At 62.7% G+C, this 55307-nt stretch carries 55 protein-coding genes (1 of these 55 running past the window's edge); 24 read left to right on the top strand and 31 right to left on the bottom strand.

Going from position 1 to position 55307, the window contains the following annotated elements:
• The 5 genes from NKJ67_RS27735 to NKJ67_RS27715 form a co-directional block, all read left to right on the top strand.
• Positions 1-1512: the 3' portion of a trimethylamine methyltransferase family protein gene (locus NKJ67_RS27735; RefSeq protein WP_024501311.1), read on the top strand. It extends 63 nt beyond the left edge of the window; only the last 1512 of its 1575 coding nucleotides appear in the window; the start codon falls outside the window, past its left edge; it ends in the stop codon at positions 1510-1512.
• An 89-nt stretch (positions 1513-1601) separates the two neighbouring features.
• The gene (locus tag NKJ67_RS27730; RefSeq protein ID WP_352584373.1) at positions 1602-2297 is read left to right on the top strand and encodes a 4Fe-4S dicluster domain-containing protein; all 696 of its coding nucleotides are present in this window, start codon (positions 1602-1604) and stop codon (positions 2295-2297) included.
• Between the two features lie 100 nt (positions 2298-2397).
• Positions 2398-3075, top strand: a complete 678-nt coding sequence (locus NKJ67_RS27725) for a FadR/GntR family transcriptional regulator (RefSeq protein ID WP_352584371.1) — start codon at positions 2398-2400, stop codon at positions 3073-3075.
• Complete coding sequence (locus tag NKJ67_RS27720; protein ID WP_352584370.1) at positions 3072-4367, top strand: CynX/NimT family MFS transporter; 1296 nt, start codon at positions 3072-3074, stop codon at positions 4365-4367. The genes NKJ67_RS27725 and NKJ67_RS27720 overlap by 4 nt, the downstream gene beginning before the upstream one ends.
• A 104-nt stretch (positions 4368-4471) precedes the next feature.
• Positions 4472-5209 carry a dienelactone hydrolase family protein gene (locus tag NKJ67_RS27715; RefSeq protein WP_352584369.1) on the top strand — a complete coding sequence of 246 codons (738 nt, stop codon included), beginning with the start codon at positions 4472-4474 and terminating at the stop codon, positions 5207-5209.
• 163 nt (positions 5210-5372) lie between these two features.
• Here NKJ67_RS27715 and NKJ67_RS27710 read toward each other — a convergent pair whose 3' ends face one another.
• Entirely contained in the window at positions 5373-5930 is a 558-nt protein-coding gene (locus tag NKJ67_RS27710) for a DUF308 domain-containing protein (protein WP_352584368.1), read from the bottom strand.
• Between the two features lie 137 nt (positions 5931-6067).
• Between NKJ67_RS27710 and NKJ67_RS27705 the strand changes: the two genes are divergently transcribed.
• Together NKJ67_RS27705 and NKJ67_RS27700 are read left to right on the top strand one after the other, a co-directional pair.
• The gene (locus NKJ67_RS27705) at positions 6068-6655 is read left to right on the top strand and encodes a TetR/AcrR family transcriptional regulator (protein ID WP_352584367.1); all 588 of its coding nucleotides are present in this window, start codon (positions 6068-6070) and stop codon (positions 6653-6655) included.
• A gap of 81 nt (positions 6656-6736) precedes the next feature.
• Entirely contained in the window at positions 6737-7915 is a 1179-nt protein-coding gene (locus NKJ67_RS27700) for a BaiN/RdsA family NAD(P)/FAD-dependent oxidoreductase (protein ID WP_352584366.1), read from the top strand.
• Here NKJ67_RS27700 and NKJ67_RS27695 read toward each other — a convergent pair.
• Genes NKJ67_RS27695 through NKJ67_RS27670 form a run of 6 tightly spaced genes read right to left on the bottom strand, consistent with a single transcriptional unit; the run spans position 7912 to position 10256 of the window.
• Positions 7912-8313, bottom strand: coding sequence for a DUF1801 domain-containing protein (locus NKJ67_RS27695; protein WP_352584365.1), 402 nt, complete (start codon positions 8311-8313; stop codon positions 7912-7914). The two genes, NKJ67_RS27700 and NKJ67_RS27695, sit on opposite strands and share 4 nt — an antisense overlap.
• Positions 8314-8353: 40 nt before the next feature.
• Complete coding sequence (locus NKJ67_RS27690) at positions 8354-8746, bottom strand: VOC family protein (RefSeq protein WP_127267742.1); 393 nt, start codon at positions 8744-8746, stop codon at positions 8354-8356.
• 29 nt (positions 8747-8775) lie between these two features.
• Positions 8776-9219: a DUF1801 domain-containing protein gene (locus NKJ67_RS27685; RefSeq protein WP_352584364.1), complete on the bottom strand. Its 444-nt coding sequence runs from the start codon at positions 9217-9219 to the stop codon at positions 8776-8778.
• Positions 9220-9231: 12 nt separating this feature from the next.
• Positions 9232-9453 carry a hypothetical protein gene (locus NKJ67_RS27680; RefSeq protein ID WP_352584362.1) on the bottom strand — a complete coding sequence of 74 codons (222 nt, stop codon included), beginning with the start codon at positions 9451-9453 and terminating at the stop codon, positions 9232-9234.
• Between the two features lie 57 nt (positions 9454-9510).
• Entirely contained in the window at positions 9511-9936 is a 426-nt protein-coding gene (locus tag NKJ67_RS27675) for an SRPBCC family protein (protein ID WP_352584360.1), read from the bottom strand.
• Positions 9933-10256 (bottom strand): ArsR/SmtB family transcription factor, encoded by a 324-nt coding sequence (locus NKJ67_RS27670; protein ID WP_127291759.1) that lies wholly within the window; start codon positions 10254-10256, stop codon positions 9933-9935. The genes NKJ67_RS27675 and NKJ67_RS27670 overlap by 4 nt, the downstream gene beginning before the upstream one ends.
• A 155-nt stretch (positions 10257-10411) precedes the next feature.
• On the opposite strand from NKJ67_RS27670, the gene NKJ67_RS27665 reads away from it, so the two are divergent.
• The 3 genes from NKJ67_RS27665 (at position 10412) to NKJ67_RS27655 (ending at position 13568) form a co-directional block, all read left to right on the top strand.
• Positions 10412-10972, top strand: a complete 561-nt coding sequence (locus NKJ67_RS27665; protein ID WP_127271980.1) for an RNA polymerase sigma factor — start codon at positions 10412-10414, stop codon at positions 10970-10972.
• Between the two features lie 2 nt (positions 10973-10974).
• Positions 10975-13089 (top strand): vWA domain-containing protein, encoded by a 2115-nt coding sequence (locus NKJ67_RS27660; protein WP_352584357.1) that lies wholly within the window; start codon positions 10975-10977, stop codon positions 13087-13089.
• Positions 13090-13298: 209 nt separating this feature from the next.
• On the top strand, positions 13299-13568 hold the full coding sequence (locus NKJ67_RS27655) for a hypothetical protein (protein WP_352584355.1): 270 nt from the start codon (positions 13299-13301) through the stop codon (positions 13566-13568).
• Positions 13569-13601: 33 nt separating this feature from the next.
• Here the strand turns inward: NKJ67_RS27655 and NKJ67_RS27650 are convergent, their stop codons facing one another.
• From NKJ67_RS27650 to NKJ67_RS27630, 5 genes are all read right to left on the bottom strand, one after another.
• Positions 13602-13946: a hypothetical protein gene (locus NKJ67_RS27650; RefSeq protein ID WP_352584353.1), complete on the bottom strand. Its 345-nt coding sequence runs from the start codon at positions 13944-13946 to the stop codon at positions 13602-13604.
• 50 nt (positions 13947-13996) lie between these two features.
• Positions 13997-14518 (bottom strand): hypothetical protein, encoded by a 522-nt coding sequence (locus NKJ67_RS27645; RefSeq protein WP_352584351.1) that lies wholly within the window; start codon positions 14516-14518, stop codon positions 13997-13999.
• Positions 14519-14610: 92 nt separating this feature from the next.
• A complete protein-coding gene (gene bmt, locus NKJ67_RS27640) occupies positions 14611-15633 on the bottom strand; it encodes a betaine--homocysteine S-methyltransferase (RefSeq protein ID WP_164893272.1) in 1023 nt (340 codons plus the stop codon).
• A 102-nt stretch (positions 15634-15735) separates the two neighbouring features.
• Positions 15736-16338 (bottom strand): DUF1989 domain-containing protein, encoded by a 603-nt coding sequence (locus tag NKJ67_RS27635; RefSeq protein WP_352584349.1) that lies wholly within the window; start codon positions 16336-16338, stop codon positions 15736-15738.
• A 71-nt stretch (positions 16339-16409) separates the two neighbouring features.
• Positions 16410-17267 (bottom strand): helix-turn-helix domain-containing protein, encoded by an 858-nt coding sequence (locus NKJ67_RS27630; protein ID WP_292566886.1) that lies wholly within the window; start codon positions 17265-17267, stop codon positions 16410-16412.
• 229 nt (positions 17268-17496) lie between these two features.
• On the opposite strand from NKJ67_RS27630, the gene NKJ67_RS27625 reads away from it, so the two are divergent.
• Together NKJ67_RS27625 and NKJ67_RS27620 are read left to right on the top strand one after the other, a co-directional pair.
• The gene (locus NKJ67_RS27625; protein WP_352584347.1) at positions 17497-18507 is read left to right on the top strand and encodes a fatty acid desaturase; all 1011 of its coding nucleotides are present in this window, start codon (positions 17497-17499) and stop codon (positions 18505-18507) included.
• Between the two features lie 92 nt (positions 18508-18599).
• Positions 18600-19427 (top strand): phosphate/phosphite/phosphonate ABC transporter substrate-binding protein, encoded by an 828-nt coding sequence (locus NKJ67_RS27620; RefSeq protein WP_352584345.1) that lies wholly within the window; start codon positions 18600-18602, stop codon positions 19425-19427.
• On the opposite strand, the gene NKJ67_RS27615 is transcribed toward NKJ67_RS27620, so the two are convergent.
• Genes NKJ67_RS27615 through NKJ67_RS27605 form a run of 3 tightly spaced genes read right to left on the bottom strand, consistent with a single transcriptional unit; the run spans position 19392 to position 24962 of the window.
• A complete protein-coding gene (locus NKJ67_RS27615; protein ID WP_352584343.1) occupies positions 19392-20747 on the bottom strand; it encodes a M24 family metallopeptidase in 1356 nt (451 codons plus the stop codon). The genes NKJ67_RS27620 and NKJ67_RS27615 overlap by 36 nt on opposite strands.
• A 9-nt stretch (positions 20748-20756) precedes the next feature.
• On the bottom strand, positions 20757-23327 hold the full coding sequence (locus NKJ67_RS27610) for a GcvT family protein (RefSeq protein WP_352584341.1): 2571 nt from the start codon (positions 23325-23327) through the stop codon (positions 20757-20759).
• Between the two features lie 57 nt (positions 23328-23384).
• Positions 23385-24962, bottom strand: coding sequence for a trimethylamine methyltransferase family protein (locus tag NKJ67_RS27605; protein ID WP_128308992.1), 1578 nt, complete (start codon positions 24960-24962; stop codon positions 23385-23387).
• Between the two features lie 253 nt (positions 24963-25215).
• Here NKJ67_RS27605 and NKJ67_RS27600 point away from each other — a divergent pair, with 253 nt between their 5' ends.
• From NKJ67_RS27600 to NKJ67_RS27565, 8 genes are all read left to right on the top strand, one after another.
• Positions 25216-26391, top strand: a complete 1176-nt coding sequence (locus NKJ67_RS27600) for an MFS transporter (RefSeq protein WP_352584339.1) — start codon at positions 25216-25218, stop codon at positions 26389-26391.
• Positions 26392-26554: 163 nt separating this feature from the next.
• Entirely contained in the window at positions 26555-27727 is a 1173-nt protein-coding gene (locus tag NKJ67_RS27595) for an MFS transporter (RefSeq protein ID WP_127409077.1), read from the top strand.
• Positions 27728-27795: 68 nt separating this feature from the next.
• Positions 27796-29868, top strand: coding sequence for a prolyl oligopeptidase family serine peptidase (locus NKJ67_RS27590; protein WP_352584337.1), 2073 nt, complete (start codon positions 27796-27798; stop codon positions 29866-29868).
• A gap of 68 nt (positions 29869-29936) precedes the next feature.
• Positions 29937-30077 (top strand): capsid protein, encoded by a 141-nt coding sequence (locus NKJ67_RS27585; protein ID WP_127268233.1) that lies wholly within the window; start codon positions 29937-29939, stop codon positions 30075-30077.
• Between the two features lie 47 nt (positions 30078-30124).
• Positions 30125-31504: an aspartate aminotransferase family protein gene (locus tag NKJ67_RS27580; RefSeq protein ID WP_127268234.1), complete on the top strand. Its 1380-nt coding sequence runs from the start codon at positions 30125-30127 to the stop codon at positions 31502-31504.
• 143 nt (positions 31505-31647) lie between these two features.
• Entirely contained in the window at positions 31648-32013 is a 366-nt protein-coding gene (locus NKJ67_RS27575) for a hypothetical protein (RefSeq protein WP_127397691.1), read from the top strand.
• An 81-nt stretch (positions 32014-32094) separates the two neighbouring features.
• On the top strand, positions 32095-32739 hold the full coding sequence (locus tag NKJ67_RS27570; protein WP_127271457.1) for a cytochrome c oxidase assembly factor Coa1 family protein: 645 nt from the start codon (positions 32095-32097) through the stop codon (positions 32737-32739).
• A 195-nt stretch (positions 32740-32934) separates the two neighbouring features.
• A complete protein-coding gene (locus tag NKJ67_RS27565) occupies positions 32935-35373 on the top strand; it encodes a GcvT family protein (RefSeq protein WP_352584334.1) in 2439 nt (812 codons plus the stop codon).
• A 331-nt stretch (positions 35374-35704) separates the two neighbouring features.
• Here the strand turns inward: NKJ67_RS27565 and mmsB are convergent, their stop codons facing one another.
• Together mmsB and NKJ67_RS27555 are read right to left on the bottom strand one after the other, a co-directional pair.
• Positions 35705-36616, bottom strand: coding sequence for a 3-hydroxyisobutyrate dehydrogenase (gene mmsB / locus NKJ67_RS27560; RefSeq protein WP_502905243.1), 912 nt, complete (start codon positions 36614-36616; stop codon positions 35705-35707).
• Positions 36613-37779 carry an isobutyryl-CoA dehydrogenase gene (locus tag NKJ67_RS27555; RefSeq protein ID WP_352584330.1) on the bottom strand — a complete coding sequence of 389 codons (1167 nt, stop codon included), beginning with the start codon at positions 37777-37779 and terminating at the stop codon, positions 36613-36615. Before NKJ67_RS27555 ends, mmsB begins: the two co-directional genes overlap by 4 nt.
• A 136-nt stretch (positions 37780-37915) precedes the next feature.
• On the opposite strand from NKJ67_RS27555, the gene NKJ67_RS27550 reads away from it, so the two are divergent.
• Both NKJ67_RS27550 and NKJ67_RS27545 read left to right on the top strand, forming a co-directional pair.
• Positions 37916-38530, top strand: a complete 615-nt coding sequence (locus NKJ67_RS27550; protein ID WP_352584328.1) for a dimethylsulfonioproprionate lyase family protein — start codon at positions 37916-37918, stop codon at positions 38528-38530.
• Positions 38530-40002 (top strand): cobyric acid synthase, encoded by a 1473-nt coding sequence (locus NKJ67_RS27545; protein ID WP_292680156.1) that lies wholly within the window; start codon positions 38530-38532, stop codon positions 40000-40002. The genes NKJ67_RS27550 and NKJ67_RS27545 overlap by 1 nt, the downstream gene beginning before the upstream one ends.
• Before the next feature lie 23 nt (positions 40003-40025).
• Here NKJ67_RS27545 and NKJ67_RS27540 read toward each other — a convergent pair whose 3' ends face one another.
• The 4 genes from NKJ67_RS27540 to NKJ67_RS27525 all read right to left on the bottom strand — a co-directional run bounded on the left by NKJ67_RS27540 (position 40026) and on the right by NKJ67_RS27525 (position 42458).
• Positions 40026-40445, bottom strand: coding sequence for a VOC family protein (locus tag NKJ67_RS27540; RefSeq protein ID WP_352584326.1), 420 nt, complete (start codon positions 40443-40445; stop codon positions 40026-40028).
• Between the two features lie 71 nt (positions 40446-40516).
• Positions 40517-41347 carry a helix-turn-helix domain-containing protein gene (locus NKJ67_RS27535; RefSeq protein ID WP_352584324.1) on the bottom strand — a complete coding sequence of 277 codons (831 nt, stop codon included), beginning with the start codon at positions 41345-41347 and terminating at the stop codon, positions 40517-40519.
• A 102-nt stretch (positions 41348-41449) separates the two neighbouring features.
• Entirely contained in the window at positions 41450-41620 is a 171-nt protein-coding gene (locus NKJ67_RS27530; RefSeq protein ID WP_127268806.1) for a hypothetical protein, read from the bottom strand.
• 52 nt (positions 41621-41672) lie between these two features.
• Positions 41673-42458, bottom strand: coding sequence for a TSUP family transporter (locus NKJ67_RS27525; RefSeq protein ID WP_127268807.1), 786 nt, complete (start codon positions 42456-42458; stop codon positions 41673-41675).
• 148 nt (positions 42459-42606) lie between these two features.
• Here NKJ67_RS27525 and NKJ67_RS27520 point away from each other — a divergent pair, with 148 nt between their 5' ends.
• Positions 42607-43038 (top strand): TerB family tellurite resistance protein, encoded by a 432-nt coding sequence (locus NKJ67_RS27520; protein WP_127268808.1) that lies wholly within the window; start codon positions 42607-42609, stop codon positions 43036-43038.
• 21 nt (positions 43039-43059) lie between these two features.
• Here the strand turns inward: NKJ67_RS27520 and NKJ67_RS27515 are convergent, their stop codons facing one another.
• From NKJ67_RS27515 to NKJ67_RS27495, 5 genes are all read right to left on the bottom strand, one after another.
• On the bottom strand, positions 43060-44682 hold the full coding sequence (locus tag NKJ67_RS27515) for an ABC transporter ATP-binding protein (RefSeq protein WP_352584321.1): 1623 nt from the start codon (positions 44680-44682) through the stop codon (positions 43060-43062).
• Entirely contained in the window at positions 44679-45548 is an 870-nt protein-coding gene (locus NKJ67_RS27510; protein ID WP_127331883.1) for an ABC transporter permease, read from the bottom strand. Before NKJ67_RS27510 ends, NKJ67_RS27515 begins: the two co-directional genes overlap by 4 nt.
• Positions 45545-46492, bottom strand: coding sequence for an ABC transporter permease (locus NKJ67_RS27505; RefSeq protein ID WP_352584319.1), 948 nt, complete (start codon positions 46490-46492; stop codon positions 45545-45547). The genes NKJ67_RS27510 and NKJ67_RS27505 overlap by 4 nt, the downstream gene beginning before the upstream one ends.
• Before the next feature lie 13 nt (positions 46493-46505).
• Positions 46506-47984 carry an ABC transporter substrate-binding protein gene (locus NKJ67_RS27500; protein ID WP_352584317.1) on the bottom strand — a complete coding sequence of 493 codons (1479 nt, stop codon included), beginning with the start codon at positions 47982-47984 and terminating at the stop codon, positions 46506-46508.
• A 161-nt stretch (positions 47985-48145) separates the two neighbouring features.
• Positions 48146-49426 (bottom strand): acetylornithine deacetylase/succinyl-diaminopimelate desuccinylase family protein, encoded by a 1281-nt coding sequence (locus tag NKJ67_RS27495; RefSeq protein WP_292336562.1) that lies wholly within the window; start codon positions 49424-49426, stop codon positions 48146-48148.
• Between the two features lie 222 nt (positions 49427-49648).
• Here NKJ67_RS27495 and NKJ67_RS27490 point away from each other — a divergent pair, with 222 nt between their 5' ends.
• Positions 49649-50077, top strand: a complete 429-nt coding sequence (locus tag NKJ67_RS27490; protein ID WP_023812266.1) for a L,D-transpeptidase — start codon at positions 49649-49651, stop codon at positions 50075-50077.
• Between the two features lie 61 nt (positions 50078-50138).
• Here NKJ67_RS27490 and NKJ67_RS27485 read toward each other — a convergent pair whose 3' ends face one another.
• Genes NKJ67_RS27485 through NKJ67_RS27465 form a run of 5 tightly spaced genes read right to left on the bottom strand, consistent with a single transcriptional unit; the run spans position 50139 to position 55053 of the window.
• On the bottom strand, positions 50139-51122 hold the full coding sequence (locus NKJ67_RS27485; RefSeq protein ID WP_164873981.1) for a lipid A biosynthesis lauroyl acyltransferase: 984 nt from the start codon (positions 51120-51122) through the stop codon (positions 50139-50141).
• Positions 51123-51135: 13 nt separating this feature from the next.
• A complete protein-coding gene (locus NKJ67_RS27480; protein WP_127269349.1) occupies positions 51136-52164 on the bottom strand; it encodes a zinc-binding dehydrogenase in 1029 nt (342 codons plus the stop codon).
• Between the two features lie 37 nt (positions 52165-52201).
• A complete protein-coding gene (locus tag NKJ67_RS27475) occupies positions 52202-53473 on the bottom strand; it encodes a beta-ketoacyl-ACP synthase (protein ID WP_352584314.1) in 1272 nt (423 codons plus the stop codon).
• Positions 53474-53524: 51 nt separating this feature from the next.
• Positions 53525-54715, bottom strand: coding sequence for a beta-ketoacyl-ACP synthase (locus NKJ67_RS27470; RefSeq protein WP_128289322.1), 1191 nt, complete (start codon positions 54713-54715; stop codon positions 53525-53527).
• Positions 54716-54771: 56 nt separating this feature from the next.
• Positions 54772-55053, bottom strand: coding sequence for an acyl carrier protein (locus tag NKJ67_RS27465; protein WP_010909964.1), 282 nt, complete (start codon positions 55051-55053; stop codon positions 54772-54774).
• Positions 55054-55307 lie beyond the last annotated feature (254 nt).

Raw genomic sequence — 55307 nt, 5'->3', positions numbered from 1 at the left:
GGCGGGGCAGCAGCCCGGCGGGCAGCACGTTCGGGCGGTGGCCCGGGTACGCAGCTCACCTACATCAAACGCAAGATCAACGTTTACGAGGTGCTGGACGAGGAAGGCCTGGCGCTGATCGAGAAGAACACCGACACGGTGCTCGAGGAAATCGGCATCATCTTCCGTGATGACGCGGAAGCGCTGCAACTGTGGAAAGAGGCCGGCGCCGACGTCAAGGGCGAGCGCGTGCACTTTCCGAAGGGTCTGTGCCGTTCGCTGCTCAAGACCGCGCCGTCCGTCTACACCCAACATGCGCGCAATTCCGAGCGCTCGGTGCAGATCGGCGGCAATGCCACCGTCTTTGCGCCGGTCTACGGTCCGCCCTTCGTGCGTGACCTCGATGGCGTCAGGCGTTATGCGACGATCGAGGATTTCCAGAATTTCGTGAAGCTCGCCTATATGGCGCCGTCGATCCACCATTCGGGCGGCACGGTGTGTGAGCCCGTCGACGTGCCGGTCAACAAGCGCCATCTCGACATGATCTACAGCCACATCAAATATTCCGACAAGCCGTTCATGGGCTCGGTGACCGCGCCGGAACGCGCCGAAGACACCGTCGCCATGGCCAAAATCGTGTTCGGCGACGATTTCGTCGAGAACAACACGGTGCTGACCAGCCTGATCAACGCCAACTCGCCGATGGTGTTCGACGAGACCATGCTCGGCGCGCTGAAAGTCTATGCGCGCCACAACCAGGCCTGCATCGTCACGCCGTTCATCCTTGCCGGCGCGATGAGCCCGGTGACGGTGGCCGGCACGCTGACGCAGGTCCTGGCCGAAGTGCTGGCCGGCGCCTCGTTCACGCAGCTGATCCGGCCGGGCGCGCCAGTTCTGTTCGGAACCTTCGCCTCGTCGATCTCGATGCAGTCGGGCGCGCCGACCTTCGGCACGCCGGAGCCGTCGCTGGTGTCTTATGGCGCCGCACAGCTGGCGCGCCGTCTCGGCCTGCCGTTCCGCACCGGCGGCTCGCTCTGCGCGTCGAAGGTTCCGGATGCTCAGGCGGCCTATGAAAGCGCCAACACGCTGAACTCGACCATCCTGGCCGGCACCAATTTCGTGCTGCATTCGGCCGGTTGGCTCGAGGGCGGGTTGGCGTCCTGCTACGAGAAATTCATGATGGACATCGACCAGCTCGGCATGACGCAGAAATTCTCAGAGGGTGTCGACCTGTCGGAAAACGGCCAGGCGATGGACGCCATCCGCCAGGTCGGCCCCGGCAGCCACTATCTCGGCTGCGACCACACCCAGGCCAATTTCCAGACCGCCTTCTATCGCTCCAACATCGCCGACAACAATTCCTACGAGCAGTGGCTGGCCGAAGGTGAGAAGACTGCGCCGCAGCGCGCCAACGAACTCGCCCGCCGCTGGCTGGAAAGCTACGAGGCGCCGCATCTCGATCCGAGCATCGACGAAGCGTTGAAGGACTTCATCGCCAAGAAGAAGGGGTCGATGCCCGACGCCTTCACTTGAAAGGAGCCCGAATCAGGCGGGGCTAAAGTCGCCAACATCATCCACAAGGAAGTCTGGCGGAGCGCGTTCTCCGATCCGGTCAAGAAGGGATGACTGCCGCGGGGCGCCGGGTCGAGGATATCGCGACCGTGCTTTCGGCCAAAGGCCTAATCCTGCGCGGCGGCTTCAAGTGCGGAGCGAGCGAAACCCCGTTTGCCGACCTCTCAGGTGCTCCCGTCAAATCCGTCTTGCTGGTCGGGCAGGCGGGTGCAGCGCCTTGGCCGCATTTCCTGCACTGGTTCGACAAGCAATCGCAGACCATCGCCAATCCGCTCGATACGTGGTCGCGCGAAGTGATCGGCGCCGTGGCCGAGGCATTCGGGGCGCGGGCCGTTTCGCCCTCCGACAAGCCCTATCTGCCGTTTCAGCAATGGGCGATGCGGGCGGAGGGACTGAAGCCGTCGCCGCTCGGCATCCTCATGCATCCGCAATACGGGCTATGGCATGCCTATCGCGGTGCGCTGCTGTTCGAGGACGAGCTTCCGATTCAAGCCGGCGAAGCGGCGCCTCATCTTTGCGATAGCTGCGTCGAGAAACCCTGCCTGAAATCCTGCCCGGTCGACGCCTATTCCGCGCAAGGATTCGCTTATCAATCCTGCCTGGCGCATGTGCGGGGAGCGAGTGGCGAGCCGTGCCGCAGCGGCGGCTGCCTTGACCGCAATGCGTGCCCCTATGGCACGGAGTATCGCTATCCGCCGGAGGTTCAGGCCTTCCACATGGCGAGCTTCGCACGAGCCACCAACTGATCCATTCCCATTGCGTGGTGCTCGTTCGCTTCGCGCATCTTGACGGCAGTTAGACGCAAGCCTATTCATCAAGTCATCTGATGACTTGATGAATAGGCTGATGCAACCTGCTATCCGAACCAATCTCACCGACAGCGCCACCGAGAGCCTGCGGGCTGAAATCGTCAGCGGCCGCTGGGGTGTCGGCGAGCGTATCCCCAACGAGGCAGCTCTGACCGACCTTCTGTCGGTCAGCCGCGGCACGGTGCGCGAGGCGGTGCGGGTGCTGGTCTCGCAGGGATTGCTGGATACGCGCCAAGGCTCGGGCACCTATGTGCGCTCTGCCGTCGATACTTCTGTCGCGCTCGACCGGGTCAAGCGCAGCGGCCTGCGCGATCAGTGGGAGGCGCGGGCAGCGCTGGACCTCGAGGCCGCACGGCTCGCCGCCTTGCGTCATATGCCAGCGGATCTTGAGAGGATGCGGCAACTGCTTGCCGCGCGCGGCACTGTCGCCGAAGGCGGAAGCGAAGCCTTCATCCGGCGCGATCTCGCCTTCCACAAATCGGTCGTCGCGGCGTCCGGCAACAGGGCGATGATGGAGCTCTACGACTTCTTCACCGCCGCCATCACCGAGACCATCCATGCCACCATCGACGGCGATCTGCCCGAACCGGACCACCAGGCGCATGCGGCAATCGTCGAAGCCATTGCCGCGAGCGATCCCGAGCGGGCCGTTGCCGCCGTCCGAGCCTTCATGGCGCCGGTGCTTGCCCAACTTGAAAGACTGCTTTCGCAATGAACCAGAGTTTTCGTCAGCCTGACCCGAAGGCGGAGGTCGAGGGTCTAGAACTCATCGATGCCGAGGCCGACAGCCTGCCCATGCCGCAGCCGCCTGAACTGCGCAGCCGTGCGGCGCGCATCGTGCTTGGCGCGAGCCTTGTGCTGATCGCCTTCAGTCTGCGGCCGCTGTTTTCGAGCCTGTCGGTGCTGTTGCCCGAGGTGATGCAGGCAACCGGGCTGTCGACGACGGGCGCCAGCCTGCTGACGACGCTGCCCGTCCTGTGCCTCGGCCTGTTCGCGCCCTTCGCGCCAAGGCTTGCGCAGCGCTATGGAGCCGAGCGCACTTTGCTCGGGGCGCTCGCCTTGCTGGTGCTGGGAACCGGCCTGCGCTGGTTCGGTACGGTTCCCCTGCTTTTTGTCGCGACCTTCCTGGCCGGCGGCGCCATTGCCATCGGCAATGTGCTGCTGCCAGGCCTGGTGAAGCGCGATTTCGCCGACAGGGCCGCCGTCATGACCGGGCTCTACACTATGGCGCTCTGCGCCGGTTCGGCCGCCGCCGCGGGCTTCACGCTGCCGATCGAGCATTTTGTCACCGGTTCATGGTCCGGGGCACTCGCTGCCTGGGCGGTGCCCACACTAGTCGTGCTTTTGATCTGGATTCCGCAGGCGCTGGGCAGCCGGCGGCAAGTGAGCCATCAAGGCTTTCGCGCCGTCGGGCTTTGGCGCGATCGCCTGGCCTGGCAGGTGACGCTGTTCATGGGGCTGCAGTCGGCGCTTGCCTATTGCATCTTCGGCTGGCTGGCGCCGATCCTGCGCGAGCGTGGCTTCGATGCGGCCACCGCTGGCGCCATGGTTTCGGTGTCAGTGATGGTGCAGGTCATCACCTGCCTCGCCGTGCCATCCTTTGCGATGCGGCTGAAGGACCAGCGCGGCATCAATGTGGCGCTCGTCGCCACGGCGGTGGTCGCGCTGCTCGGCATTCTCTTTGCGCCGACCTCGACGATGCTGTTCTGGGCGGTCCTGCAAGGCATCGGGCAGGGGGGCCTTATCGCGGCTGCCATGAGCTTGATCGTGCTGCGTTCACCGGATTCGCATATCGCCGCGCATCTTTCAGGCATGGCGCAAGGCGTCGGCTATGTGCTTGCGGCATTCGGCCCGCTGCTGGTGGGCCTGATCCGCGACTGGACCGGCAGTTTTTCGGGGACGGCGTTCCTGTTCGTCGCGCTCGGGCTTGGCGTAGCCATCATGGGGCTAGGTGCCGGCCGTGCGCTGCATGTCGGCGCGCGGACCGTGCGCGAGGGCGAGCAATAGCGTCACGCAATCCTGCACGAAATGTTGACTGCCGTGCCCGGGGAATGCCTTGCCGTATGGGTTTGCGCGGATATGTATCGCGCATCAGTCGAACGGAGCGGGCGATGACGAAACACGACATTCAGATCAAGACCAGGGATGGTGTTGCCAAGGCCGGGCTTTTCCGCTCGGCAAACGCATCTCCTGCCAAGGCCGGCGTCATCCTCTATCAGGACGCCTTCGGTCCGCGGCCGGCGCTCGACGGTATGGCCGAGCGGCTGGCGAATGAAAGCTATGCGGTGCTGGTGCCGGACCTGTTCTACCGCAATGCGCCTTACGGGCCGTTCGACGCCAAGACCGCCTTCGCCGAAGAAAAGACCAAAATCCCGCTGATGGCGCTGGTCACCGGCACGACACAGGAGATGACCATCAGCGACAGCGGTGCGTTCCTCGACGCGCTTGCTGCCGAGGGCATCACCGGGCCGATTGGCACGGTGGGATATTGCATGGGTGGCGGCCGGGCGTTGAACGCCGCCGCTAACTATCCCGACAGGATAAGGGCGGCCGCAAGCTTCCATGGCGGCAATCTGGCCAGCGACGCCGCCGACAGCCCGCATCGCAAGGCAGCCTCCATCAAGGCGCGCGTCTATGTCGGCATGTCGGGTGTCGACAGGAGTTTCCCGCCGGAACAGTCGGCGCGGCTGGCCGAGGCGCTCAGGGTTGCGGAAGTCGATCATGTCATCGAGAACTATGCCGGGATGGCGCATGGCTGGTGCGTGCCCGATCATAGCGTTTTCAACGCCGCGGGTGCCGAACGCCACTGGAAGCGATTGACGACGCTGTTCGCAGAGACGCTGATTTAAGGCAGGAGTCACTGCGCACTGATCGCACACAGGTCGACTCTGAGCAGGACGCTACGCGTCTTTGAACCAGAACGGCAGCCGATGCGGCGAAGAGTGAGCGATGCTTGCCCTTTCGACGGCGGCAGATGACTGTTCACCTTGCCGCCGCCGGATCAGGCTGCGCCTAGGCGTTTGCCTTGCGATAGGCTGCTACGACAAGCCAAATTGCGGAAAGCAGAAAGTAAAACGCGCCGAACCCGGCATAAGGGGCGATGTCCAGAATCGTCGGCGCAGCCGTGCCGAGGGATCGGCTGATCATGAAGCCGCCGGCGAGGGCCGACTGCGCACCACTCAGGATCATCGGCCATTGTGCGCCATGGTAGCGCCAACGCCTTGCTCCCGTATTCAGCTGCAGCAGACCCGAGAGGATCGCCCAAACCCCAAACACGGCCAGAACGGCATACATGCTGTTGTTAACCGCCACGATGACGGCGAGCGCCATTATCGTGCTGACCACGACATTCAAAGCCTGGGACGAGTTGGCCTTCAGGCCGCCATTTACCCTGGCGTCAACCAGATTGGCGAGGGCGTCCCATGCCGGGTAGATCACGAGCAGAAGCGCGGTGGGACCGGGTTGCCCGTTGAACAGGATGGCGGCAGCAACCCAGGCGATAGAAAATATGGCGCGTGCGAAATAATAGGATCGTAGCCATCCGGACCGGGTGAAAGATTGGTTTTGCATCGGCAGATTCCTTGTTGCTGTCTACCTACTAGTAGGTATATAAAACCCCTAAGTCAACCCAATTCCGGAACACCTCCCTGTGAGAATCGGGAACGATGCAACCTTGACAGTTCGCCTACCAGAAGGTAGGCGGCGATATGAAATCAATGGCTTCGACTTCAGAAAAGATTCTCGATGTCGCGCAGTCTCTCATCGTCGCGGGAGGCTACAACGGGTTCAGCTATGCCGATATCTCGGCTGCCATCGGCATCAGGAAGGCGAGTGTCCACCATCATTTTCCAACGAAGGCCGAGCTGGTTTCGGTGCTGGTGGATCGTTACAGGCGGCAGGCCGAAGTGGGTTTGGAGTCTCTCCGGGGAGAACTCTCAAGCCCTGCTGAACAACTGCAGTCCTATCTGAACTATTGGCGGACATGCATTCGCGATGCCTCGCCGTCGTTCTGCGTCTGCGCGATGCTCGCCGGCGAGATGCAGATGCTGCCGGAAGAGGTGGCGTCACGCGTTCGTGCCCATTTCCAAAATCTCGCGGGATGGCTTACGTCGGTGCTGCGGGCTGGAATGGAACAGGACTTGTTCCGCTTGAACAACCGGCCGGAGGAGGAGGCCCAGATGCTGATGGCATCGGTTCACGGGGCAATGCTGTCCGCGAGGGCTTTCAGCGATCCCGGGCTGTTCACCACAATCGTCACCCCCCAGATCACCAGGCTGCTGGGACGGGATAGCTAGAAAACCATCGGACCAAAGTGATACCAGGCAGCGCAAGTGGCGCGCCCCAAATGAGCCGGTCGAGCGGGAACGAATAGCCTGATGCAATCTTATGATGTCGTGATCATCGGCGCGGGTGCCGCCGGAATGATGTGCGCCGTGGAGGCGGCCAAGCGCGGCCGTTCGGTGCTGATCCTCGATCATGCGGCGGCGCCTGGCGAGAAGATCCGCATCTCCGGCGGCGGCCGGTGCAATTTCACCAACATCCATGCCAGCCCGAAGAATTTTCTGTCGGGCAATCCGCATTTCTGCATTTCGGCGCTCAGTCGCTACACGCAGCGCGATTTCATCGCCCTCGTCGAACGCCACCGCATTGCCTATCACGAAAAGACGCTTGGGCAGCTGTTCTGCGATGGCTCCGCACGCCAGATCATCGACATGCTGGTCTCGGAAATGCAGGGCAGGGGCGTGGAGCTGGCGCTCTCGGCCAGTGTTGAGGATGTCCGCAAAACCGTGGAGGGGTTTGCGCTCACCCTCTCCACAGGCTTGGTTACTTGCCAGTCGCTGGTGGTGGCCTGCGGCGGCAAGTCGATCCCCAAGATGGGGGCGACCGGTTTCGGCTATGAGCTTGCCGAACGGTTCGGCCTTGCCATTGTCGAAACGCGACCGGCGCTGGTGCCGCTGACCTTCGACGCAAACACGCTCGAACGGCTGGCGCCCCTGGCCGGCAACGTCGTCGACGCGGAAGTCGCCTGCGGCAAGACGCGGTTCTCCGAAGCGATGCTGTTCACGCATCGCGGCGTCAGCGGGCCATCCATCCTGCAGATCTCGTCCTATTGGCGCGAGGGCGATGAAATCCGCATCGCCATGCTGCCGGGAGTTGACGTGGCGGACCTCATTCGGGTGGCCAAGCGAAGCAATGGGCGGCAAGCGGTACAGACGGTTCTGGCAAATCATCTGCCGAAGCGGCTGGCGCAGTCGATCGCCGAGCGCACCGGGATCGACGGCAACCTTGCTGATCTTTCCGATGGCCAGATCAAAACCATAGCTGCCGCAGTCAATGACTGGCGCATCAAGCCTGCCGGCTCGGAGGGCTACCGCACCGCCGAAGTGACGCTGGGTGGGGTCGACACCAACGGGCTGGACCAGAAGACGATGCAGGCGAAATCCGTGCCGGGCCTGTTCTTCATCGGCGAAGTCGTCGATGTCACGGGTTGGCTGGGTGGCTATAATTTCCAGTGGGCATGGTCGTCGGGCTGGGTGGCAGGCCAGGCGGCTTAGACTTGCGGCCGTGGCTTCGCCCCGGCAGCCGCTTTCTTTTTGGCCTGATTGTAATCGATCGCTGCGCGGACGAGCTCTTTTAAAGCGCCCTCATTGAGCCTGTCGCCCTCGAACATGTCGATTGCCCGCCACACCTTGCCGCCAAAACCATTGTTGAACAGATTGTCGGGGTCCGGCAGGCTGGCGCCATGGGAAAAGGTCAGCTTCACCTTGTCCTTGTGGGCGTTGCCGACCACGATGTTCCCGTCGAGGCACCATACCGGGCTGCCCATCCACTTCCACTCCTCGACGATGTCCGGGTCGGCTGCAAGGATGGTCTTGCGGATGCCGGCGAGCGTATCGCCGCGCCAATCGATGAGGCCGGCGATCAGCTGGTCGATATGTTGCGAGGGGGTCATTGGGTGTCTCCTGTGCCTCGACGCGTTTCAACCGCCGCCGTTACCAGCGCGCCAGCTGGGTGATCTGAACGAGGTTGCCGCAGCTGTCGTTCAACTGGGCGATGGTCGAACCGGTCGCCTCGGTCGGCGGCTGGATAAACGCACCGCCCTTCGCCTTGATGCGCTCGTAGTCGCCCTTGACGTCGTCGGTGAAGAACATGACCGCGGGCTGGCCCTGCTTGAAGATGGCTTCCTGATAGGCCTTGGCGGCCGGGTTGTCGTTGAGCGCGAGTTGCAGCTCGGTTCCATCAGGCTCTTCAGCCGAGGCCACGGTCAGCCAGCGATAAGGCCCGTTGCTGAAATCGGCCTTTTTGGTGAAGCCCAGCACGTCGGTGTAGAAGCGCAGTGCGTTTTCCTGGTTGTCCACATACACGCTGGTCAGCTTGATCTTCATTGCTCTTTTTCCTCTGTCATAGTCGGTCATTACGGGATCCAGCCGGGCAGGGCCGCGGCCTGCTTGATCCATTCCACCATCCTCGCCTCATCGAACTGATCGTCTTCGCGGATGTCGATCCAGCGCACATCCTTGCTCTTGGCCGTGCCGCCAGGCGGAATCGGCCGCAACGACGTGCCGCTGAAGAAGGTCACTTTCAAATAGTGGGTGAAGACGTGGAAACTCACGAACCAGCCTTGGCCCTCGACGCCGTAGAAGGGCGAGTTCCAGCGCACGGCCTTGCGCACGTCGGGCACGTTGTGTTCGATGAGCGCGTCGAGGCGTTCGCCCAGGCCGCGCTTCCAGCCCGGCATCGCAGCGATATAGGCCTGCACCGGGGCGTCACCGTCGCCCTTGGCGATTTGCGGGTTGCCGCCCGAGAGCAGCACTGGCGCAGCCTTGGCCTTGGTCGATTGTCCCTGCGTCTTGGCCATTCTGCCCCACTCCTATCCGCGCGCACGCTGCGCGCCGCGTCCCTTGGCGGCATAGGGCAGCACGAATATGTACAGGCCGCTGGACAGCAGCAGGAGGAGCGGCAAGAGCGGCGAATAGACCACCCAGGCGGGAGGCTGCCCGAATGCCATGGTGGCGAAATTGGCGACGACGGTCAGCGTAAAAATGATCGACAGCCAGCGATGAATGTGCCGAACCCACTTGTTCCTGTCCAATAGCTCCTCCTGTCAAAACAAGCCGAAGCGGACCCGTGATCCGCATGTCGGCGGGTTTCAATCTATCCGCGCCAGGACCTGACTCAGATTTGTAAAGTACTGCCGCCACCCACTCGTCGCGCCCCGATACGCCTGCTCCTGATCCGGCCGGAAGCCGGACTGTTCCATACGCAACCGGGTGCCCGTGCTGGTTGGCATGAGAGTCCAGGTGACGACACTCTCGAGGCCATAGGCCTGCCACGTGTAGGATAGTGTCTTGTTCAGCTCGACGGCTGTTACCTGACAGTCGACAACAATGCTCACGTCGGGTTGCGGTTCCTTTCGCAGATTGAAACGGTGGTCCACAACTGGCTTGAAGTCGTTCTTCATCAGCCATTCCTCGATCAGATGCGGTTGGGTCAGCGCGCGCCAGATTTTTTCCGGCGGATAGGGGATCTCACGTTCGACGATGACGGAGCGCGTTTCGGTCGCGATGTTGGTCATTGGTCCATTCTTTTGAGCAAATTTTCGAGGTCGTCGAACCGGCTCTGCCAGAACGTGTTCATCTGGTTCGTCCAGTCGGTCAGCGGGGAAAGTGCTGCCAGCTGGGCGCTATAATGGGTCTGCCGTCCTTGATGGCGGTCGCGCACCAGCCCGGCCTGCCTGAGCACGCCGAGATGCTTCGACACCGCAGGTTGAGAGACCCCTGACTGAGCCGTTAGGGCACCGACCGTCTGCTCGCCTTGCCGGCACAGGCGCTCGAAGATCGCACGGCGCGTCGGATCGGAGAGCGTTCTGAAGAGGACATCGTGAGCGTTGTTCATTTTGGATCGATAACCCAGTGGCTATTGATTGACGTATAACCGCCGAGATATAGATGTGTCAAGCGGGGTGCCGGCGGTCACGATCCGGCGGTTTCCAAAAAAATCTTTCCATTGCCCCAAGGATTAGCCATTAGCCTTCGTCCAACAGGCAAATGATGGCGATGATGCTGGATGAAAGCGAAGCCTCCGACGCCGAACTGATCGGGCGGGCGAAGGGCGGAGACAGGGGGGCCTTCAGCACATTGCTGGAAAGGCACTATGACTTCGTCTATCGCGCTGCCTATCGCTGGTGCGGCAGGAAGGCCGATGCCGAAGACATCGCCCAGGAAGTCTGCGTCAGGCTGGGCAAGGCGATCCGCGACTATCGCGGCGGCGGCGCTTTCACCACGTGGCTCTATTCCGTGACCCTGAACGCTGCGCGTGACATGATGCGAAAGTCCGCCCGCGAGACCGTGAAGACCGAGGCCTATGGCGTCCATGCACTGATCTCCGGCGAGGCGTCGGTCGAACCGGAAGATCCGGCCGAAGCGCTGTGGACCGCGGTGCGGCAACTGCCGGACAAGCAGCGCGACGCCGTGCTTTTGGTCTATGGCGAAGGATTGAGCCACGCGGCCGCCGCCGAGGCGATGGCGATCTCGGAGACGACGGTTTCCTGGCACATCCATGAAGCGAAGAAACGGCTGAAGACGCTGATGCGCGCGGCCGGGGAAGTGTGACCATGGTCGACGACAACGAACTCAACAGACTGCGCGATATCGCAGCACCGGCGCCCGCCAAGGATGCCAAGGCACGTGCCTTCGAGGCCGCCTTGCGCGCCTATGATCAGGAAAATATTTCTGCTGTCACCCAAGGATCGATTGGCGGGCTTCGTCTCACAGAGCGAGCACAAAAGCTCTGGAGCGAGATCATGCAAAGGAAACTCATTGCCACGCCGGCCCTTGCCGGGCTCGTCGCCCTGCCGATCGCCGGATACGCCACCTTCCATCTGCTGAGGGAACAGCCGCCCAAATTCGGCGGCGACGAGAAAATCACCGAGACGCTGGCCGATAAGCCGGCGACGGTGAAGCCGACGACCGCCGAACCGAAGCCGGCTCGCGGCGAGTTGGAGAAGGACAAGAAGGCAGACGCGGATGTGGAAAGCCGCGGCGCCACCGATGCGCTTGTGGCGCCGGCCTCGCCGCAGAAATCCGAATCGACCGTTGCTTCCGGCGCGGCACAACAAAATGCGCTGGAGCGCGGTGTGCTGGCCGAGCCTGCGCCACCGGCACCGACAGGTGAATTCGCGCTGGATGGCGCTGCAAGTGTACCCAGCACCTCGCGAGCCCGCATGCCGGCCGAATCCAAGCTGATGGCGCCGCAGCAGCCGTCGATCTTGCCGGCCGACCAGATGCAGCCGCAACCGGAAAACCGCGACCGCATCGAGGATTTCAAGACCAATCCGGTGCATGCGGCACTCGAGGATCCGGTCTCGACCTTCTCGATCGACGTCGACACGGCCTCCTATTCCTTCGTGCGCGGCTCGCTGAAGCAGGGCACCCTGCCGCAGGCCGATACTGTTCGCGTCGAGGAGATGATCAACTACTTCCCCTATGACTGGAAGGGTCCGGAGTCGGCCTCGACACCGTTCAACTCGACCGTCAGCGTCATGCCGACGCCGTGGAACACGCAGACCAGGCTGATGCATGTCGCCATCAAGGGTTTTGACGTCAAGCCGATCGAGCAGCCGAAGGCCAATCTGGTCTTCCTGATCGATGTCTCGGGCTCGATGGACGAGCCGGACAAGCTGCCGCTGCTCAAATCGGCATTTCGCCTGCTGGTCAGCAAGCTGAAGGCCGACGACACTATCTCGATCGTGACCTATGCCGGTGACGCCGGCACAGTGCTGGAGCCGACCAAGGCGTCCGAAAAGGACAAGATCCTCAGCGCCATCGACAATCTGACGCCCGGCGGCAGCACGGCCGGCGAGGCGGGCATCAAGGAAGCCTACAGGCTGGCGCAAAAATCCTTCGTCAAGGACGGCGTCAACCGGGTGATGCTCGCCACCGACGGCGACTTCAATGTCGGTCAAAGCGACGACGACGACCTGAAGCGGCTGATCGAAAGCGAGCGCAAGACCGGCGTTTTCCTGTCGGTGTTCGGCTTCGGCCGCGGCAATCTGAACGACCAGATGATGCAAACCATTGCCCAGAACGGCAACGGCACCGCCGCCTATATCGATACGCTGGCCGAGGCTGAAAAGGTGCTGGTCGAGGATGCCTCGTCGACGCTGTTCACCATCGCAAAGGACGTGAAGATCCAGGTCGAGTTCAACCCGAACAAGGTCTCGGAATATCGCCTGATCGGCTACGAGACCCGCGCCTTGAACCGCGAGGATTTCAACAATGACCGCGTCGATGCCGGCGATATCGGTTCGGGCCACTCGGTCACCGCGATCTACGAGATCACGCCCAAGGGCAGTGGTGGCGAGCAGATCGACCAACTGCGTTATGGCCAGGCGTCGGTGGACAATGGCGGCGTCGCCAATGCAGACGAATATGCCTTCGTCAAGATCCGCTACAAGCTGCCGAATGAAGACGTCTCGAAGCTGATCACCACGCCGGTGACCTCGGCCAACGAGATCTCGTCCTTCGACCAGGCCAGCACCGACCAGCGCTTCTCCGTCGCGGTCGCCGCCTTCGGCCAGAAGCTGCGCGACGAGGATGCGACCGCGAAGTTCGCCTACGACAAGATCATGGAGATCGCCACTGCCGCTCGAGGGGCCGACCCGTTTGGGTACAGGGCCGAGTTCCTCTCGCTTGTGCGCCTTGCCTCTGCGCTGGGCGGTAACCGGTAAGTGGTGATGACGGCCGGTTTCTTTCAGATGGGATCGTTCTGATACGGGGGAACCGACCGCGGGCGGGTGAGGCAGGCCGGCGAGGGAAACCTTGCCGGCCTTTTTTCGCGGATTTTATGGGTCGTTAAATTGCGCGGCATTTCCGGTACCGGATGGCAACCCCCTCCTTGTTACGCAGGACAGGTGTACTGGGCTTGAGGGAGCCAAAATTGCAGATCAGGACTATCGCCAACTCGCTACCCCCGGCGCGAGACGCCTCGGCGGTTTCATCGGCCCCATCATCGGAATCCAGGCGTATCAGTGACGATGTCGCGCAGGCGCGCCACACCGCCCTGTCGGCGCTGACCAACGACCGCTTCCGCATCATGCTGGAACAGATCACCGACCCCAGCGCTTCAGGCGCGCTGATGACGATGCGCGGCGACAATGTGGTCGACTTCAAGTCGGCGCAGTCAAGCTACGCCGACAACAGCGAATAGGTACGTTCAGCCTGTTCGGTAGGTTAAACCAGCCTATGAAATAAGAAGGCGTTCGTCGTTGGAAAGATGCCTTCCTGTAAGGAAGCCTTTCTTTAACGCACTGCGAGCCAATGTTTGTCTCGAATTTGTCCATTTGGACAGATCCTTAATCATTTTCTCTGGCGCATTTACGGCAAGCCATTTTCCAATTCGTTCGATCGAATAGCTTTCGACCCACCGCCCGTCTTCCCAACCTTCGACGAAACGTTCAACGGCCCTATGCGCATCACGCTCTTCATTGGGCGATTGAAACGCCTGCTTAAATCGCTCTCTATCGCTAGGTCGGAAGGTTCCTAAGCGAGATAGCAAATCATCCTGTAACGGCGTGCTTTTGACCATAACCTAGTTCACAATCTCGCCACGCTGGGGCGGTGGTAGACTCCATGCCATCACAGATAGTCGATCTTGATGGCCAATCCCATACCTTGAATCAAATTAGCTGCGGCGTCCACTTGGCTTTTAGATGGCGGCTTTTGTTTGCAATATCGTCCTGAGTTAGCATTTAGAACCCAAAGGAGTTTATCGTCATCCAAATCAAGCGCTAGTTCTCCAGCGATCCGAGCCTTGCCGCCACTTAATAAGGTAGGATGTCCAAGTTTTTTGTCTTCGGACGGATGCTTGTATCCTCTGCGGCGAGGAAAGCCTCGAGTGTCGGGTTTGCCATCCAAAACTGCAATCTCCTCGATCGCAATTTTGATGCTCCCGCTTGCATCCATAACCCACAGATAATTTTGAGTTTGAGCTGCAGATTTCAAGAGTGACGATTGCGCGCAATCTCGCAACGACGACAATGTTGCCAGCAATTCAGTATCCAAGGTGCAAAGCGAATTAGGAGTTCGATCTTCCTCCCATTTCATTATTCGCTCAGGCCCTCTGAGTTCCCCAAACTCAGTGTCAAGATTCTCAACCAAGATGTAAGCCCCTCAAAATTCCAACCCTAATCAGCAGGAACAGGAAACTTACTTACCGAATTGGGGATGTCCAGAGTAACCAGTCACACGTCCTAGGCCCGGCTGCGGCGGCGCTCGCGGCGGGCTTCGCTGGTCTCGGCGGTGTTTTCCGTCGCGACCTTGTTGCGCATCGGACCAATGCGCTCGACGATCGCCGCAACCGTCGGACGATCCGCCTTGGTGTGCGCATCGAGCGCCTTGCGCATGGCGGCAAGGTGCTGGAACGAGGTGCCGCAGCAGCCGCCGATAATTTTGGCGCCGCCATCGACGGCGAGGCGTACATAATCGGCCATCAGTTCTGGCGTGCCGGAATAATGGATTTCGGTGCCGCGGAATTCGGGAATGCCGCAATTACCTTTGACGATCACCGTCGCCTCCGGCTTCGCCTCGGTCATGTCGAGCAGCGAGGCCAGGATGTCGGACGCGCCAACGCCGCAATTGGCGCCAACACCGAGCGGCGCCTGCGACAGCCCGTCGGTGACGCCGTGGATATCCCTGGGCAGCAGGCCCATCATGGTGCGGCCGGCAGTGTCGAAGGAACCGGTATAGGTGTAGGGCAGGCCGACGCGGATAGCAGCCTCGGCGGCGGCCCGGATCTCGTCTGGAGCCGACATCGTCTCGATCCAGGCGACTTCGGCGCCGCCTTCCTTGAGGCCCTCGATCTGCTCGGCGAAGGCGTCGACCGCCTCGTCATAGGTCATGGCGCCCAGCGGCACCAGCAATTCGCCGGTCGGGCCGACCGAACCGGCGACGATCACCTTGCGGCCGGCCTTGCCGGCGACCGCACGCGCAAGCTCAGCGGCGCGTTTGTTCAACGCGTGCACGCGATCCTGCGCATGGTGCAGCTTCAAGCGGTGACGGGTGCCGCCGAACGAGTTGGTGAGGATGATGTCGGCGCCGGCATCGACGAAATTCTGATGCAGGCTGGTGATGGTGTCGGGCGCCGTCTCGTTGAGCAGCTCTGGCGCCTCGCCCGCCTCCAGCCCCATGGCGAACAGGTTTGTGCCGGTGGCGCCATCGGCCAGCAGCACGCCCTTTTCAGCCAGCAGCTCATCGATCGGGTTGATGGTCGTCATCGGATTGGCTTTCATGTTTCGAATTCGAATAAGGATATAAAGAAGTCTTTATGTGCAGTCAATGATTTTGCCGCGACCGCTCGGCCAGATGGAGCCCTTTCCTCACGATCCGGGGGTGATCTCGACGTGGATCTCGGTGCAGATGCCGCCATTGGTCGGGTGATGGTCGACCGAGCAGGCGGTGACCACCAGCAGGAGGTTCTGTTCGGCGCGCAACGTCACATAGCCGCCCGGCGGATTGATCGAGGCATCGACGACGAGCCGGCCGTCCGGCTGCGGCAACGAATTCTGGAAGAAATCGACCGGATCGGGGGCAAATGGCAGCGATATGCCTTCGGAGGCCAAAGCCTTCATCAGATTGTCCCGGCAGTTCGGATGATTGGGAAATCCGGCGCGCTCATAGAGCGCGCTGTCGCAAGCGGGGTAAAGCATGTCGTGCGGACCCGGCGAGCCATCTTCGACCAGCGTCAGCATCGGCTTGGCGGCGGCACTGAAGAAACTGTCGCCGATTGCGGGAAAAAGCCGCTCGGTGATGTCACGGGTCTGCGAGGTGCTCAGCCAGTCGACCGTCGGGTCGGTGCTGAAAGCCCAGAGATCGGAAACCTGCTGTCCTTTGGGATCGATGATGCGGATGAGGTCGCCTTGAGAGACGCGGATGGCGCGGCCCGACTGGGGAGGAACGACGATGCGGCGCGGATCGGGCATGAACTGTCCTTCAAAAATGGAAATGGCGTGGCCGGGACGAGGCTCCACCAGAGGACCATGATTGCCAGAGATCAGACAGTGCCTGTTGGGAACGACATGCCGGCCAGTTTGTGCGCGAAGCCGGACGCCTCGTGCGCGTTGATGTCGGCGGCGCGGATCAGATTGTCGAAATGCTGGATCAGCGTCTGGATCGGCTGGGTGGCGTTGAGCACCAGATACATGTCGCCGACATAGATGGCGGCGCGATAGGGACCGAAGATGGTGTAGGGGATGGAATAGCGAATCCGCCCGTCATAGAGAAACAGCCGGAAGGTGGGGTAGAGGTCGTCGAGCAGCGTCGCCATGTGCAGCAATTGGGCGCGGCGGTCGGCTTCCGGGAAACGATCCCAGACACCCAGGCCGCGGGCGAAAATCTCCAGCGTATGGCGAGGCATGCAGACTTCCATGTCGGTTTCCGGCCGCCTGTTGTAGTCGATGCGGTATTGCGTTTCGCCGGCCTGGGCGAGGCGGCTCTTGTTGGTGATGCCGGCTTCGTAGTCGACCAATGCTTCGGTGCGCAGAAGGTCGGGAATGCCGGCCGGCACGTAGCGGATCTTGGTGCCGGCCGCCTCGGCATGCCATTTGGCCAGCAGTGTGCGGTCGAAGCCGTCCGGTGCCTCCTCGATCTCCAGGCTCTCGCGGATTTCGCCGGTGAGGCCCTCGTCCTGGCTGAGGCCGAGAAGCCAATCGAGCGACACCTTGAACTCGGCGGCGATGTTGAGCAGCGTTTCCGCTCGGGGCAGACGCGTCGAGGCGCCCGACAGCAGCTGCGACAGCGCCGAACGGTCGATGCCGACCGCAGTCGCGAAGGCCGACTGGTTCAGGTCGGAGCGTGTCAAGAGTGTTTTCAGGCGCTCGCGGAAGATCGTCGACAGGTCGCGCTTGTCCATGTGCGTGCTCCACCTCGATTGAGGAAAAATTTGCGCCGAATCGCTTCCGAGCGCACCTCAGGCGTAAATGAATCCCTAAGCCTGTTTACAATGTGTAACATGTGCGGTCAAAAATGCGCAATCGCAACATTTTGTGTACTTTGTCTCGTTGAGTGGAATCACTTCTCCTGACACAATGTTGTCAGGAGCCAATTGGGGCTCCGGCGACTGAGGGGCAGTGGTCGATAGCATGACGAGCAAGAGCATCAGGCGACACAGCGCACCGGCCATAGAGTGGCCGACCGTGGTACTCGCCTTCTTCTGCTACGCAACTTGGCTCGCCACCGGTTTCCTGCTCTGGCCATCTTACCCCATACTGGCGCTCGCCCTCCTGGCTTTGACCGCCGCACTGCAATCCTCGATCATGCACGAAGTGCTGCACGGTCATCCGACACGCAATGCTCGGGTCAACGAAGCCTTTGTGTTCCTGCCGATCGGTCTGGTCTGGCCGTTCCGCCGCTTCAAGACCATCCATCTGCGCCACCACGCCGACGAGCGGCTGACGGACCCGCTGGACGATCCGGAAAGCTATTATCAGGCGCTCTGGCAGCACGACGAACTGCCGCCGACGATGAAATTCCTACTCAAGATCAACAACACCATGGCCGGCCGCTTCGTGCTTGGCCCGTGGTTGTCCTGCGTCGGCTTCTTCATCGACGATGCCAAGCAGGTGATCGCCGGTGACAAGGCGATCCGCAAGGCCTGGCTGTTGCATGCGATCGGCCTTGCCGTCGTGATGCCGATCGTGCAGTTCGGCTTCGGCATCCCGCTGTGGCTTTACATTCTGGTGCCGGTCTGGCTCGGCCAGTCGCTGATCTCGATCCGTACTTTCGCCGAGCATCAATGGTCGGAACATCCGGAAGGCCGCACGGTGATCGTCGAGCGCTCGCCGCTGTCGTTGCTGTTCCTCAACAACAATCTGCACTTCGTCCATCACAAGACCCCGACCGTGGCCTGGTACAAGCTGCCCAAGCTGTTTCGCGACCGCCGTGAGGAATGGCTGCGGATGAACAATGGCTATGCCTATCCCAACTATTTCGCGCTGATCAAAGCCTATGCGTTCAAGGCGAAGGAGCCGATCGTGCACCCGGTGCTGCGGCGTCAAGTCGAGCCGGGCAGGGCCTTCAAGCCGCGCATCAGGGCGCGCAGCATCAGCGGACTCGGCAGTGCGCCGGTTCCCGCAGAGCCGCCGAAGGAATAATTCCGGTCTACCCGGAATCCGTGTCGGCCAATTCTGATTGGGCGCCGCGTTTTTGCGATCATTTTTCCAGACATGATGATTTGATATCCGGCATGAGTGAATTGGTTGCGGCGTTGCCGATGTATGACTGGCCCGAAATGCGCGGCGAGGTCGACGCGCAATGGATGCTGTTGCGCGACGCGTTTCTGCAAAAGGGTATCGACGCACCGCAAACCATCGTGCGGCGCAATGGAGACCTGCCGCCGATACCGGGCGGTATTCGTGATGCTGCCGGTGCATTGATCGCACCCGATCCAGCGACATTGCCGCCGGACGAGCTCGATTTTCACAGACTGTGGCTGCACCCGGCGCTGCTGTTCGCGCAGACCTGCTGGGGGCCGATGGAACTCGGCCTGTCCAGGCATGTGCAGGTGGTTGCCCAGCCAAGCTACGACGCCTACGAAGGCGGGCAGGGCGAGCTCTATTCCAGCGCCATCGTCATGCTGGCGGATGGCGCGCCGTCGGTTGCCTCGCCCAATGACGGCAGCCCGCTGATCCCACTCGATCGGATCCGCGGCAAGCGCTTCACCTTCAACAGCCTCGATTCGATGTCGGGGTTCCTCGGTTTGACGCGCGACCTGGAGGCGATGGGCGAGAGCCTTGACCTCTTTGCCTCGCGCAGCGAAAGCGGTGGGCACCGTTCCTCGATCGTCGCAATTGCAGAGGGCAAGGCCGATATAGCGGCCATCGACTGCGAGAGTTGGGCGCTGGCGCAACGCTTCGAGCCGGCGGCGAAAAAGGTGGCGGTCGTCGGCTGGACCGGACGGCGCAAAGGCCTGCCCTACATCACCGCCGCAGGGACACCGGAAAAGACGGTTGGGGCGTTGCGCGAGGCCATTGCCGGGCTAGCCGAGCAGTCTCTTATCCAACGGGTAGGTTGAGAGCTGTTCGTTGCCCGTCTCGGTGATCAGTATCTGTTCCTCGATCTTGACGCCTTCGCGCCCGCCAAGCCTGCCGATATAGCTTTCCACGCACAGCACCATGCCCGGTTCCAGCACGCCGTCCGGAGTGTCCGATGTCCAGTCGCTGGCATGCGGCAGGGTCGGGTATTCATCGGCCAGGCCGACGCCGTGATAGAGCACGCCGTAGCGCGTCGGGAAGCAGTCGCCGGGCGGCACCGCCGAGCGTTCGACGAGGTCGCGAAACGAGATGCCTGGCTGCATCAGTGCCGTGTTGTGCCCGATCTGGTCGGCAGCGATGCGGAACAGGTCGCGCTGTTGGCTGGTCGGCTTTCCATCGCCGCACAGCCATGTGCGCGACAGGTCGGCGCAGAAGCCGTAGGGGCCGATCAGGTCGGTGTCGAAGGCGACGAGATCGCCAGCCTCGATCTTGCGCGACGAGCATTCCTGGAACCACGGATTGGTGCGCGGGCCTGACGTCAGCAGTCGCGTCTCGATCCATTCGCCGCCGCGCGCGATGTTGCCGCGGTGCAGTTCCGCCCACAATTCGTTTTCGGAAATCCCCGGCTTCAGCGCTTGTTCCATCTCGCCCATCGCCGCCTCGCAGGCGACGATCGCGCGGCGCATGGCGAGGATCTCGTCGGGTGATTTGATCAGCCGCGCGTTCTCCATCAACGCTTCGCCATTGCCGATGGAAATGCCGAGGCGAGCCAGCTCCTCGACGCCTTCCGGATTGATATGGTCGACGGCGATGCGGCTGTTGCCGCCGCCATGCTCTTTCACCAGATCGGCTATTCCTGCGGCCCAGCGGCGGACCTTTTGCTCGGTCAACTCACCGCCATAGAGATACATCCACGACACTGCCGGTCGCACTTCGTCGACGACGCCGGAATGATCGGACAAATGCTCGCAGGAGAAATAGTCGAACAGCACCACCGGCCCGTCGGTGGCGACAAAACAATGCCGCGTCGGGTTGTGCGCCACCCACAGCTGCATGTTGGTCGAGTCGGTGGCGTAGCGGATGTTGACGGGGTCGTAGAGCAGGGCGCCGGCATAGTCGCGGCGCTTCAACTCAGTGCGGATGCGCTCCAGCCGGTATTGGCGCATCGCCGGGAGGTCGGGAGTGGCAATGCCCGCCGCGACCCATTCAGCCTCGGCCTGCGCGCCATAGCCCAGCACATGCTGGTTGAGCGAAGCCGCCTTCTGGCGGGAGGCGTCGCGCAAGGCTTCGATCGAGTCGGCTTCGAACGGCATGATCTTGCGATGCCGGCCAAAGCTGCCCTTTGGCGCCGGGTTGTCCATGGTCGAAACTCAGGTCCGCATCTTCTCGCCGCTCGGATCGAAGGGCGCTTCGACATTGATGCGGGCCGGGCGCCGGTGACCGAGGATCTCGATCTCGAACAGCCCGGCACTTTCGTCCTCGGCAAGCGCTGCGGGGACGTAGCCCTGCGCCATCGACTTCTGCACATAATGCGCATAGCCGCCTGACGTGACCCAGCCGACCACGCGCCAGTCACCGTCGACGATACCCCGCACGGCGGAAGCGCCTTCGGCAGCCTTGGAGCCACGTATTTCCTTGCCGCCCTTGTCGAATCGGGGCGCGCCATAGCCATGCGGCTTTTCAACCGTGCCATAGTCCTTGCTGACCTTGGCCCAGATCGGCTCATCGCCCATGACATCGGCGTCGGTGGCATCGACGATGAAGGAGACGCGGCGCAGCTTTGGCCCCTCGGCCTGTTCCTTGGCAGCGGCCTCGCGGCCGATGAAGTCGTTCTTCTCGAGCTTGATGAAGCGGTCCATCGCGCCTTCGAACGGTCCATAGATCGGCCGCAACTCGCGGAACCAGGTCGGAAAATTCTTTTCGAGGCGCATGGAGAGCAGCGCGCGCATGCCGAAATCGACAAGGCCGAATTCCTCGCCGGCGTCCTTGATCGCTTTGTAAACCAGGCGCTCGTAGGCCGGTGCCATCCAGATTTCATAGCCGAGGTCGCCGGTGTAGGTGATGCGGTTGACCATGCAAGGCGCCCCGCCAACCGCCATCTCGCGGAAATCCATGAAGCGGAAGGCTTTTGTCGAGACATCGACATCGACCAATTTCTGCAGCAAGTCACGTGACTTCGGCCCTGCGATCGACAGGCCTACCAGCGTCTGGTCGAAGCGGTGGATGCGCACCGTTCCGTCCTTCGGTAGATGCTTCTCGAACCAGCGCATGTGGTATTTCTGCGCCGCCGAGGAACCCCAGATCATGAAGCGGTCTTCTGCCGCCTTGGCGATGGTGAAGTCGCCGATCAGCTTGCCGAATTCGTTGAGCATCGGCGTCAGCACGATGCGGCGGGTCTTCGGCATGCGGTTGGTCATCAGCCGGTTGAGGAAATCCTCGGCTGCGGGTCCCGAGACTTCGTATTTGGCAAAATTGGCGATCTCGGTGACACCGACACGCTCACGCGTGGCGCGCACTTCCTCGCCGATCGGCCCAAAATCGTTGGAGCGGTGGAAGGAGACGATATCCCTGGGTTCCTTGCCTTCAGGTGCGAACCAGAGCGGCGTCTCAAGTCCCCAGCTGTCGCCCATGACGGCATTGTTGGCCAGCATCGTGTCGTAGAGCGGTGTCGTCTGCGCCGGGCGTGCTGCCGGGAGTTCCTCATTGGGGAAGCGGATGGAGAAGCGGCGCGAATAGTTTTCGCGCACCTTGGCGTTGGTGTAGCGCAGGCCGGCCCATTCGCCGAAGCGGGTGACATCCATGCCCCAGACGTCGAAGCCGGGATCACCATGCACCATCCAGTTCGACAGTGCGAGGCCGACGCCGCCGCCCTGGCTGAAGCCGGCCATGACGGCGCAGGCGCACCAGAAATTGGTCAGGCCCTGCACCGGGCCGACCAGCGGGTTGCCGTCGAGCGCGAAGGTGAAGGGGCCGTTGATGATCTGCTTGATGCCGGCTTTCTCGATGCCGGGGAAATGCTTGAAGCCGATTTCCAGCGACGGCGCGATGCGATCGAGGTCCGGCGGCAGCAATTCATGGCCGAAATCCCACGGCGTGTTGACCGGCGACCACGGCTTGCAGGCTTTTTCATAGGTGCCGAGCAGGATGCCGTTGCGCTCCTGGCGGGTGTAGATCTCGCCCTTGAAGTCGAGCACGCCGATCATCTCGCGGCCCGTCGACTTGTTGAATTCCTCGACCTCCGGCATCGGCTCGGTCAGCAGATACATGTGCTCCATGGCCAGCACCGGCAGTTCGACGCCGACCATGCGGCCGATCTCGCGCGCCCACAGGCCGCCGCAATTGACGACATGCTCGGCCTTCACCGTGCCCTGTTCGGTGACGACGTTCCAGGTGCCGTCGACCTCCTGTGTCAGTTCCACGACGCGGTTGCGCAGCACGATCTCGGCGCCGAGTTTTTTCGCCGCCTTGGAGTAGGCGATGGTGGTGCCGGACGGGTCGAGATGGCCTTCGACCGGGTCCCACATGGCGCCGACGAAATTGGTCTCGTCCATCAGCGGGAACATCGCCTTGGCCTCGGAGGGGGTGATCAGCTCGGTGTCCATGCCGAGATAGCGGCCCTTGGCATGGGCAAGGCGCAGGAAGTCCATGCGCTCGGGCGTGTCGGCCATCATCACGCCGCCGGTCAAATGCAGCGAGCAGGACTGGCCGGATATCTCCTCGATCTCCTTGTAGAGCTGCACCGTATAGGCCTGCAGCTTGGCGACGTTGGGGTCGCCGTTCAGCGTGTGGAAGCCGCCCGCCGCGTGCCAGGACGAGCCGGAGGTGAGCTCCGAGCGCTCGATCAGCATGATGTCGGTCCAGCCGGCCTTGGCCAGGTGGTAGAGAACCGAGCAGCCGACGACGCCGCCGCCGATGACAACCGCTTTTACATGAGATTTCATCTAGATAGGTCCGTTTTTGCGTAAACTGAATCAGATGGGGTGTCGGCGGGGAGCCGATCAAAAATCGGTCGGCGCGCCGCCTTCGGACCGGCGCTTGGCGACGAAGGCGTTGAGTTCCTCGCGGATGGCCGGGTCCATGTAAGGCTCCTCATAGGACGCCAGCCGCTCCTTCCAGACCTTGTTGGCCTTTTCGAGCGCCGTCGGCGAGCCGGCTTCCGCCCAGGTCTCGTAATTGCGCCAGTCGGACAGGATCGGCGAGTAGAAGGCGGTCTTGTAGCGGTCCTGCGTGTGCTGGGTGCCGAAGAAATGGCCGCCAGGACCGACCGACTGGATGGCGTCGAAGCCGAGTGCCTCGTCGGAAAGATCGAGGGGGGTCAGGAATTCGGCCACCATCTGCAGCAGGTCGATGTCCAGGATGGTCTTCTCGTAGGAGCAGCGCAGGCCACCTTCGAGCCAGCCGGCGGCATGCATCATCAGATTGCCGCCGCCCTGGATGGCGCCCCACAGCGAGAACACGCTTTCATAAGCCGCCTGCGCGTCGACCGTGTTGGCGGCGCAGGTGTTGGAGGTGCGGTAGGGAATGTTGTAGCGGCGGGCAAGCTGGCCGCCGACGAGCTGCGCCTTCATGTATTCCGGCGTGCCGAACGCCGGCGAACCGGACTTCATGTCGACATTGGAGGTGAAGCCGCCATAGCCGACGGGTGCGCCCTTGCGCACCATCTGGGCGAAGGCGATGCCGGCAAGCGCCTCGGCGTTCTGCTGCACCAGTGCGCCGGCGATGGTGACAGGCGCCATGGCGCCCGACAGGGTGAACGGCGTCACGACGACGACCTGGCCCTTGCTCGACATCTGGATGATGCCTTCCATCATCGGCACGTCGAGCTTGAGCGGCGAATTCGTGTTGATGATGGTGAAGACGGACGGCTCTTCCAGCATCTGCTCGTGGCTGATGCCGCGCGCGATCCTGGCGATCTCGATGCCGTCGACATTGCGTTCCTTGCCGAGCGAATAGATGTGGAACACCTTGTCGGTGAGCACGCTGAGATCGCGGATGCATTCGAGGTGGCGGACGGACGGATGGATATCGGTCGGCTCGACCGGGTAGCCGCCCGTGCAGTTCAGGATGTTGTGCATCTGCGCGAGCTTTAAGAAATTGCGGTAGTCCTGCTGGTTGCCGGGCCGGCGGCCGCGATCGATGTCGGAGCAATTGGGCGCCGACGCCATCATCGAGATGATCACATTGTTGCCGCCAAAGCGCACATTGTGCGCTGGATTGCGGGCATGGATGGTGAACTCCGACGGGCAGTGCGACACCAGTTCGAGGATCATGTCGCTGTCGAAACGCACCCGCTCGCTGCCGTCGCGCACATCGGCGCCATGCGCCTTCATGATGCTGCGGGCCTCGTCATGCAGCACGTCGACGCCGATTTCCCTGAGCACGCGCAGGGAGGCGAGGTGGATCGATTCCAGCTCGTCGTCGGAGACCAGCCTAGTCGGCGTCAGCGGGTTTTTCAGCTGGCGGAAAGCCGGCTGCTCGAACGCGGCCGAGCCGCCGGCGCGCTTCCCGGCGCGGCCGCCGCGACGGGCGCGGTCGGTGGTCAATGCCGGTTCCAAGGGTTGTAGGGCGGCGGTCATGATGGTCCTCGTAGGATGCGATAGCGGGCGGCATAATGGACCGGCGGCTGTCCAGCCATTGCGGAGGCGGCGACCACTAGGGCGAGGGAAGCGACATGCCGGAACGGCAGGTGCCCGGCCGCGACATCGGCCTGATTCCGCCGCCTCGCTGGCGCAAGCGGATTTCGGTGGCCGGCCCTTCCTTTCCCGGGATCGAACCGATAGCTACTCGGGCTTGCCGGCCTGATGGTCAGCAGTTCATTTGGATAGCAGCATGGTCGCGACCGGCTCGAGCGAAGGCGAAGCGGGAACGCAATGGGCAGCGCTTGCCGGCGTCACTGCGGCACTTGCCATGTTCGGCGCCGCGCAGGGGTTGAGTTCGCCGCTGTTCACGCTGCTGATGCAGAAACAAGGCATGTCGCCAGCGCTGATCGGCTTGTCGGCGGCGATGATGCCGCTCGGGCTGATCCTTTCGGCTTCTTTCGTGCCCGCGGCTGTGCGGCTTGTCGGTGCACGCAATCTGGCGGTCGGCTGCTCGCTGATCGGCGCGCTCTGCTTCCTGGGTATCGGCTATCTGCAGGACTGGGTGGCCTGGTTCGTCATCCGCTTCATCATCGGCGTCGTCATCAACCCGCTCTACATCCTCGGCGAGGTGTGGGCACTGTCGCTGGCGCCGCCATCGCGGCGCGGCAGGGTGATGGGCGTGTTCAACACGCTAATGGGCGCCGGCTACGCCGCCGGACCATTCGCGCTGACCCTGCTCGGTACGTCGGGCTGGGCGCCCTTCATGGTCGGCGTCGCCGGTTTCGCGCTCTGCGCGGTGATCCTGCACGCGGTCTCGTCTAAGCTGACCGGGTTCGAGGATGACGACCAGCCTGCCAGCGGCCTTGTCGGCTTTGCCAAGGTGGCGCCTGCGCTGCTGCTTGCCGTGCTTGTCTCGGCGGCGGTTCAGCAGAGCACTTATGCGCTGGTCCCGGTCTTCGGCGCCAGCTATGGCCTGGCGGAAGCCGTTCTGGCCTCGCTGGTGATGGCGCTTTCCCTCGGCAACATCCTGCTGCAGATACCACTCGGCCTTCTGGCGGAGCGTTTTGGCGGCCGCGCCATGATCATCGTCTGCGCGCTGGCAACAACCGTTTGCGCGCTTTTGCTGCCTCTGCTGATCACAACGCCGTTGATCTGGGTCGTGCTGCTGGTGATGGGCGCGGTCGGTTACGGCGTCTACACCATGGCATTGGTCGAACTCGGCAGCCGGTTCAAGGGCTCTGTGCTGGTCGCTGGCAACGCTGCCTTTGCACTGATGTGGGGCGTCGGTGGCATCGTCGGCCCACCCGGTGCCGGCGTGCTCATGCAAGGCATCGGCCCGCTCGGGCTGCCGGTCGTGATCGCCGGCCTCGACGCGGTGCTGGTGATGTTCGCGCTGTATCGGTCGTCCGTGCGCCGAGCTTCCTGACGAGCCCAACCTCCTGACCGGCCCAACTTCCTGACAGGCCCAACTTCCTGACAGGCCCAACCTCCTGACAGGCATTGTCTGGAGCAAGCGGTTTTCGCCTGCCAGGGGCTTACCACCGCGTTGCTCAATCGCTAATCCTGCAGCCTCGATAGCGGTGCGCACAATGAATTTGGTTGAATCGAACGAGGACGAGACGATGCAATGGGCGGCGATCACCGGTGTGATCGCGACCGTCTCGGTGTTCGCCATCGCGCAAGGGTTGTCCTATCCGCTGCTGAGCTTCATCCTGCAGCGCCAGGGCGTTTCGCCGGCGATGATCGGCCTGTCGGCGGCCATGACGCCGATTGGTTTCATCCTGTCGTCGCCATTGATCCCGGCGCTGGCCCGCCGGTTCGGGGCAGGGCGCACAGCGCTTACCTGTGCGGCGCTTTCGGCTGTCGTGCTGGCGCTGATCGGCTGGACGCAGAATGTCTATCTGTGGTTTCCCCTGCGCTTCCTGATCGGTGTGGTGACCAACCCGCTCTATGTGCTGAGCGAGATCTGGGTCATCGCGCTGGCGCCGCCGGCCCGGCGAGGGCGCGTCATGGGTGTCTATTCGACGATCATCTCGGCCGGTTTCGCGGCCGGGCCGCTATGCCTGCTTGCAGTCGGCACCGAGGGCTGGCCGCCCTTCCTCGTCGGCATCTCCGCCTTCGTGCTGTGCGGCATCTGCCTGGGCTTGGTGCTGCCGCGCTTGCCCAAGGTCGACGAGGCCGGGCATCAAGTTTCCGTCCTGGGTTTCGTGCCGCTGGCGTGGCTGCTTTTGTTTGCCGTCATAGTCGCCGCCGGTTTCGAACAGGGCGCGCTGGCGCTGCTGCCTGTCTATGGCACCCATCACGGCATTACCGAAACCCGCATGTCGGCGCTGCTGTCGGTGATGATTGCCGGCAATATCGCCATGCAGGTGCCGCTAGGCCTGCTGGCGGAAAGGCTTTCCGCGCGCCTGGTGCGGCTTGCCTGCGTCGCGATCACGGTGCTCGGCTGCGTCCTGCTTCCGCTTCTCATCGAGTCGCCGCTGATCTGGCCAATGATCTTTATCTGGGGTGCGGTTTCCTACGGCATCTACACGATGTCGATCATCGAGCTCGGCGAACGCTTCACCGGCTCCGCACTGGTTGCCGGCAATGCGGCCTTTTCCTTGATGTGGGGCGTCGGCGGTATCGCCGTGCCGCCGCTGGCGGGCGGCGCCATGGATATTCTGGGTGCCGGCGGGCTGCCGATCACGCTTGGGCTGCTGTGCCTGGCGCTGGCTATTGCTAGCCTCGCTGGTGGGCGGAAAGCCTCAATTGTGCGCTGAGCATAGTGAATATCGATACGGCCTATCCGCGTTGGCTTTTTCAAAGCAACGCGTTTATCGGAGACCTGATGACCAAGCCTTCCACCCAGACGCCGAATTCCACCCCCTCGACCGACGATCCCTTTCTCTGGCTGGAGGACAGGACAGCCATACAGTCATTGGACTGGGTACATCGCCAGAACGAGATCACGGTTGGTGAATTGCAGGGCGATCCGTCCTACCAGGCGTCGTTCCAGACCGCGCTCGACCTGATGACGGCCGAGGACAACATTGCGGTCGGCGCTGCGTTGAAAGGCCATGTCTACAATTTCTGGCAGGACAAGACCAATGTGCTCGGCCTCTGGCGCCGCACGACGGTCGCTTCCTACAAGACCGAGAAACCCGACTGGGAAACAATCGTCGACTTCGACCAGCTTGCGGCGAAGGAGGGGATCAAATGGGTGTTCAGCGGCGCCAGCCGGCTCTATCCGGACTTCAACCTTTGCCTTGTCTCGATGTCGCCGGATGGCGGTGACGCGAGCGAGATGCGCGAGTTCGACATTGCGACCAAGTCGTTTGTCCACGGTGGGTTTCGCGCGCCCGCTTCCAAGTCGGGCTTCAGCTGGCTGGATAAGGACACCGTGATTGTTTCCGCCGCTTTCGACGAGGCCGACAAGACCGATTCCGGCTATCCGCGAGTCATAAAGCTGTGGAAGCGCGATACCAAGCTGGAAGACGCGACGCCGATCTTCGAGGCGCAGAAAGAGGATCTCGCCGTTGGTGCCGCTGTCGAGTACGACGGTGACAGACGCTATCTGGTCCTGGCTCGAACGCTGAATTTCTTCGCTTCGCACATCTTCCTTCGGCTGCCTTCCGGCGAAAACAAACAGCTGCCGCTACCGGACGACATGACCGATACGGCAATATTCAGGGATCAGCTCGTGTTCGGCGTGCGCAGTCCATGGACGTCGCCCGACGGCACGGTTTGCAAGCCCGACGGCCTCTATTCGCTGGATCTGGCGCACTGGGTCGAGACCGGCGCGCTCGGATCTGTCGAAACCTTGTTCGAGCCGGCATATCGCGTTTCCATCGCCGGCATGGCCCGCACGCAGGACCGGCTGTTCATCAGCCTGATGGACAATGTGCGCGGCAAGGTCGTCGTCTGCGAGCGCAAGGATGGCAACTGGTCGCTGAAACCGGTGGCGCTGCCCGAAAATGGCAATGTCGGCATCAGCCATGCCGAGCAGTTCGGCTCGAGCGTGTCCTTCTCCTTCACCGATTTCCTGACCCCGAGTTCGATCATCTGGTCTGACGACAATGGCGAGACGCTCGCTACCGTGAAGTCGCAGCCGGCGCGTTTCGATGCCTCGCCGCTCATCTCGGAACAGTTCGAGGCGCGCTCCAAGGACGGCACGATGATCCCTTATTTTGTCGTCAGGCGGCGCGATCAGAAGGGGCCGGTGCCGACGCTGCTTTACGGCTATGGCGGTTTCGAAGTGCCGCTGCTGCCCGGCTATGCCGGCGTGCGCGGGAGGCTATGGCTGGAAAAGGGCAATGCCTATGTGCAGGCCTGCATCCGTGGCGGCGGCGAGTTCGGCCCGGCCTGGCATCAAGCGGCGCTCAAGGGTAATCGCCAAAACGGATTCGACGATTTCGCAGCGGTCGCGCAGGACGTCGTCAAGCGCGGCATCGCGACAGCAAGCTCACTCGGCATCCAGGGTGGTTCGAATGGCGGCTTGCTGACCGGCGTTTCCTTGACGCAGCATCCCGAGCTATTCGGCGCCGTCATCATCGAGGTGCCGCTGCTCGACATGCTGCGTTACGCCGAATTGCCGCCTGGCGCCTCGTGGATGGCCGAATATGGCGATCCGTCGAAACCCGAAGACGCGAAATGGCTTTCAGCCTACTCGCCCTACCAGCATGTCGACGCCGCTGCCGCCTATCCGCCGGTGCTGCTGACCACATCGACCGCTGACGATCGGGTCCATCCCGGCCATGCGCGTAAGATGGCCGCCCGCCTGCAGGAAGCCGGCCATGCCAGGACGCTGTTCTTCGAGGAGACCGAGGGTGGTCATGGCGGGCGTGGCGACCGCCGGCCGCAGGCGGCGCAGACGGCGATGAAATATGTCTTCCTGCAGAGGGCGCTGACAGCCAAGGCCTAGACTCATTCCGTTATGGGCCAAGCAAAGGGTGGTTCTCCTCGACCAGCCTTTGCTCTAAGGTGCCAGCCATGGCTCTCGTCAGGATGTTGGTTGGCGCATTTGAGGCTCGCGCATTGCGGGTCGCGGTGACGCCGTCACCGCGTACGCTGCGCGCCGAGCTTTTGCGGCTGTGCGCCCGCATCGGCTATTCGCCACCTCTCTGCCTCTGAAGCATTCGCCCCGGCTTGCCGGATAGAATCCAGAGGGAAGATCAGACATGACCTATCAGAATTATTCGCTGAAGCAGCTTCAGCAGATCGACGCCGCGCATCATCTGCATCCGTTCACCGACCACAAGGAAATGCGCGGGGCCGGGTCGCGCATCATCACCCATGCCAATGGCCCTTTTATCTACGATTCCGAGGGGGCTGAAATCCTCGATGGCATGGCCGGGCTGTGGTGCGTCAACATCGGCTATGGCCGTGACGAGCTGGCCGAGGCCGCCTATGCCCAGATGAAGGAACTGCCTTATTACAACTCCTTCTTCAAATGCTCGACGCCGACGCCAGTGCTGCTGTCCAAGAAGCTGGCGGAGATCGCGCCAAAGCACGTCAACCAGGTGTTCTATGGTTCGTCGGGCTCGGAGGCCAACGACACGGCACTGCGTCTCGTGCGCCACTATTGGGTGCTGGAAGGCCAGCCGGAGAAGAACCGCATCATCTCGCGCAAGATGGCCTATCACGGCTCGACCGTTGCCGGCACCTCGCTCGGCGGCATGGATGGTATGCACAAGCAGCTCAACGGTGCGGTGCCCAACATCGTCCATGTGATGATGCCCTACGCCTATGAACTGGCGCTGCCGGGAGAGAGCGACCATGATTTCGGCCTGCGCGCGGCCGGGGCTGTCGAGGAGGCGATCCTCGAAGCCGGCGCCGACAAGGTTGCCGCCTTTATCGGCGAGCCGGTCATGGGGGCGGGCGGCGTGAAGATACCGCCGGCGAGCTACTGGCCGGAAGTGCAGCGCATCTGCCGCAAATACGATGTCCTGCTGATGCTGGACGAGGTCATCACCGGCTATGGCCGCACCGGCGAGTGGTTCGCTGCCCAGACGCTCGGCATCGAGCCCGACACGATCACCACGGCCAAGGCGCTGACATCGGGCTATCAGCCGTTGTCGGCATTGCTGGTCGGCGACCGCATCGCCTCGACGCTGGTCGAGAAGGGCGGCGAGTTCAATCACGGTTACACCTATTCCGGGCATCCGGTGGCCTGCGCCGTGGCGCTGAAGAACCTCGAGATCATCGAGCGGGAAGGGCTGGTCGATCGCGTCCGGAACGATACCGGCCCTTACTTCGCCAAGGCGTTGCAGGAGCGCATTGCCGGGCATGATCTGGTCGGCGAGGTGCGTTCGATCGGACTGATGGGCGCAATCGAGATCGTCAAGGACAAGGCGACCAAGGAGCGGTTCCTGCCGGCTGGAAGTGCGGCGGTGACCGTGCGCGATCATGCCATCGCGCACGGCATGATGCTGCGCGCTACCGGCGACACGATGATCCTGTCGCCGCCGCTGATCTGGACCCGTGATACGATCGATATGGCCTGCGACCGCATCTCGAAGGCGCTGGATCTGGCGCAAGCCGACCTGCGCAAGCGGTAGAACTCGACCCCTCGGCTGGGCGCTCCTCGGCGGGAGCGCCCAGCCTTGAGGCCATGCTGACGCGGGGAGCGAACGAATTCCACCACAAGCGCGTAGTGTGTGGGGCTGCGGCTGATTCGGCCGCGACAAGGGGTTTTGTTTCCATGAGAAAGACCGGCAAGAGCCGACGGACGCAAGAAGCGGCCATCATCGGCGGCGACCTGATGCTGGCGCCGCTGGTGGCGATGATGCGGCTGCCGTTGATGGCCATGGATGGCGGGAGCAGCCAGCCTTGGAGCACGGAGACCGCGCGTGCGGTAAACGAGAAGACCGCCGCTATGGCCGAAGGCGTGTTTGCGGCGCAAATGTCCTTCCTGCAATCGGCATCGCGGTTCTGGCCGGAAATCTTTTCCGGCCGCACGCCGTCGCTGTTCAACGGGGTCGCGGCGGAGCGCTCGATCAGCGCCGCGCTGAAGCCGGCAAGCCGTGCCGTGAAAGCGAATTTTCGCCGGCTGTCCAACAAGACCTGACAGAAGTTGCAGAACTTTGATTTTGCGCATTGACGGGCTCATGCGCTAGAATCAGTCGGTACGTCACCGATGGGGGACACGATGGCCGGACAACCGCTCAACCAGCCGGCTGAAATTCCAGCCGAACTCGACCGCTGGAACTGGGGCGCTTTCTTCCTCAACTGGATCTGGGGCATCGGCAACAGCACTTTCATCGCGTTGCTGGCGCTGATCCCTGTCGTCAACATCATCATGATCATCGTGCTGGGCGCACGCGGCAGCCGCTGGGCCTGGCAGAACCGCGCCTGGCGCGACGCGGAACAGTTTCGCAAGACGCAACGCAACTGGGCAATCGCCGGCCTTGCCGTCTGGGTGGTCGGGATTGGCGGCTGCGCGACGATGGTGGGCAGCATTCCCTACGTCCTGAAAGGCAGCGATGCCTATCACATGACGATGGACAGGCTTCGCGCCGACGACCGCGTCAAGGCGGCGTTGGGTGATGATTTGACCGACAGTTTCTGGGTCGGCGGCCATCTCAACGTCAATGCGAATGGGGCCGGCGACGCCCAGTTCGGCATTCCGGTCCACGGCGCCAAGGGCAAGGGCACGGCCTACTCGACCGCTGTCCGGACAGCCGGCACATGGAGCCTGCGCCTGCTGGTCGTCAGGGTCGAAGGAGCCGACGCGCCGATCGTGCTGATCAACGAAGATCATGTCCCGATCCCGAATGCTGCAATCGGAATATAGCGGGGCAAAACGCAAAAAAACGCAGCCTAAACGCGGGCGCGAAGGCTGACAGTTCGGCCGGCTTTGTGGCCCAACAGTCGGGTGACCACTGCTGCGTTCCAGACAAGGAAATATGCTGAAAAGCCGGATGCTGTCTGACAGTATGCGCATGCGTTCATGTGGACCGGTGGCAATTTCATACAAGGGCACGCGCATATGGTGAGTTCCTTTCGTGCGGTCGTGGTCGGTGGCGGCTGTGTGGGTGCAGGCATTCTCTACGGCCTGGCAAAGCGCGGCTGGACCGATGTGGCATTGCTGGAGCGAACGCAGCTTACGGCCGGGTCGACATGGCATGCCGCGGGGCTCATCCCTTCTTACGCGCGCAGCCGCAATGTCGGCCGCATGATCGCCAGGTCGATCGAAATCTATGAGGGGCTGGAGGCGGAGACGGGCCAGAACGTCGGCTGGCACAAATGCGGCCAGCTGCGCATTGCCAACACGCGCGACAGGCTGGACGAGTACAGAAGCTACATGGACGTTGCCGAGGTCCAGGGTGTGCGGGCCCGGATCGTATCGCCCGCGGAAGCGCGAGAAATCTGGCCGCTGCTCGACAACAACAGCATGCTGGGTGCCCTTTATCATCCCGATGACGGCCACATTGCACCCGCCGATGTCACCCAGGCCATGGCCAAGGGTGCACGCGACCGTGGCGCGAAGATCCATCTCGATACCGAGGTTGTGGGCTTCGAACGCATGCCGAGCGGCGAGTGGAGGGTCAAGACCTCACGCGGCGAGATCGTCTGTGAACATGTCATCCTTGCAACAGGCAATTACGCCCGCCAGACCGGCGCCATGCTTGGCCTGGACATTCCCGCGATCCCGATCCTGCATCAGTACTGGATCACCGAGGCGGTCCCCGAAATTGTGGAACGCAAGCGGCTTGGTCTTCCGGAAATGCCGATCCTCAGGGACGAGGGTTACGAGGGCTATCTGCGCGAAGAAGGCGACGGGCTGATGTTCGGTCCCTATGAGCGCACCGAGCAGCTCAAGCTGTTCGCTGAAAACGGCGTCCCGGAATGGTTCGGCGCCGATCTGCTCGATGAGGATTTCGATGCCGTGTCCTGGAACTGGGAACGTGCGACCGAACTGGTCCCCGCGCTCGGACGCGCCGGCATCAAGCGGAATGTGCGAGGACCTTTCCAGATGACGGCCGATGAACTGCCGCTGATGGGGCAGGCGTGGGGCCTGGAGAATGTCTGGCTCGCCGAAGGGGTGCCGGGAGGCATCCTTTGGGGTGGTGCGATTGGCTATTACCTCTCCGAACGGATCGTGGAGGGTGGCAACAGCATCGACACGGCGGAGCTGGACCCCCGCAGGTTCGGCCGATATGCCAACAAGAACTGGACCCGGGCAAAGGTCCGGGAGGCCTGGGGCACCCACGCCGTACAGCACTATCCAGGCCAGGACATGCCGGCGGCGCGACCGCAGAAAACGGCCCCTTCCTATGACCGTCTAAGCCAGCTCGGCGCGGTGTGGGATGTGTTGAACGGCTGGGAGATGCCGAGCTGGTTTGCGCCTGCCGGTGTCGAAGCGCGCAATGTCTACAGCTGGCGCTGGACCCCCAAAGGGAACCACGTCGCCGCGGAGGTGCAGGCTGTCCGCCAGGCCGCTGGGCTGGTCGAGATGACTCCCATGACCAAGTTCGAGGTTAGCGGGCCGGGCGCCAAGGGCTGGCTCGACGGAATCCTGGCCAACAGGCTGCCTCGTCCCGGTCGCGTAGCTCTTGCCCATCACCTGACGCCGGCCGGCTGCGTGCAGGCCGAATATGTGGTGGCGCGGCTGCAGAGCGAGCTGTTCTATCTCATATCGACGCCGCGCGCCGAGCGCTGGAACCTTGACGATCTCAGCCGGCTGTTGCCGAAGGACGGCAGCGTGCATCTGCGCAACGTCACGGAGGATCGCGGCAGCTTCACGTTGGTTGGGCCGAAGGCGCGCGACATATTGCAGCCGCTGACGGAGATCGACCTCTCCAATGAAGCCTTTCCATGGTTCAGCGTGCAGTCCGGCACCGTCGGCATGGCCAGCGACGTACGGCTCCTGCGCGTCAACTATTCGGGCGAACTGGGATGGGAACTCTATCATCCTCTCTGCTATCAGCGGCATTTGCTGGATGCGCTCCTGGCATCGGGAGAGGCACACGGGCTGAGGCTGGCCGGACTTCAAGCGCTGGAATCGCTTCGTCTCGATAAATCCTACCGCGCCATGTATCGCGATATGAATCTCGAACTGTCGGCCTGGGAAAGCGGTCTCGACCGCTTCATCAGCCTCGACAAAGGAGATTTTGTCGGCCGCGCGGCGCTGGTCGCAAAACAGAAGCAGGGGGTGGCACGCCGGATCGCCACGCTATCGATCGATACGGACGGTGCAAGTGCGTTCGCCTTCGAGGGCGTCTACCGCGAAGGTGCGCTCGTCGGCCACGTCACGTCGTCAGGCTATTCCTATACTTTTGGTCACGACATCGCACTCGCGTTGCTGCCGCTGGAACTTGTATTGCCCGGTACCGAGCTTGAGGTTTCGATCCTCGGCGAGCGCCGCGCGGCCAAGGTGATCGCCGACTCCCCTTATGATCCGGAAGGCGCCCGTGGGCGCATGTGAGGCATCCCGAAGTACAGTTGTCCGGGTTTATCGATGCCTCGAAATGCGCTGAAGCCCAAACGCAAAAACCGCGCTCCATCGGGAACGCGGCTTTGCCAGATACGCATGGCGCTTCGCTACGCAAACACTTTGCGAAACTTATGGCACTTGTCGAAACTTACGGGCTCCGGTACGCGAGACCTGATCCGGAGCGCCGGGCGGATGAGATATGTCCGCCTCGCAGTCCGTTTTATAGGGACATCGTTACCGCGGAGTTATCGAGAGCTTAAGCAAATCTAAATTTGCACTTTTTCCACCCAAGGAAACCGGAAAAATCCGGCAAATCCGGGGGTTACGCTGGGTTACCCCTGAGAAAATTAATTATGCCGGAGAAATCGACCCCGCCATGTCCCTGGGCGTTGAATAAGGCATAGAGCTGGGCTGCTTCGGCACCAAGCGGCGTTACAGCACCCGCACCATGCGCGGCTTCCTGGGACAATTTCAGGTCTTTCAGCATCAGTGCCGCTGCAAATCCTGGGTTGTAGTCCCTGTTTGCGGGCGAAGTCGGCACCGGCCCGGGCACCGGGCAGTAGGTGGTCAAGGACCAGCATTGTCCCGACGAGGTCGAGGCGACGTCGAACAGCGCCTGGTGCGACAGGCCGAGTTTTTCGGCCAGAACGAAGGCCTCGGCGACACCGATCATCGAAATGCCGAGGATCATGTTGTTGCAGATCTTTGCCGCCTGGCCGGCGCCGTCGCCGCCGCAATGGACGATGCGGCCGGCCATCGCCTTCAGGATCGGCTCGCCAATTGCAAAGGCGTCATCGGAGCCTCCGGCCATGAAGGTCAGCGTGCCGGCCGCGGCACCGCCGGTGCCGCCTGAGACCGGTGCATCGATCGACGACAGCCCGTGCTTCCTGGCGACGGCATGGGCCTTGCGGGCTGACTCGACGTCGATGGTCGAGGAATCGATAAAGAGTGCGCCTTGCTTGGCCTTGGGCGCGATGTCTTCGTATACGGAGAGCACATGCTTGCCAGCGGGAAGCATCGTAATCACCACATCGGCATCCTTCACCGCGGCAACGGCATTGGCCATCACTGTCACGCCATGCTCTCGGGCGACGGTGAGGTTTTCCGGCACAAGGTCGAAACCATTCACCGCATGCCCCGCCTTGACCAGGTTAGCGGCCATCGGATTACCCATGTTCCCTAGGCCGATGAAGGCAATGGTGGTCATCGATTTCTCCTGATTTGTTGCCGTCAGCGGCCAATTAATGCCCGCGCGATGATGACGCGCATGATCTCGTTGGTGCCTTCGAGGATCTGGTGGACGCGCAGATCCCGCACCAGCTTCTCGATGCCGTAATCGTGCAAATAGCCATAGCCGCCGAGTAGCTGCAGTGCGTCATTGGCGACATTGAAGCCGGTGTCGGTGACGAAGCGCTTGGCCATCGCCGACCATTTGCCGGCATCCGGCGCCTTGCGGTCGAGTTTCGATGCAGCCGCGTAGAGGAAGATGCGCGCCGCCTGCAGCTCGGTCTCCATGTCGGCCAGCCTGAACTGCAGCGCCTGGAACTGGTTGATCTTCGAGCCGAAGGCCTTGCGCTCGGCGGTGTAGGAAAGCGCCTTGTCGAGCGCAGATTGCGCGCCGCCCAGCGAACAGGCGGCGATGTTCAGACGGCCGCCGTCGAGTCCGGCCATGGCAATGCCGAAGCCCGCGCCTTCGCCTGACAAAAGATTCTCCGCCGGCACCTTGCAATCCTCGAAGATGACCTGGCGGGTCGACTGCATATGCCAGCCCATCTTGTGCTCGTTGGCGCCGAAGGAAAGGCCTGGCGCATCTCTGGGCACGACGATGGTGGAAATGCCTTTCGGGCCGTCCGCGCCGGTGCGCACCATGACGGCATAGACATCGCTGTCGCCGGCGCCGGAGATGAACTGTTTGGTGCCGTTGAGGACATAGTCGCCGCCGCTCTTGACCGCGCGCGTTTTCAGCGCTGCGGCATCGGAGCCGGAGCCTGGCTCGGTCAGGCAGTAGCTGGCCAGCCATTCCATCGAGGTGAGCTTCGGCAGGAAGCGCTGGCGCTGCTCGTCATTGCCGAAACGGTCGATCATCGACGCCACCATATTGTGGATGGAGATGAACGACGAAAAAGCCGGATCTGCGTGCGACAGCGCCTCGAAAATCAGCACGGCGTCGAGCCGGCCAAGTGCCGAGCCGCCGACATCGTCCCTGATGTAGATGCCGCCGAGGCCGAGCGGGCCGGTCTCGCGGATCACATCGGCCGGGAAATGCTTGTTACGGTCCCAGTCGAGCGCATTTGGCGCGACACGGTCTGCGGCGAAGGCCTGCGCCATCTCCTGGATGGCGCGCTGCTCCTCGTTAAGTTCGAACTGGCTGGTGCTCGCATCGACCGCGGCGTCCATGGCGTGCTCCCTAATCTTCGACCTGTTGGCCTGTCGTTTTTGGCTTTGCGCGCGCACCAATCTAGACCAATGATGCCGCCGCGCAACCCGATCCCCTGCGGAGCGGCTGTGCATCAATGCATGTCCGGAGTAAGATGTGACGACAAAATTCGATGAACTGCTGGGCCGGTTCCGCGCATACCTTTTCTCCGTGGATCACGCCTTGGTGCGCGATGCCGTGGCGCGCATTGGCTGGGACATGCCGGCTCGCACGCTGGAGCCGCATCCGCTCAGCTGCCTGCGTCATCTCGATCGCGCCGCAGAACTGGCGCCGTCGGATGCCAAGCCGCTGGTGCAACTGCTTGCTGAACGGCGCAACGATCTCCGCTGGGGGCAGACCTACAGCGAGGCGGATTTCGGAAAAGAGTTCATCGACAATTACGGCTGGTTGGAAGTGTTCGGCACCCGAGGCCACTTCGTCAATGACGCGGTCGCCGCCGGCGTGCTGATCCTTGGGCCTGATATCGTCTATCCCGACCACCATCACATTGCCGAGGAAATCTACATTCCGCTGACCGGCGGTACCGAATGGCGCATGGGCGAGAGCGGCTTTTGCATGCGCACGGCCGGCGAGGTCGTCCACCACGCGTCCAACGTCAATCACGCCATGCGCACCGGCAAAGACCCATTGCTGGCGCTGTACATCTGGCGCGGCGGGCCGCTGGCGCAGAAATCCGATATCACCGGAACCTTGGCGCAGGGCAGGGACTGATGGCCAGAGCGATCATGCTGCAAGGCACGGGTTCCGACGTCGGCAAGACGGTGCTGGTCGCCGGCCTCTGCCGCGCGGCAAAGAAGCGTGGGTTGAAGGTGCGGCCGTTCAAGCCGCAGAACATGTCGAACAACGCCGCCGTTGCCGATATTCCCGGCGACAAAGCTGGCGGCGGCGAGATCGGCCGCGCGCAATGGCTGCAGGCGATCGCTTGCGGCGTGGCACCCTCGGTCCACATGAACCCGGTGCTGCTGAAGCCGCAGACCGATGTCGGCGCACAGGTCATCGTGCAGGGCAAAATGTTCGGAGAAGCGCGGGCGCGTGATTACCAGGCGATGAAGGGCCAGTTGATGGACGCCGTTCTGGACTCCTGGGGCAAGGTCGGCGAGGGCGCCGATCTCGTCATCGTCGAGGGCGCGGGTTCGCCGGCCGAGATCAACCTGCGCAGCCGCGACATCGCCAATATGGGCTTTGCCACGCGCGCCGACGTGCCGGTGGTGCTGGTCGGCGACATCGATCGCGGCGGCGTCATCGCTTCGGTCGCCGGCACGCATCTGATCCTGCCGGAGGAGGACCGGCGCATGATCGTCGGCTATCTCATCAACAAGTTCCGCGGCGACGTTTCGCTGTTCGACGATGGGCTGAAGTCGATCGAGACATTCACGGGTTGGCGCTGTTTCGGCGTGGTGCCGTGGCTGAAGGCGGCGGCGCGCCTGCCTTCGGAGGATTCGGTGGTGCTGGAGCGGTTGGCGTCCGGCGAGGCACGCGCGCTGAAGGTGGCGGTGCCGATGCTTGGCCGCATCGCCAATTTCGACGATCTCGACCCGCTCAAGGCCGAACCGCAGGTCGAGGTGGTGTTCGTGCCGCCGGGAAAGCCTCTGCCGGCCGATGCCGGGCTGGTGGTCATTCCGGGCTCCAAGTCGACGATCGGCGATCTGCTGAAATTCCGCGAGAACGGCTGGGATCGCGACTTGCTGGCCCATCGCAAGCGCGGCGGCCATGTCGTTGGTATCTGCGGCGGCTTCCAGATGCTCGGCCGCACAGTGCGCGACCCTGACGGCATCGAAGGCAGCGTCATCGAAGCCGAAGGGCTCGGCCTGCTCGACGTCGAAACGGTGATGGAACCGGAAAAGACGGTGCGCAACGTCAGCGCCCGTTCGGTGCCGTTCGACTTGCCGCTCGAAGGCTACGAAATCCACCTCGGCCGCACCATCGGACCGGATACGCTGCGGCCTTCCGCTGTCATCAATGGTGTCGAGGACGGGGCGGTGTCGGCCGACGGCAAGGTGATCGGCACCTATATGCACGGCCTGTTTGGCGCCGACGGCTTTCGCGGGAGATTCCTCGAAAGCCTCGGCATCAAAGGCGGCGGCATCGACTACCGGGCCGAGGTCGAGCGGGCGCTGGACGAGGTCGCAGCCGAGCTGGAGACCCATCTCGACTGCGACGCGATCTTTGCGCTGGCTCGGTAATTCGCAGAGCGCCCGAGGTTGGCTCAGGCCTTTTCGCCCGCCTTCGGCCAGTAGGTGCCGAAGGACCAGACGTTGCCTTCCGGGTCGCGGCAGATGAACTCGCGGCTGCCATAGTCGCGGTTGGTCAATTCCTCGATGATCGTGGCGCCGGCGTTCCTGGCCTTGGCATAGGCGGCATCGGCATCGTCGACGGCAATGTAGATCGACTTGCCGCCGCCTGAGCCGGGTTCGCCGACCATCTTGCCGTAGTCGTCGTCGCGCACCGTGCCCAGCATGATCATCGAGGAGCCGAAGACCAGTTCGGCATGGTGCACGACATCGCCTTCGCCATAGCGGGCACGGACGCTGAAGCCGAAAGCCTCGCCCAGCCAATCGATCATTCTTGCCGCGTTCTTGTAGCGCAAAGCGGGGTAGAGGCGGGGCGCTTCAGTGGTGGTTGGCATGGGAACCTCCTTCGTTGGGTTGGTCGATAACCCACCCTGCTCAAAGACCGTTCCGGCGTCTTGAAGAAATGTTACCTGACGGAGAGCGCGGTCGGCGTTTCGCCGGCGAGGTCGCGAACCTCGCGCACCAGATGCGCCTGGTCGGCATAGCCGCAATCGGCGGCTATATCCGCCCAATCGGCTGTCGGCTGTCTCGACAGGCCGAGCGCCCGGTTGAAGCGGACGATGCGCGACAGCGTCTTGGGGCCGATGCCGATGGCGTTGGAAAAACTGCCGGCGAGATGCTTGCGGCTCCAGCCCAGCCTTTCGGCGATCGATCCAATGCGGGTCCGGCCGCCGGATGCGATGATGCGGTCATAGGCCCAGGCGATTTCAAGCGGCGTCTCGGCGGCATTCTCGAGACGGGCGGTGACGAAAGCTTCGGCCATGTCGAAACGCGCCGTCCAGTCCGGCGCGTTGCCAAGCTTTTCACGCAGCGCCAAGCCTTGCGCGCCAAGCACGTCGTCGAGGACGACCATGCTGTCGGCCAGTTCGCTCATCGGCAGGCGGAAGAAACGGCGTGCGCCAAGCGGCGTGAAGTTGACCTGGACGCAGCAGGCGCCGCCGAATGATTCGATCACCACCGGTCCGGCAAAGAGGCCGGCGGCGAAACTGGCGAAGCGGTCATTGTCGCCGGGCGCCTTGCCGAGGCCGATGGCGAAGGGTTCGGCGAAGCTGATGACCAGCGGTACGCTGAGCGACGCGTATTCGACGTTGCGCATATGGCCGGGCGTCATTTCGCGATAGCCGCAAATGTCCGACACAATGCCCTGAAGTCGAGGATCCGGCAGGCGCCGGCGCATCTCGAACCGCCCGGCGACGGACCGGTCCTGCTCTTGCTGGGGTTGCATCTCGACTGGCATCGGCCATCCTTGCGCCAAGTCAAATCTAGCAGACCCGGGGCCGGAATCAAAAGCGCCCGGCTTTTGGCCGGCCGCTCCTCGTCCCCACTTCAAGGGAAATGGTCAGGCGCCGCGCATCAAGCAGCCGCCGGCAAGCACGATGAAAGCAATAAGAACAATCCACACCGATGCGAGTGGAATGAACGCAAGAACGCCAAGCGCGGCGAGTGCGCCGATGATGGCGATAACAACGGAAATGATAAAAACGATCTGCGTAGGTGCGCTAAGATTCATGTGTGGCTCCTCCTACATGATTCGAACAGCGGCATTCTATCAGGGCGCGTGATCACACACCAATCAGGGCGCGCAGCGGGTTCGCCGGGTCGGCCAGCAGCTTCACAGCAAGCGCCAGGCACACGATCACCAGCAGCGGCTTGATCAGTTTCGCGCCGATGCGCATGGCCAGGCTGGCGCCGACGCGGGCGCCGATGAACTGGGCAACGCCCATCATCAGGCCGATCTTCCAGTAGACGACGCCGAAGGCCGCGAAGACGATGAAGCCGCCGATGTTGGAGGCGAAGTTGAGCAGCTTGGTATGCGCCGTCGCCTTGAGCACGCCATAGCCGGCAAGCGCCACGAAGGCCAGCATGTAGAAGGAGCCTGCGCCCGGTCCAAACAGGCCATCGTAGAAGCCGATCGCGGGTACCAGGATCAGTCCGAATAGGAAGGGCGACAGCCGCTCGGCGCGATCGATGTCGTTCATGTTGGGCTTAAACGCGAAGTAGAGCGCGATGGCGATCAGCACGATGGGCAGGGCAGCCCGCAGAATGTCACCCGGCACGATCGTTGCCAGCAAGGCGCCGATGGCGCTTCCGACAAGGGCCAGAAGCGCCGACGGCAATTGCCGGCGGAGGTCCACATGACCCTTCGATGCGTAGTGGATGGTCGCCGAGCCCGAGCCGAACATGCCTTGCAGTTTGTTGGTGGCGAGCGCCTGGACCGGCGTGAAGCCGGCAAGCAGCAGCGCCGGCACGGTGATCAGCCCGCCGCCGCCGGCGATCGAATCGACAAAGCCCGCGGCAAAGGCGGCGAAGGCGAGCATGGCGACGGTCTGGATGCTAAGGTCGATCATCTGATGTATGGCGGTGTCCGGCCGGCTGAAATATCGGGCGTTCGACCACGGCCGCCCTGTTTGCGCAAGGTCGATTCCGCGCTACCTCTATCCAAGCGCATCGCGCTTGGATTTGTATTTGTGTGGTTAACCCGGAAAGAGGCTCCTGATGGCATTCGCATTGCTGGACCAGATACGTCAGATATTCGACGGCGACCCGGGTGTGCGCAAGGTGGCGGACGATCCGGTCCTGTCGGCGGAACTGCTGATGTTGTTTCGCATGATCCTGGCCGACGGGTCTGTCAGCGAGAGCGAGATGGTTGTCTTCCGGCGCATCTGCAAGGACGCCTTCGGCATTGCGGAAAGCAGTATCGACAGCGTCATCGAATATCTCAACGAGTTCGGCTACGAGACCAACGGCTCGCAGGCGATTGCACTGTTCCGCGACCTCGATGTCGAGCGGCGCCGGCAATTGGCCAAACATATGGCGGAGATCGCCAAGGCGGATTCGCAACTTGCCGAGAGCGAGATGCGCCTTCTGCGCCGCACGCTCGACCTGCTCGACATCAGCCCGGTCGATGTGGTGAAGCCGCAGGAGTGATTGGGCCGCCTTCTCTCCTGATCAGCCTTGCTCTCGCAGCCGCTTCGCGATTGCCCGGTGCAAGTCAGGAGCGGCGGTGACAAGCGCCTTGGCAGCCTCGGACTGCGGGTGGTCGAGCACCTCGCTCGTCTTGCCGCGCTCGACGACCTTGCCGTCATGCATGACCAGCACCTCGTCCGTGATGGCGCGGGCGACGGTCAAATCATGGGTGATGAAGAGATAGGCGATGCCGAGCTTCTGGTTGAGCTCGGCGAACAAATCGAGGATTTGGGCGCGGATCGAGACGTCGAGCGCCGAGACCGGCTCGTCGGCGACGACCAGCTTGGGGCGGGTGATGATGGCGCGGGCGATCGACAGGCGCTGGCGCTGGCCGCCGGAAAATTCATGCGGGTATTTGTCCATGTCGCTGATGCCGAGGCCGACTTCGTGCAGCGCATGCGCCACCATTTCGCGGCGCTCGGTGCGTGTCGGCTGCTTCTCCAGCACATGCAGGGGTTCGGCGACTAGTTTTTCGACCTTCTGACGCGGGTCGAAGGATCCGTAGGGATCCTGGAAAACGACCTGCATGTCACGGCGAGCCGGCTTCAGCTCGGCTTCGCTCTTGCCGGTGACGGTCTCGCCGCGAAACCGGATCGAGCCCGATGTCGGCCGATCCAGCGCCAGGATCATGCGGGCGAGCGTTGACTTGCCGCAGCCGGATCTGCCGACCAGCGCCACTGACTGACCCGGCGCCATCGACAGCGAGACATCGTCGACGGCGCGGATGCCAGGCGCGCGTTTGAACAATGAGGTGCGCCGTCCGGGATAGTCGCGTGTCACGCTTTCGACCTGAAGCAAAGGTCGGCTCGTCTCGATGCCATGCGGCCTGGCGCGCGCCGGCACATGCATCGAGGCCTGCGCCAGCTGGCTGGTGTAGGGATGGAGCTGCTCGGACAGCGTGCGCGCAGTGTCGCCGGCTTCCATAACCTCGCCGCGGCGCAGGATAGTGATGCGGTCCGCCATCTCGGTCACCACGGCGAGGTCGTGCGAGATCAGGAGCAGACCCATGCGGCTTTCGGCGACGAGGTCGCGTAACAGGTCGAGGATCTGTGCCTGCAGCACCACGTCGAGCGCCGTCGTCGGTTCGTCGGCGATCAGCAGCTGCGGCTTCAGCGCGCAGGCGATGGCGATCACGACGCGTTGGCGCTGGCCACCGGACAGTTCATGCGGATAGCGCGACATTGGAAATTTCGCTTCGGGGAGGCCGACGCGGTCGAGCATTTTTCGCGCCCGGTCTTCGGCCTCGGCGCGGCTGGCCTTGGTGTGCCAGCGTATGCCTTCGGCAACCTGTTCGCCGATGGTCTTGATCGGATTGAGCGCCGTCATCGGCTCCTGGAAGACCATGCCGATGTCGTCGCCGCGCAGCGCGCACATCTGATCCTCGGTTGCCGCGAGGATGTCGATGCCGTCGAATGTGACGCGTCCGGTGGCGCGCGCGGCATGGGGCAGAAGCTGCATCACCGTCAGCGCGGTCATCGACTTGCCCGAGCCGGATTCGCCGACCAAACCCATCACCTCGCCGGGCGCGACGGAAAGCTCCATTCCTTTAAGGATCTGCGTGTCGCCGATGGTCAGCGACAGGTTCTCGATGTCGAGCAGGCTCATCGCTGCCGCCGCGATTTCGGATCGAGGATGTCGGCGATGCCGTCGCCCAGGAGGTTCAGCCCCAGCACGGCGACAACGATCGCCATGCCCGGAAAGATCGCCATCCATGGCGCCACCACCATGCGGGTCTGCGCGTCGAACAGCATGCGGCCCCAGCTCGGCATTGGCGGTTGCGCGCCAAGGCCGAGATAGGAAAGCCCGGCCTCGGCCAGGATGCCCAGCGCGAACTGGATGGTGCCTTGCACCAGGAGCAGCGTGGCGATGTTGGGCAGCACATGTTCGATTGTGATCTGCGTGCTGCTCTTGCCGGCGGCGCGCGCGGCCAGAATGAACTCGCGCGGCCAGATCGCCAGCGCGCCGGCGCGGGCGACACGGGCAAAGACGGGGATGTTGAAGATGCCGATGGCGATGATGGCGTTGATCGCGCCCGGCCCGAAGATGGCGGTGATCATGATCGCCGACAGCAAAGCCGGGAAGGCGAAGACGAGATCGTTCAGCCGCATCAGCGCTTCGTCGACGAGGCCGCCGCGTGCCGCGGCAAAGGCCCCGAGCGGCACGCCGACCCCCATGCCGATGCCAACCGCGACCAGCGCCACGGCAATCGAATTGCGGGCGCCGACCATGACCATCGACAGGATATCGCGGCCGAAATGGTCGGTGCCGAACCAGTGCGCCAGCGAGGGGGCTTGCGTCTTGTCCGATATCACCAGTTTGGTGACGTCGTAGGGCGTCCAGCCATAAGAGACTGCAGCCATTGCCAGGATCAGCAGGGTGATGACGAAACCGGCCACGAAGGCGGTGTTCCTGAATGCCTTGGCCAGGATGCTGCCGAACGTCTCCTCTGGGATGTCGATGTGCAGTGTCATTGCCGGCTTTTCAGGCGCGGATCGACCACCGCATAGGAAAGGTCGACGAGGAGGTTGACGGCGATGACGGCCGCGACCAGCAGCATGACGACGCTTTCGACCACGATCAGATCGCGCTGGGTGATGGCCTGGAACACCAGCCGGCCGAGGCCGGGCAGATAAAACACATTCTCGATGATGATGGTGCCGGCAAGCAGGAAGGCGAATTGCAGGCCCAGAATGGTCAACACCGGGATCATGGCGTTGCGCAGCGCATGCCGCCACAAGACAGTGCGATAGGGCAGGCCCTTGGCGCGGGCGGTGCGGATATAGTCCTCGTTGAGCACCTCGATCAGCGCCGAGCGGGTAACGCGCGCCAGGATCGCGGCTTGCGGCAAGGCAAGTGCGACCGCCGGTAGCAGCAGCGATTTCAAGGCTGGCCAGATGCCGGCACTCCAGCCGGGAAACCCACCGGCCGGGACCAGCCGCAGCCAGACGGCGAAGACATAGATCAGCATCAGCGCGAACCAGAAATTGGGCACGGCGACGCCAAGCTGTGCGGCGCCCATCGAAATCGTATCACCGGCGCGTCCACGCCGGCTGGCGGAAAACAGGCCAACGGGAATCGCGATGATGGTGGAGAGCGCAAGCGCAATCAGCGCCAGCGGCAGCGAGACGGCAAGCCGCTCGCGCACCAGATCGATGACCGGCACCGAATAGGTGTAGGAGCGGCCGAAATCGAGACTGAGCAGGCCGCCGGCCCATTGCAGGTAGCGCAAGGCCAGCGGCGCGTTGAGGCCCATCTGGTTGCGCAGCAGCTCGACCTGATCGGCACTGGCGTTCAGGCCCAGCATCAGCCGCGCCGGATCGCCGGGCAGGATCTCCAGGACGGCGAACACCACCATGGAAGCCAGCACCAGCGTGGCGAGCGCGACGGCGAAGCGTTTTAGGAGGTAGCCGGTCATGGAAGGTGGGGGATCACTCGCTCCACTTCACCTTGGTCAAATCATTGGCCTGGATCGGGGCGTTTTCCCACAGGCCTTGCAGCTTGGCGTCCCAGACGCCGACCTTGGGCAGTTCGTAGAGGAAGCCGACCACGGCATCGTCCGCCAGGATCTTCTGCGCCTGCCCCAGCAATTCCTTGCGCTTGGCTTCGTCGGAGGTGACGCCGAGATCGGCAATCACCTTGTCGAAGGCCGGGTTGTCGTAGTTGAAGTAATAGTCCTTGCGCGAATAGATATCGATGTCGTTGGGCTCGGTGTGGGAGACGATCGTCAGGTCGTAATCCTTCTTGGTGAACACCTGATCCAGCCACTGCGCCCATTCGACCGGGATGATCTCCAGATCGATGCCCACGTCGCGAAGTTGTGAGGCTATGATTTCGCCACCGAGGCGGGCATAGGCGGGCGGCGGCAGTTTCAACGTCGCCTTGAAGCCGTTTTCGAGGCCTGCCTCTTTCAGCAATTCCTTGGCCTTGGCGACATCATGCTGGTAGCGGCCGGTGAGGTCGACATAATCCTTGCTGGCCGGCGACATGTGCGAGCCGATCGGCTGGCCGAGGCCGGCCGAGGCGCCGTCGATGATCGCCTTGCGATTGAGCGCGTAGGAGATCGCCTGCCTCACCTGCAATTTGTCGAAAGGTGGCTTCTTGTTGTTGATCGACAGGATGGTCTCACCCTCGGTCGAGCCGATCACCACCTTGAAGCGCGGATCGTCCTTGACCTGCGCGAGGCTGTCGGCATCGAAGAACGGGAAAGCCTGGATGTCGCCGGAAAGCAGGGCCGGCACATAGGCCGCGGCATCGGGCACGATGCGGAATTCGGCCTTGTCGAGGGACGCCGGTGTGCCCCAGTAATTGTCCGATTTGACCAGCGTGATCGACGATCCCTTGGCCCAGCTCTGGAACTTGAACGGGCCGGTGCCGATCGGTTTCTCCTTGTTGGTCTCTGCCGATTCCGGCGCCACGATCACCGCGTCACCCCAGCCCATATTGTAGAGGAAGGATCCCTGCGGGTTCTTCAGCGTGACCTTGACCGTTGCGGGGTCGACCACGTCGACTGTGTCGATGGCGGCGAACAGCCCCTTTTGGGCGTTGACCGAATTGTCGGCGCGGGCACGGTCGAGCGAGAATTTCACGTCGCTGGCATCGAAGTCGGTGCCGTCGTGGAATTTGACGCCGGTGTGCAGCTTGAAGGTGTAGACCTTGCCGTCATCGGAAATGGTCCAGCTTTCGGCCAGATCGGGCAGCACCTCGCCATTCGGCCCGATGCGGGTCAGGCCCTCGAACACATTGGCGTAGAGCACTTCGTCGATCGCCGCGGCGGCACCTGCGGTCGGATCGAGATGCGGGGGTTCGAGCGGAATGCCGATGACCAGGTCGGTTCGCGCGGCAAACGCGGAAGCGCCGGCGGCCAGTGAAAGCACTGCAGCGGCCAGGATGGTTTTCCACAATTTCATCGTGCAACTCCCAATGCGTTTCAGACACCTGCTCAAACCCGGGCGATAGAAGCGTGATTTCGCCGCGGAGTAAATTGCGTTTCGTTCTGCCCGTTGGCGTGGCCGGGAATGTTTTTGTCCTGGCCACCGCATCGGCAGGTCGAAGCTTGTCGCGGTGCGCCTTACCCTGCGGCTGTGCCGCGCAGCAGCACATTGAGCCCTATCGCCATCACCTTGGCCGATTCTACCATGTCCGATATCCCGACCCATTCGTCCGGCCGGTGGGCGAGGTCGAGAATGCCCGGCCCATAGGCGATGCAATCATAGATATGGCCGATGCGCGCAATGTGCTTCTGGTCGTAGGTGCCGGGCGAAATGACATAGTCGGGTTCGCGGTCGAAGATCGCCATGATGCCTTGCGCAACCGCCTTGACCACCGGGGCGTCGCGCTCGGTCATCAGCGGCAGCACTTCCATCAGGTCGCGGATTTCGTAGTCGAATTTTGTCCGCTCGCGCTTTAGCCGGTCGAGAATACCGGTCACTTCGCCTTTGACGGTGTCGAGATCTTCCTCCAGCAGGAAACGACGGTCGATGGTCAGCCGGCAGGAGTCGGGCACGTTGGGCGACGGCAGGCCGGGCCGGAAGTCCTCGGTCTGGCCGCCATGGATCGAATTGATGTTCATGGTCGAGCGTTTTGCCCCTTCGGGCACGACCGGCATGCGCGTCATCTTACGGTCAAGCGCAGGGAACAGCTCGTCCTCGAAAGCCCTCAGCACGGCGCCCATGTGGCGCACCGCATTGTCGCCGAGAAACGGCATCGAGCCGTGCGCGATCTCGCCCTTGGTCTCGATCTCCGCCCACCAGACGCCGCGATGCCCGAGGCAGATGCGATCCTTGTTGAGCGGCTCGGGAATGATGACGTGGTCGACCCTGGGTTTTGAGAAATAGCCTAGTCTGGCCAGATGGGCGACGCCGCCGAAGCCGCCGGACTCCTCGTCGACGGTGCCGGATATTTCGATGGCGCCGGGAAAGTCGGGGAAGACTTCCAGGAAGGCTTCGGCTGCGATGATCGAGGCGGCCAGTCCGCCCTTCATGTCGCAGGCGCCGCGACCATAGACCTTGCCGTCTTTGACGATGCCGGCAAAAGGATCGACGGTCCAGCCGTCGCCGGCTTCGACCACGTCGATGTGCGAGTTGAAGTGGACGCAGGCGCCTGACGATCTTCCGTCGAAACGGGCAACGACATTGACGCGCGGGTAGCGGTCGGTGTCGCCGGGCGTGCCTTCGGCGCGGATGAATTCGGTCTCGAAACCACTCTTCTTCAGCCGCGCGCCGAGATATTCGGCGCATGGCCGATAGGCCTCGCCGGGTGGATTGATGGTCGGAAAACGGATCAGCTCAGTGGTCAGCGCGACGACATCGTCGCGCCTGTCATCGATTGCCCGGAGGAGTCGCTCGTTCATGCCCAGAGTTGAGCAGCGATCTCGGCCGTTTTGCAAGCCCGTTGGTGATCGAGCCTGTGCGGCGTGTCGTTGCGGCAACTATTGCGGGAAATCGTTCAAATTCGCTGCTTTGGATTGGCGAATTGGTCAAGGTGTGTGTGTTAGCCCGTTCATCTGCCATTAAAAAGATGAGAGACAATTTGAGGGCAGGCAGGTTAGGGGCAATCAAAGGGGTTTGATCGCATGAAAAAGACAGTTCTCATGGCAGCCGTGTTTGTTGCGATGCTGTTCGGTGCTTCGGGGCAGGGCTGGGCAGCCAGCCTCGTTGCAAATATTGACGTGTCTTCGCAGACGATGACCGTCAGATATGGCGCGTCGGTTTACCGGTGGAGCGTCTCCACCGCGCGCAAAGGTTACATTACGCCGCGCGGCAGCTATCGGCCGCAACGGACGGCGCGGATGTGGTATTCGCGCAAATACGACATGTCGCCAATGCCTCATTCGGTGTTCTTCCGCGGCGGCTATGCCATTCACGGCACCGGCGCGGTGAGGCAGCTCGGGCGCCCGGCATCGCATGGCTGTGTGCGCTTGCACCCGACCAATGCCGCCGCCTTCTATGCGATGGTTCGGCAAGCCGGTTTCGGCAACACGCGCATTGTCGTCACCAACTGAAGAGATTCAGGTTCGCCGTTGTCGGCTGGCGCAGGGCTAACACCCTCGCCAGCAGTTCCGTTTAAGCGTTCGGGACCGCTTTTGCCTGCGAGGGCCGCTTTCGACGCCCGCCGCTGATCTCCCACCTTTTGTGGAACCACATCCACTGGCCGGGATCTTCTCGCACCCAGCGTTCGACGACATCGTTGAGACGCTGGGTGGTGGCGTGGACATCGACGCTGCCGTCAGCCGTTCGCGGCAATGTCAGCTTGTCCTCGATTTCGAGCCGGAAGCGGTTGCCTGGCAGCCTGATGCAGCGAGCCGGATAGACGTCGCAGTCATAGTGACGGGCAAGGGTGGCCAGCACCCGATTGCTCTGGCACGGACGGCCGAAGAATGTCGTCTCCAGTCCGTTGGAGAATTTCTGGTCGACAAGGATGCCGATGTTGCCGCCGTTCTCCAGGACCCCGGCCAAGGCGAATGAGGCACCGGCCATCGATGGCAGCAACGAGCCCATGGTCGAGCGGCGCGTCGAGAGGATGTAGTCGGCAAGATAAGGATTGTTGGGTGGGCGAAACAGCGCCGTGATGTTCATGCCGAAGGTCGCCGCCGCCACCGGCAGCAATTCGAAATTGCCGAGATGGCCGGTAAAGACGATGTGCGGCTTCACTTCGCTGGCGATTTCGAGGAAGTGGTCCGCTCCTTTGACCTCGATGCGGCCGGGCTTGATCGCTGTAGGGTCATAGTCGAAGAGGGCGTCGAGAAAGATGTATTCCGCGGCAAGACGGGCCATGTTGCCCCACATGTCGGAGGCGATCGCCTGGATCTCGGCTTCGCCCTTTTCCGGATAGGCCTTGCGCAGATTGTCGACGGCGACCTGATGGCGTCCCACCCGGGGGCCGACCATGCGTGCGGCGCGGTCGGCGAAATTCAACGCACTGTCGGCCGGCAGCAGGCGCAGGACCGAGATGATCATCATTGCGGCGCGCGCCACCAGCCAGTAATTGAGCTGGCGCAGTTGCCTGCCGTAGCGAAATTTTAGATCCCGGCGGAACTTCTTGAACACAGAGGTCAAGGCTCTAGCCGACGCGCAGGATGATCTTGCCGAAAACGTCGCGGCCTTCCATGCGCTTCAGCGCGGCGTCGATACCGTCGAAGCCGACTTCGGTGTCGATGACGGGTGCGACCTGTCCCGCCGCCATTTTCTGCATGGCGTTGGCCATGTTTTCCATGCGGCAGCCAAACGAGCCAAGCAGTTTCAATTGCTGCTGGAACAGCTGCATCAGATTGATCTGCGTCGACACGCCGGAAGTCGAACCGCAGGTCACCAGGCGGCCGCCGCGCTTCAGGCACAGCATCGAGGCGGCAAAAGTGTCGGCGCCGACATGTTCGAAGACGACATCGACGCCCTTCTTCTTGGTCAGCTTGCGCACGACGCCCTCGAAACGGTCGTCGCGGTAGTTGATGACATGGTCGGCGCCGAGCGCCTTGGCCTTGTCGATCTTGTCGTTGGAGCCGACCGTGGTGATGATGGTGCAGCCCATCCGCTTGGCCAGCTGGATGGCCGCAGAGCCGATGCCGGATCCGCCGGCATGGATAAGGATCGTCTCGCCGGGCTGTAGCCTGGCGTTGTCGAACAGCATGTGCTCGACCGTGCCGAAGGTGACGGGCGCGACCGCCGCGCCGATGTCGGTCACGCCGGGCGGGGCGGGGACCAGCAGGCGAGCCGGCAGGTTGATCTTCTCTTGCGCGAAACCGTCGAGATGGAAACCGTGCACACCCGAAACATGTTCACAGAGGTTGTCGCGGCCTTCGCGGCAGGCTCGGCAGAGGCCGCAGGTGCGCGCGCCGTAGATCGATACCAATTGTCCGGGCAGCAGGCTGGAAACGCCGGAGCCTACCGCCTCGACCTCGCCCGAGGCTTCGGCGCCGACGACCAGCGGCAGCTTGCGCTTGGCGAAGGCCATGCCGCGCCAGCCCCAGACGTCGATATGGTTCAGCGCCACCGCCTTGATGCGCAGCGTGACTTCGCCAAGTGCCGGCGGTGGGGGAGGCGGCAGGTCCACCGTTTCAAGACGGCGGTCCTCGATAAGTTGCAATGCGCGCATTGGGCCTGTCGGTTTCGGTCTGGCTGAAAAAGGTCGCTTAGACCGGTTCCCGCGCCATGACAAGGCAAGTGTTCTGGCCGCCGAAGCCGAAGGAGTTCGACAGCACGGTGCGGACCTCGGCATTGCGCTTCTTGTTCGGCACCACGTCGAGCACGATCGCGGGGTCGGGATTGTCATAGTTGATGGTCGGCGGGATGACGCTTTCGCGCATCGTCATCAGTGAGAACGCCGCCTCGACGGCGCCCGCCGCCGACAGCGTGTGGCCGATCATCGATTTGTTCGACGAGACCGGCATCGAGCCGATCCGCTCGCCGAACACGGTCGACAGCGACAGATGCTCCATCTTGTCGTTTTCCGGCGTCGAGGTGCCGTGGGCGTTCACGTAGTCGATCTCGTCCTGGCTCAAGCCGGCATCGGCAAGCACAGCACGAACCGCCGCGATCGCCGGCGAAGCGTCCGGCTTCGAGCGGGTGCGGTGGAAATCGTCCGCCTTTTCGCCGCAGCCGCGCAGGATGCCCAGGACGGTGGCGCCGCGCGCGAGTGCGGCTTCCAGTGATTCCAGCACCAGCGCGCCCGAGCCCTCGGCGAGGACAAAGCCGTCGCGGTCCTTGGAGAAGGGTTTTGACGCCTTTTCGGGAATGTCGTTGTGGGTCGACAGCGCGGACAGCAGCGAGAAGCGGATCAGCGCCTCGGCGGTCGCCGAACCGTCGGCGCCGATCGACAGGGCGCGGTCGCATTCGCCGCGGCGGATCGCCTCGACGCCGAGCTGGATGGCGGTGGCGCCGGAAGCGCAGGCGGTCGACAGCGTGATCGGCAGCCCGCGGGTGCCGAAACGGTCGGCAAGCCGGCCGGCGATCGAGCCGAACTGCGTGGTCTCGAAAAAGTCGAGTTCCTTCAATCCGCGCGCCACCCGCAGCAGCCGTTCGCCGCCGGAGTCCAAATCATTGGAATTGTAGAGCGCGAAGCGGTCGTGCCAGTCGAGTTCGACCGGCGGTGAAGCGAGGAAGAGAGGACCACCAAAATCACCGGAATCGAGGCCGGACTCGGCCACGGCCTCACGCGCGGCGGTTTCCGCCAGTTCATAGGTGAGGTGGCTGGAGCCCTTCGAGCTCGACGGTAGGAAGTCGACCATGCCGGAGATGCGGGTGTTGAGATGATCGACCGGAAAACGGGTAATCGGGTGGATGCCCGACTTGCCCGAGGTCAGCGCCGCCCAATTATCGGCCTTGCCGACGCCAAGCGAGGTCACCACGCCGATGCCGGTGACGGCAACGATCGGCCTGCCCATATGATCGTTCAGATTGGCCATGCGGTAGCCCTCGATCGTTTATCGTTGCGGCATGGATCGTGGACCACCGCATCAGGCGGCGTTGACGAGCGCCATGCCCTCGAATTGGTGATAGCCGATCGCCGTTGCAAGGACGGTTGCGGGAACCCCTTCGAACGGCTTCTCGGCTGCGGCATCAAAAACAGGGTAGGCGGCCTTGCGATCGACGGCCAGCGCCGCCAGTGCCACAGCGAAGGGAAACTGTGCTTCCTTCATGTGTCCGGTCAGCGTCGAGAACCCGCGCGCGGCAATCGCCGGATTGGCATCGAGCGCGGCTTTCTCGGCGATGGTTGCCGTATGGGCGCCCGACGCGCCCGACATGGCCAGCAATTTGCCGTTCGGCATTGCAGCCTGCTTGAGCAGGGCGGCGATCTGGGCGTCGAGTTCTCCCCGTGGGCGCCTGGCGCGGCCGGAGACGACCGGCCCAAGCTCGGCATAGATCTTGCGGCCGCGGCTCATCGCGTGTTCGCGCTGCTCCAGCACCAGGAAGGCACCGCCGGATCCAGTCACGACGCCGCCGCCCTCAGCGCCCTGTCTTTGCCAGACCGGCCTCCACGGGCCGCGATGCAAATAGCCGGCGAGTTCATAGCCGAGCAGCATGTCGGAATGTTCGGTCTGGAAGGCGCCGCCGACCAGGATGTGCGTCGACTGGCCGGAGCGGATGCGCGCGGCTGCTGTCTCGACGGCGGCGACGCCGGCACCTTCCTCGCCCATGAAGGTTCTGGATGAGCCGGTCACCTTGTGGACGATGGAGATGTTGCCGGCGAGCAGATTGGAAAGCTGCGCCAGGAACAGTGTCGGCCGCAATTCGGTGGTCAATTTCTCGTTGATCAGCACATCGCGGTCGTTGCGGCTTTCCGAAGCGGCGAGAATGGCGGCATCGACCGCCTCGTCGCGTTCGCCGCCGCCCGCGGCCACGACCATGTCCATGGTCGTGCAGAGTTCGTCATTGCCCTTGATGCCGGCGTCGTCCAGCGCCAGGCCTGCGGCATAGGTGCCGAGCCTCTGCCAGGTTTCCATCTGGCGCTGATCGCCACGTTTGGCGATCTGCAGGTTCCAGTCGATCTCCGGCAATGGATGAACGGTATAGGGTGCAAAGCGCGCCGCTTCGAGCACCGGTTCCAGCCCCGGCTGCACGAGCTTTTGCCAATGGGCGTCCGGACCTTCCCCCAGCGAGGAGACAAGGCCGATACCTGATATGACGACGTCGCGGGGGCTGCTCATGTGCGGCTTTGTGGGTCAGGCGGCAGAGCGCGTCAAGATCGAACGCTCAACCGATGTCAGGCGGTCTTGGCGGCAACCAGCGCGTCGATCTTGGCGCACAGGTTCTTCATGACGAAGTAATCGTCGGTCGAAGCCTTGCCGTCATTGACCTCCTGGGTCCACTTTTCCAGTGGCACCTTGATGCCGAATTCCTTGTCGATGGCAAAGACGATGTCGAGGAAATCGAGGCTGTCGATGCCGAGATCGTCGATCGTGTGGCTCTCGGGCGTAATCGTGTCGATATCGATCTCGCTGGTGTCGGCAATGATCTTGGCGACTTTGTCGAACGTGGTGGACAAGGGCTTTTCCTTCGGTTGCGGGCGGAATCTGTCCGCATCTTGTTTGGGCGCTGTCTAATCGGTTTTTCCCGGCAGGAAAAGGCCTGATGCGCCGGGCGCAGATGGGTAAGGCATCCAGGAAACGCAAGAAGGGGCCGCGGGTTTAACCCCGGCCCGTGAGTTTTCGGGAACGCAGCCCTTGTTTTTTTTGGGGCCGAGATAAGCAGTGACGGGGGGTTTACCCAAAATTAAACACCCCCCCCGGTGGCGTGTGT

Source organism: Mesorhizobium sp. M0088, assembly GCF_040322895.1.
In the GTDB taxonomy this organism is placed as follows: Bacteria; Pseudomonadota; Alphaproteobacteria; order Rhizobiales; family Rhizobiaceae; genus Mesorhizobium.
Note: the sequence above shows the minus strand (reverse complement) of the source record. Positions and strands in the feature narration are given on the sequence as shown.

Excerpts from the sequence above, each read along its gene's own strand:
- NKJ67_RS27710 (WP_352584368.1), bottom strand. The coding sequence starts at position 5,930 with ATGCAAAACCAATCTTTCACCCGGTCCGGATGGCTACGATCCTATTAT.
- NKJ67_RS27620 (WP_352584345.1), top strand. The coding sequence starts at position 18,600 with ATGAGTGAATTGGTTGCGGCGTTGCCGATGTATGACTGGCCCGAAATG.
- NKJ67_RS27605 (WP_128308992.1), bottom strand. The coding sequence starts at position 24,962 with ATGACCGCCGCCCTACAACCCTTGGAACCGGCATTGACCACCGACCGC.
- NKJ67_RS27705 (WP_352584367.1), top strand. The coding sequence starts at position 6,068 with ATGAAATCAATGGCTTCGACTTCAGAAAAGATTCTCGATGTCGCGCAG.
- NKJ67_RS27600 (WP_352584339.1), top strand. The coding sequence starts at position 25,216 with ATGGTCGCGACCGGCTCGAGCGAAGGCGAAGCGGGAACGCAATGGGCA.
- NKJ67_RS27540 (WP_352584326.1), bottom strand. The coding sequence starts at position 40,445 with ATGCCAACCACCACTGAAGCGCCCCGCCTCTACCCCGCTTTGCGCTAC.
- NKJ67_RS27715 (WP_352584369.1), top strand. The coding sequence starts at position 4,472 with ATGACGAAACACGACATTCAGATCAAGACCAGGGATGGTGTTGCCAAG.
- NKJ67_RS27660 (WP_352584357.1), top strand. The coding sequence starts at position 10,975 with ATGGTCGACGACAACGAACTCAACAGACTGCGCGATATCGCAGCACCG.
- NKJ67_RS27700 (WP_352584366.1), top strand. The coding sequence starts at position 6,737 with ATGCAATCTTATGATGTCGTGATCATCGGCGCGGGTGCCGCCGGAATG.
- NKJ67_RS27495 (WP_292336562.1), bottom strand. The coding sequence starts at position 49,426 with ATGAACGAGCGACTCCTCCGGGCAATCGATGACAGGCGCGACGATGTC.
- bmt (WP_164893272.1), bottom strand. The coding sequence starts at position 15,633 with ATGACGACCATCAACCCGATCGATGAGCTGCTGGCTGAAAAGGGCGTG.
- NKJ67_RS27630 (WP_292566886.1), bottom strand. The coding sequence starts at position 17,267 with ATGGACAAGCGCGACCTGTCGACGATCTTCCGCGAGCGCCTGAAAACA.
- NKJ67_RS27590 (WP_352584337.1), top strand. The coding sequence starts at position 27,796 with ATGACCAAGCCTTCCACCCAGACGCCGAATTCCACCCCCTCGACCGAC.
- NKJ67_RS27520 (WP_127268808.1), top strand. The coding sequence starts at position 42,607 with ATGGCATTCGCATTGCTGGACCAGATACGTCAGATATTCGACGGCGAC.
- NKJ67_RS27510 (WP_127331883.1), bottom strand. The coding sequence starts at position 45,548 with ATGACACTGCACATCGACATCCCAGAGGAGACGTTCGGCAGCATCCTG.
- NKJ67_RS27565 (WP_352584334.1), top strand. The coding sequence starts at position 32,935 with ATGGTGAGTTCCTTTCGTGCGGTCGTGGTCGGTGGCGGCTGTGTGGGT.
- NKJ67_RS27555 (WP_352584330.1), bottom strand. The coding sequence starts at position 37,779 with ATGGACGCCGCGGTCGATGCGAGCACCAGCCAGTTCGAACTTAACGAG.
- NKJ67_RS27595 (WP_127409077.1), top strand. The coding sequence starts at position 26,555 with ATGAATTTGGTTGAATCGAACGAGGACGAGACGATGCAATGGGCGGCG.
- NKJ67_RS27530 (WP_127268806.1), bottom strand. The coding sequence starts at position 41,620 with ATGAATCTTAGCGCACCTACGCAGATCGTTTTTATCATTTCCGTTGTT.
- NKJ67_RS27575 (WP_127397691.1), top strand. The coding sequence starts at position 31,648 with ATGAGAAAGACCGGCAAGAGCCGACGGACGCAAGAAGCGGCCATCATC.
- NKJ67_RS27695 (WP_352584365.1), bottom strand. The coding sequence starts at position 8,313 with ATGACCCCCTCGCAACATATCGACCAGCTGATCGCCGGCCTCATCGAT.
- NKJ67_RS27690 (WP_127267742.1), bottom strand. The coding sequence starts at position 8,746 with ATGAAGATCAAGCTGACCAGCGTGTATGTGGACAACCAGGAAAACGCA.
- NKJ67_RS27490 (WP_023812266.1), top strand. The coding sequence starts at position 49,649 with ATGAAAAAGACAGTTCTCATGGCAGCCGTGTTTGTTGCGATGCTGTTC.
- NKJ67_RS27475 (WP_352584314.1), bottom strand. The coding sequence starts at position 53,473 with ATGGCCAATCTGAACGATCATATGGGCAGGCCGATCGTTGCCGTCACC.
- NKJ67_RS27615 (WP_352584343.1), bottom strand. The coding sequence starts at position 20,747 with ATGGACAACCCGGCGCCAAAGGGCAGCTTTGGCCGGCATCGCAAGATC.
- NKJ67_RS27500 (WP_352584317.1), bottom strand. The coding sequence starts at position 47,984 with ATGAAATTGTGGAAAACCATCCTGGCCGCTGCAGTGCTTTCACTGGCC.
- NKJ67_RS27515 (WP_352584321.1), bottom strand. The coding sequence starts at position 44,682 with ATGAGCCTGCTCGACATCGAGAACCTGTCGCTGACCATCGGCGACACG.
- NKJ67_RS27670 (WP_127291759.1), bottom strand. The coding sequence starts at position 10,256 with ATGAACAACGCTCACGATGTCCTCTTCAGAACGCTCTCCGATCCGACG.
- NKJ67_RS27625 (WP_352584347.1), top strand. The coding sequence starts at position 17,497 with ATGACGAGCAAGAGCATCAGGCGACACAGCGCACCGGCCATAGAGTGG.
- NKJ67_RS27730 (WP_352584373.1), top strand. The coding sequence starts at position 1,602 with ATGACTGCCGCGGGGCGCCGGGTCGAGGATATCGCGACCGTGCTTTCG.
- NKJ67_RS27685 (WP_352584364.1), bottom strand. The coding sequence starts at position 9,219 with ATGGCCAAGACGCAGGGACAATCGACCAAGGCCAAGGCTGCGCCAGTG.
- NKJ67_RS27535 (WP_352584324.1), bottom strand. The coding sequence starts at position 41,347 with ATGCCAGTCGAGATGCAACCCCAGCAAGAGCAGGACCGGTCCGTCGCC.
- NKJ67_RS27610 (WP_352584341.1), bottom strand. The coding sequence starts at position 23,327 with ATGAAATCTCATGTAAAAGCGGTTGTCATCGGCGGCGGCGTCGTCGGC.
- NKJ67_RS27725 (WP_352584371.1), top strand. The coding sequence starts at position 2,398 with ATGCAACCTGCTATCCGAACCAATCTCACCGACAGCGCCACCGAGAGC.
- NKJ67_RS27580 (WP_127268234.1), top strand. The coding sequence starts at position 30,125 with ATGACCTATCAGAATTATTCGCTGAAGCAGCTTCAGCAGATCGACGCC.
- NKJ67_RS27675 (WP_352584360.1), bottom strand. The coding sequence starts at position 9,936 with ATGACCAACATCGCGACCGAAACGCGCTCCGTCATCGTCGAACGTGAG.
- NKJ67_RS27470 (WP_128289322.1), bottom strand. The coding sequence starts at position 54,715 with ATGAGCAGCCCCCGCGACGTCGTCATATCAGGTATCGGCCTTGTCTCC.
- NKJ67_RS27480 (WP_127269349.1), bottom strand. The coding sequence starts at position 52,164 with ATGCGCGCATTGCAACTTATCGAGGACCGCCGTCTTGAAACGGTGGAC.
- NKJ67_RS27525 (WP_127268807.1), bottom strand. The coding sequence starts at position 42,458 with ATGATCGACCTTAGCATCCAGACCGTCGCCATGCTCGCCTTCGCCGCC.
- NKJ67_RS27650 (WP_352584353.1), bottom strand. The coding sequence starts at position 13,946 with ATGGTCAAAAGCACGCCGTTACAGGATGATTTGCTATCTCGCTTAGGA.
- NKJ67_RS27505 (WP_352584319.1), bottom strand. The coding sequence starts at position 46,492 with ATGACCGGCTACCTCCTAAAACGCTTCGCCGTCGCGCTCGCCACGCTG.
- NKJ67_RS27665 (WP_127271980.1), top strand. The coding sequence starts at position 10,412 with ATGGCGATGATGCTGGATGAAAGCGAAGCCTCCGACGCCGAACTGATC.
- NKJ67_RS27570 (WP_127271457.1), top strand. The coding sequence starts at position 32,095 with ATGGCCGGACAACCGCTCAACCAGCCGGCTGAAATTCCAGCCGAACTC.
- NKJ67_RS27720 (WP_352584370.1), top strand. The coding sequence starts at position 3,072 with ATGAACCAGAGTTTTCGTCAGCCTGACCCGAAGGCGGAGGTCGAGGGT.
- NKJ67_RS27585 (WP_127268233.1), top strand. The coding sequence starts at position 29,937 with ATGGCTCTCGTCAGGATGTTGGTTGGCGCATTTGAGGCTCGCGCATTG.
- NKJ67_RS27635 (WP_352584349.1), bottom strand. The coding sequence starts at position 16,338 with ATGCCCGATCCGCGCCGCATCGTCGTTCCTCCCCAGTCGGGCCGCGCC.
- NKJ67_RS27545 (WP_292680156.1), top strand. The coding sequence starts at position 38,530 with ATGGCCAGAGCGATCATGCTGCAAGGCACGGGTTCCGACGTCGGCAAG.